Source organism: Kaistella sp., assembly GCF_049588135.1.
Taxonomy (GTDB): domain Bacteria; phylum Bacteroidota; class Bacteroidia; order Flavobacteriales; family Weeksellaceae; genus Kaistella.
Genome location: NZ_JBAVFG010000113.1, coordinates 1 through 44,491, shown reverse-complemented (window position 1 = coordinate 44,491; position 44,491 = coordinate 1). Strand labels below are relative to the sequence as shown.

The window sequence follows — 44,491 nt, the reverse complement described above, 5'->3', positions numbered from 1 at the left end:
ACCACCAAGAGTTTGGAAGTAATCGACTTGCGGAAAAATAAAGAAATGAAAGATATTGTTTTCCGCGGAAAATATTATTCTTTTAGTTTTCCTACTGATGATTTAAGTGAAGATATTAAAAATTGGTTTGAAAAAAACAATAGAAAAAGAAATAAAGCTACCAATGATATTGTTTTACTCATCGAGGATTTAGCGATTTCTAATGACATTCGAAACAAAGAAATTTATTGTGTTTTGAACATGAAATTCAGTACTTTTCTAAGGAAAGATGGCGGTTTATATTTCTTAAAAAGATATGATAATGTAATAGGATTAAACACGAAAGAAGTTCCAGGTATTCCAAATACTTTTGTGGAAAACACCCAAAAGGTTCTGCAAAAACTAATGTTCGATTCTTATAGAGCAACGCCATTCGAAACAAAAATTCCAGCTGCTGATTTGTATAAATACGACGAAATTTTAAAAACAAATTATTCTGCTTTTTCTAATAATGAATTAAAAGATGGTATATATCTGGATTATCAAAGTTTTTTTAGTCAAGCACCCATTGAAAATTACCAGATTATCAAAAATAATGGAGAAGTAATAAAAGCCGTAAATACAGCAGATGATAAAATTCCAGCAAGGAAAATTTATGGTTATGTGGAAAACGGAAAAGCATTTAAAAATACGCAAGCTGGATTTTTAGAATTGCAAAAAAATGAGAAAGGTTTTTTTGTAATGGCAAATAAATATATCTTATTTCCTGAAGAAATTAATGTCTCTTCTGCTTATTTTCTGTTTGGTGCAGTGGGCGGAATCGCATCAGGAATCGAATTATATGCAAAATACAATAAGGCATTAAAAGCTGATAGAGATCCTATTTATATCGATTTCTTAAATGGAGAATACAGCTTTGTAAAATAAAATTTGACATTCAACAAAAATTGATTGAGTTCAATTCACTTTCATTATCTTTGCAAACTATCTTTATTTTAATGAAAAACATACGAAATTTCTGCATTATTGCACATATCGACCACGGAAAATCTACTTTGGCAGATCGCCTTTTAGAATATACCAATACCGTCACCCAAAGAGAATTACAATCTCAGACTTTAGATGATATGGATTTGGAGAAAGAACGCGGAATTACTATAAAATCCCACGCCATCCAAATGGATTATGAATTGAATGGTGAAAAATACGTGCTGAACCTTATCGATACCCCAGGACACGTGGATTTCTCTTACGAAGTTTCCCGTTCTATCGCTGCTTGTGAAGGTGCGCTTCTTATTGTAGACGCTGCACAAAGCATTCAGGCTCAAACGATAAGCAATTTATATTTGGCTTTAGAAAATGATTTAACCATTATTCCAATTTTAAATAAAATCGATTTACCTTCTGCAAATCCAGAAGAAGTTACCGATGAAATTATGAATTTAATCGGTTGCGAATATGAAGACGTTTTGCGCGTTTCTGGGAAAACTGGTGAAGGCGTTCACGAATTGCTAGAACATATCGTGAACCGAATTCCGGCACCGGTTGGTGATGAAAACGGACCACTTCAAGCATTGGTTTTCGACTCGGTTTACAACCCATTTCGAGGAATTGAAGCCTATTTTAAAGTCGTTAACGGAAGCATTAAAAAAGGGCAACGCATTAAATTCATGGCGACCAACAAAATGTATCAAGCCGATGAAGTGGGAACTTTAAAATTAAAACAAACCCCAAAAACCGAAATTAAAACCGGTGATGTTGGTTATATTATTTCCGGAATTAAAGATGCCCGCGAAGTAAAAGTAGGCGATACGATTACCTCTTTTGAAAATGGTGCGCCACACGCAATCGAAGGTTTCGAAGAAGTAAAACCAATGGTTTTCGCAGGGATTTATCCTATCGAAGCCGAAGATTTTGAAGAGCTGAGATTCTCTTTAGAAAAACTCCGTTTGAATGATGCTTCCTTGGTTTTCGAGCCAGAAAGTTCTGCAGCACTTGGTTTCGGTTTCCGTTGCGGATTCCTCGGAATGTTGCACATGGAAATCGTTCAGGAAAGACTCGACCGAGAATTCAATATGGACGTGATTACCACGGTTCCCAACGTTTCGTACCACGGTTATACCAAGAAAGATCCCGATACGATGATCTTGATCAACAACCCATCTGAAATGACCGATCCTATGACAATGGATCGCGTGGAAGAACCTTTCATCAAAGCTTCTATTATTACAAAATCCGATTTCGTTGGAGCGGTGATGACTTTATGTATCGAGAAAAGAGGCGAAATTGTGAACCAAAGTTATTTAACCTCTGATCGGGTAGAACTCGTTTTCAATATGCCTTTGGCAGAAGTAGTTTTCGATTTTTACGACCGTTTGAAATCTATTTCCAAAGGTTACGCTTCCTTCGATTATCACCCAATCGGTTTCCGTGCTTCCAAATTGGTGAAGATGGATATTCTGATTAATGGTGATATGGTAGATGCACTTTCTTCGTTAATCCACGACAGCAACGCCTATTATATCGGAAAAAGAATGTGCGAAAAATTGCGTGAACTGATCCCGAGACAACAATTTGACATTGCCGTTCAGGCAGCTTTGGGAGCGAAAGTGATCGCAAGAGAAACCATTAAAGCTTTAAGAAAAGACGTTACCGCAAAATGTTATGGTGGCGATATTTCCCGTAAACGTAAACTTCTTGAAAAGCAAAAAGAAGGGAAAAAGAAAATGAAACAAATTGGTAGAGTAGAGGTTCCGCAATCGGCATTTATGGCGGTGTTGAAGTTGAATGATTAAGGAAAGAGCCAAGTAAAAAGGTAAAAATAAAAAGTAAAATCCGCAGAAATTTTTTGCGGATTTTTTTATTTTGCTTCAAAAATAGTTCTCTGTTTATTGAAAAGTACAGGATTAATATTTCCTTCAAATTCTTCCGAAAAGAAATAATTTGATAAGCCTATTTTGAATTTAGTTTTTTCTTCTCCTTTAAAATAGTTAACCGAAAAAATGATAATTTCATCAGGGTTTAATACCCAATATCTTCTATCATATCGATCATCTCCACAAATAAAAGCATTGTCGTTCCAGATGAGTTGCCACTTATTTTTTTTATTGAGAACAAAAGTTCCTAAAGATTTATTTTCAGGAAGAATGATTTTTTTGCTTGAAATATTTTTAATAAAAACAGGAAATGATTTATAAGCCTTAATATTTCTTAAAGAATCAATTACAAAATGAGGAATAGTATCTTTTGATTTAACAACAATTTCTAATTTATTGCGAGCAAGTGAATCAAATTTAACTGGATGATCGGAAAATCGAATTCGATCAAAATCACCATGAAAATATTTACTTCGAATTTTATTGAAAGCAATAGAATCCTCTATGTCTTTTTCTGAAGTCAAATAAAAATTAGGCGGCGGCGGTGGTGGAAACAAAGATTCATAATATTTAATAGAAATAGAGTCTTTTGATTTGCCCACATAAATTAGTGAAGAGCCATATTCGTTAACACCTTCATTAAACTCCTGAAATTTCATGTCAATTTTATCATTGTTTATTAAAACAATATCATCCGCAAAAGTTTTCTTTTTGCAACCAATTAGAATAATCGAGATTACTAACAGTTTTAGATAATTCATGTTTTTTAAACCATAATTATTATCACTGAATAGAATTATCGATAATACATTTCCAAGAAATTAAAAAATTCAGTCATTCTGAAAACGTTATTAATAATCAAATAAAAGAATAAGATAGAAACGGTAAAAAATAGAAAAGAGAGTGTTTTCGGTGAGTCTTTATAACCATAAAACAACCAACCAAGCAGCAGCGGAACAACAAATATAAAATGACCGCCGTAAATATAAGAAGTGTGCAATCCGAATTTTAAAACGCAGTGAATCATAATATCCACCAAAAATGAAATCATCAATATCTGAACAAATTTATTTTTAAAGTTCTTGACAAACCCCCATAATACAAGGATTAAAACCGCTGCTACAAATACATACGAAACCCAAGACGAATAAACATCCATGAAGAGTGCTTTGTACTGAAACCCTTTTTGATTGTGATAATCCCGAAGAGCGAAACTACTAAAAAGCATATTTCCACCAAAAAACCAAGATGCAATCATGTCCCAAATCGGAGTAACTTTCGGAGTGGAAAATTTTTCATATTGCGCACCGGATTTATTTAAAAAGTTTAAAAATTTGAAATCTAAACGGTACAAGAACAATAAGACAAATACGGAAATGGAGATTAAAACCCGTAGAACTAGATTTCCAAATTTTCGCCAGTTTCGGAAAATATTTTTTTCAAAAAGAACTGGGATGTACACTTTAACAATATTCGTAATCGTTAATCCACCGATAGAAACTGCTGCCAAAGCCAATGCTGTTGCCGGAATTTTCTCTTCCTTTCTTAATTTTAAAGCGACATAATAATTAAATAAAGCCAAGAAAAATAAAGTGTAAGTATAAGTTTCTGGCGTGAAAGAAAGTAGAATTGGTGTCGTAAAAAAGGCGAAGAAAAAGAGAATTAGTAAAGAAATCTTTTTAGGTAAAGTAATGATATTCTTTAAATATTTATAAATCTGAATTAAACTTAAACTCACCACAAAATTGCTGCACCAAGCCAAAACCAGTCGAAAAGTTTCATCTTTTTTACCATCGGAAAATAGGAAAGCAAACTCCCGAATCCAGTTGAAGAAATAGTTTGCCAAAGGATGTCTTTCAAAGCCACCGCCCGTCATTACAATCGCTCGATTATCAAAACTAAAATAAGCATCCCAAGGAATTCGATCATCAAAAATAATTCGATAATTCAACGCAATTGCAGTTCCTAAAATACCGTAAACAATTAGGAATAGTAGAAATAAAAGCAATTCGAATTTTGTTTCCGGGAAAACAGTTTTCAGAAAATCGGTCAATTTTTGTTTCAAATTCAAGGTCATAAATTTTGACAAAAGTAATAAATTTTAAGAACTACAGGAAAGGGTAGAGCAACCGGTTTGTCCATCATATTCGGGAGGCCTTTTTACAGAAAATTCGGGATAGATTTCTTCATAAGGGTTTTCTAAAGCGATTAAAAGTTTGTTCAGTAAATCTTTTTTTCCTTCGTTCAATTCATTGATGCATTCGAAAAGGAGATAATTTCTCAGAATGAATTTAGGATTCGTTTCTTTCATTAGATTTAAAGAATCTGTTTTTGAGATCCTATTTTTTGCTAATCGATTTTGATAAAGACCAAGAAATTTTTTCAACTTTTCAAATTGCTCTTCGGTTGTTCTTGAGTAAAAAACTTCATTAAAATGAATTTTGAAATCAACATTTTCTGAGTAAGTTTCTAACTGTTTGAAGAATAAAGTATAATCGATTTCTAAGTCCTGCATTAATTGTTGGGCTTTCGTAAAGAGTTCGTCATCACCTTGCTGAACTTGATCAAACCCAAATTTTCGCGCCATCATCTCATCGTGGTTAACCCAGAAATTGGTATTGAAGTCATTCAAAGTTTTTTCTAATTTTTTTTCATCTTTAATTAAAGAAAATAAAGCATTTGCTAATTGCCAGAGATTCCATTGTGCGATCTTTGCCTGATTTCCAAAAGCGTATCTGCGGCCGGGCAAATCGGTCGTATTTGGGGTGAAATTCAGATCATATTCATCTAAGAAAGAAAATGGACCGTAATCAATTGTTAAGCCCAAAATCGACATGTTATCGGTATTCATCACGCCGTGAACAAATCCCACGCGGAACCATTCTACAATCATCTCTGCAGTTTTTTCTGAAACTGTTTTGAAGAATTCAACATATTTCTCTGGACTTGTACAATCGATTTCGGGAAAATAATTTTCAATCGCAAAGTCCGTAAGTTGTTGTAAAGTTTGAGTTTCACCTTGCGCAGAAAGCAATTCAAAATGCCCAAATCGTAAAAAACTCGGAGCAGTTCTGGTGATGACTGCCCCTTTTTCATAGGCGGCATTTCCGTCGTAAAGCATATCCCGAACAACTTGTTCACCGCTAAAAGAAAGTGATAAAGCACGTGTTGTCGGAATTCTCAAATGATACATCGCTTCACTCATCAGATATTCCCGAATGGAAGATCGAAGAACCGCTCGCCCATCAGCATGTCTAGAATATGGAGTTGCCCCTGCACCTTTCCATTGGATTTCGGATTTTTCACCTTCAGCATTTTTTATTTCTCCAGCAAAAATCGCTCGTCCATCACCGAGTTGCCCTGCCCAATTTCCGAACTGATGTCCCGCATACGCAGTTGCATAAGTTTTCGTCTCGGTCGGAAGTGACCTTGCGTTGAGAAAATCTTTGTCTTCTTGATTTTCAATTTTTCCCAAACCAATTTCGTCGGACAGTTTTTCATTAAATATAATCAGTTCAGGATTTTCGAAATGAGCAATTTCTACCGTTGAAAATACCGCTTTTGGTGTTTGTCTTTGCATCGGGTTTCCAGAAAGGTCACCAGGAAAAAGTGCTAAATATTGTTGGGTTATTTGATCTAAATTCATGATTCAAAGTTCGTTAAAAAAAACATCCTTCCAAAAGATTGAAAGGATGTTTTCGATTTATTATATAGATTGATGTTATTTGTTAAAATCGATATTGTCGCCGCTGTTGATATTTTCGTTGATATTATCTTCTTTTTTGGCAGGCGGTTTTTTGGTTGTGTTGGTTGGTTCTACAACGGTCGGATTTTTTATTTCGTCCATGGTTTGTAACCCGCCATCATCTCCATATCCGCCAATTCCTTGGAGGTCGCCACAGTTTCCGGTCCAGTTAGATGGTTTTACAAATTTATCTTCTGGAGAAACCCCAAGTTCTTTATCTGCCCAAACTTTTTTCATATAAATCGCCCAAATCGGTAGCGCCATTTTCGCACCTTGTCCTTCACCCGTTCCTCGGAAATGTGTTGCTCGGTCTTCCCACCCGACCCAGACACCAGTCGCAAGATTAGGGGTTATCCCCATAAACCAACCATCGGAATTATTCTGTGTAGTTCCAGTTTTGGCTGCGATTTCTATGCTTTTTGAAATGCCTCTTCGTCCCAATTCCCCAGAAGCTGTTCCGAATGCGGCAACACCTTTCATCAGATCGATCATGGTGTAGGCATACAATTCGTTCATCACTTCTTTGGTCACGGGTTTTATTTCCTGAATTACTCTTCCGTTTGCATCTTCAATCCGCCAGATCATTTCTGGTTTAATGTAATTTCCGTAATTAGCAAAAGTGGAATATGCACCCAGCATTTCGTAAATTGTAATATCAGACGAGCCTAAAGCAACAGGATAATTATTGGGGATTTCTTCGGTTACTCCTAGATCTCGGGCTAATTGAATAACGCTTTTTACACCAGTCATTTCTATTAGACGAACGGCAACAGGGTTTCTCGAATGTGCAAGTGCATCACGCAAGGTTAAGTTTCCAGGTGAGCCTGCGACAGTCCAGTTTCCTTTAGTATAAGTTGCATTAGAAACTGTAGAACAAGGAGTCATTCCTAATTTCATAATTGCCGTTGCATATACGAAAGGCTTAAAGGTTGAGCCTACTTGTCTTTTTCCTTGTTTGATATGATCGTACTGAAAATGCTGCCAATTAATTCCACCTACCCAAGCTTTAATTTCGCCAGTTCCTGGAACCATTGACATGAGTCCGGCTTGTGCAATTTGTTTGTGATAACGGATAGAATCCCAGGGAGACATTTCTACTTCTTCCTCACCTTTCCAGGTAAATCTGGAAGTTTTAATTGGTTTTTTGAAATCAAGCATGATTGAATCTTCGGGCACCCCTGCATTTTTTAATTGCTTGTATCTTCCTGTTCTCTTCATTGCACTAAGCATGATGGAGTTGATCTGAGCATCATTAATTAAATAAAAAGGTCTTTGTTTTCTCCCTCTTTGTTCAGCGTCAAATCTACTTTGAAGATCGGTTAAATGCTCTTTAATTGCTTCTTCAGCATAGGTTTGCATTTTGGAGTCCAAGGTGGTATAAATTTTCAAACCATCTTTAAATAAATTTAAAGTTTTGCCAGTTTGTTTTTCGTAATCTTTTATATAACCCTCAATTTCTTTTCTCAAATAATATTTATAATAAGCTGAGTAACCTTCATCAATAGATTTAACGGGATGGAAATCTACAACAATAGGAGTAGCGACCGCTTTTTCATACGTTGCTTGATCGAGATAACCTGTTTTCAACATTTGATCCAATACCACATCTCGTCTGCGTTTTGCTCTTTCCGGATTTCGCATCGGATTATTGGCTACTGGTGCTTCTAGCATTGCTACAAACATTGCCGCTTCCGGTAAAGTTAGTTGACTTGCTTTTTTATTAAAATAAATTCGCGACGCCATTTCGATACCATTGGCATTATTTACAAAATCAAATTTGTTGAAATAAAGAGTAATGATTTCTTCTTTCGTATAGCGTTTTTCTAAACTTACAGCAACAACCCACTCTTTTAATTTTTGAAAAGATCTTTGCAAGCTGTTTTGGGATGCAGTTCCTGTAAATAATAGTTTTGCCAACTGCTGAGTTATGGTAGAACCGCCACCTCTTTTCCCACCAAAGGCTACCGCACGCGCCACTGAATGCAAATCAATTCCAGAATGCTCCTTGAATCGCTCATCTTCTTTTGCTTGTAGCGCATAAATTAAATAGGGTGGTAACTCCTTGTAGGTAATAGGTTGTGTTTTTTCTTTTTCGAATTTACCCAGCATTTTTCCATCCGAAGAATAAATTTCAGAAGCCACATAAATATCTGGATTTTCGAGTTCTTTCACATCAGGCATGTCACCAAGAAAACCTTGTGACACCGCAAAAAATAATCCTGCGATTCCTACAATGAGAAGAATTAAAGCAATCCAAACAAATTTCACCCATTTTTTCCAGCCAGTATTCTTAGCCTTTTTTGGAGGGAGCGGAAATTTTTGCTGTGGTTTACTTCCTTTGTTTTGTGTGTTTTCCATAAATAATTTTACGGTTGTGTCGTTTCTATTTTTATGCCAATATCTTCAATTCCCGGAAGATTATTATTTCTCATCGCTTGAATAATTCCGATAGAATAATCACCATTAGCCGGAAATTTATAATTTAATTTATACTGAAAAAGAATTTCTTTGGTGTCGCCGAAACCTTTTCCAAGCCATGTACCGTTGGGTTCTGCCAAAATATAATTGAGCGTATCTGTACTTTTCTTTTTCGTTTGCCCATCAAGTAAATTGACAATCAACCTGATATTACTATAAGGATAATCATTGTTATTTCTTACAACAAATATAATATTTTTTGGATTTTGAGCATCCGTTATTTTAAAGTCAAATTTTTGTTCGGCTTTTGCTCCCCATTTTCCGTTGAGATTGTTGATGAACACTTGTTCTGAATCTTTGCGGCAACTGGCAAGAAAAAACAAAACGAAAAAAGCACCCATTATCTTATGCATTGTCATCGCGTTTTGGTTGAGGTTTCTTTTTAAAGTTTTTTGGCTTTTGCTGAGGGGGTTTCGCATTCGGTTGTGCAGATTTGTCAAGTGGTTTGTCACTTGGCTTTTCAGAAATTCTCTTTCTTCTATCGCCTTGATTTGCTACAGGTTTGTTCTCTGGTTTTTGCTGGTTGTTCGGTTTTCTTTTATTTTGATTTTTGCCTGTATTTTTATTTCTTCTTTCGAAGCGATCCATATTATTTTCCTGAATAAGATCTACTGATTTTACCGGGACATCAAGAACTTTTACATCTTCTAAAGGTTGTGCTTTTTCACCTTTTTTATTTTTGGCAATCATTTTTTTGACATCCTGAACATCTAAGTCGTACCATGCCATAGAATGATCTGCATAGGCAAACCACATTCTCTTTTTGAAAACATCAATTTTAATACAGAAAGCCTTTCCTTTCTCAGTGTCAATCGTTGTTGATGAAGGAGGGAAATCGCTTAATGCGTCTAAATAGCTGTCGAGCTCATAGTTAAGACAACATTTTAGTTTTCCACATTGTCCAGCCAATTTCTGAGGATTGATGCTCAGTTGTTGGTAGCGTGCGGCATTGGTATTTACGGATCGGAAATCGGTTAACCAAGTAGAACAACACAATTCTCTTCCGCAAGAGCCGATGCCTCCAACTTTTGCAGCTTCTTGTCGGAAACCGATTTGTTTCATGTCGATTTTTGCTCTGAACAATGAAGCGAATTCTTTGATTAACTGCCGGAAATCCACTCGGGTTTCTGCCGTATAAAAGAACGTAACTTTCGTGCCGTCACCCTGGTATTCCACATCGGTGATTTTCATTTCAAGATTGAGTGCATAAGCAATCTTTCTGGCCTGAATTTTTACGCTTTCTTCTTTTCCTCTGGCATCCTGCCAAACTTCAATGTCTTTTTGGTTGGCTAATCGGTAAATTTTCAGAGGGTTTTCTTCAGAGATATTTTTCTTTTTCATCTGAATTTTCACCAATTCTCCTGTAAGGCTTACTACACCTATATCATGACCCGGACTAGATTCTACTGTGATGACGCTTCCCATATGAAGCGGTAATTTATTGACGTTTTTATAAAAAAATTTGCGATCGTTCTTGAATCTTACTTCCACAAAATCTGTTTGAGATTGAGATGGATTGTTAATATTCGAGAGCCAATCGAAAACACTTAATTTATAGCTATTCCCGCAAGTATCTACACTTCCACAGCCATTCGCAGATTTTGTTCCGCATGAATGGGACGAATCGCCGGATGTTTTACATCCACAACTCATATTTATATTTTTGTTATCTGTTGCAAATTTACTATAATATTTTTGTATATTTCAATGAGAGTGAATTTAACAGTGTTGATTTTTTAATTACACATAAATAAGGCAGTATTTTATGAATTATTTAACCTTTATTAAAATACCATGCAGATAATATAATTTAAAAATAAAATTTCATTTCGGTTTTATTGATTTCATTTAAATTAAACAGAAACTATCCTTTTTAATAAATTAATTTAATAAATACTATTAATAAAGACTTTACACCTCTAACAGACCACGATAAAAATTAAACATTAGGCATAAAATAGCTTTTGTTTAAAATAAATTAAGAATAATTAACATTTGTATAAAAATTAATTTTATATTTGGAACATTAATAATGATCTTATGAAAAAAATAGTTTTAACAACAGCATTGTTGGCTGGGGTTCTTGCTCACGCCGGAGGCTTTAGAGTTTCTTTACAAGGTGTAAAGCAGTTGGCAATGGCTCACACAAGTGCACATGCTGAAGATGCGAGTGTGACTTTCTTCAATCCGGCTGGGATGTCTTTTATTCCAAATAGATTAAGTATCGCTGCGGGTGGATTTGGAATCAACTCAGAGGTGGAATATCAAAATCTTTCAACTTTGGAATCTTACAAGACAGATAATCCTTTGGGAACGCCAATTTATGCGGCAGTTGCCTATAAGATTGTAGATAATGTTTCGGTAGGTTTCAGTTTCAGTACGCCATTCGGAAGTACAATCGACTGGGGGAAAGATTGGGCAGGTAGTGAAATGGTACAGAAAATTGAATTAAAAGCATTCTATTTCCAACCAATGGTTTCTTTTAAATTAGCACCGTGGGCTTCCGTAGGAGGTAGTTTTATTTATGCTAAAGGATCTGTAGATTGGGATAAGTCGGTTAAGCAACTAGATGGAAGTTTGAATATTAAAGATGATAAAGCGTCAGGAACCGGATTTGGTGTAGGTTTTTATTTAAAACCCACCGATAAGTTAGATGTGAGTATTGCGTACCGATCGCCTGTTGATATGAAAGCAGATGAAGGGGTTGCTACTTTTAACGTTTCTTCAAGCTTATTTCCAACGATTGGTTTAGATGCAAACGGTAAAGATAAATTTAAAGCTGTTTTACCTTTGGTCAGTGAATATACGGTTGGAGTTACTTACAATATTACACCGAAGTGGTTGGTATCAGGAGACTTTAATTATGCAGGCTGGAGCCAGTATAATAAGTTAACCCTCCATTTTGAAAACGCACAGGTGGGTCCGCCTAGTGATCCTACCGTTTTGGTTTCTCCTAAAGACTTCCACAATACACAAACATGGAGAATTGGAACGCAGTATATGATTACCGATAAGTTTGCGGGAAGATTAGGGTATTATCATGATGAATCACCTTATACTGATGAACATTTTATTCCTGATACTCCGTCTTTCAATGCAAATGTAGTTACTGGAGGTATTGGTTACAAATGGAACAGTTTCGGGATTGATTTATCAGGAGCTTATAACTTCCAGATGCCAAGAGACGTGAAAAACGCTTACTATAATTTCTACGGACAAGCTAAAGCTAAAGCATATTACTTTGGTTTAGGTTTATCATATAACGCATTTTAAGAATAAATAGATTATGAAAAAAATACTAATTTCAACGATTGCTGTTGCGGCACTTTTGTCCATGGCAGGTTGTAACACAGACTTTGATACTGATGTAAGCAGTATTCAAGTAAGTAATGGAGAGGCAAATTTCACGAAATATGTTTCATTGGGGAACTCCTTAACTTCAGGTTTCAGAGACAACGCTTTGTATATTGATGGGCAAAACGAATCTTACCCAAGTATCATTGCACAACAAATGCAACTTGCAGGCGGTGGAGCTTTTGTACAGCCAATGATGGCAGATAATAATGGAGGTTTACTCTTGGGTAGCAATGTGATACAAGCTACAAAATTGTATATCAAATCATTTACAAATGGTGCTCCTGATATTTTGAATGTAAATGCAACTCCAACTACAAATGTTGCCACAAAAATTACAGGTTCACTTAATAATTTGGGAGTTCCAGGTGCGAAATCGTTTCACCTTATTGCTCCTGGATATGGTAATATTGCAGGAGTAGCTACAGGGCAAGCAAATCCATATTATGTGAGATTCTCTTCTAGCGCAACTTCAAGAGTGTTGGATGATGCTATTGCTCAAAAACCAACTTTTTATTCGCTATGGATTGGTAATAACGACGTGCTAAGTTATGCTACAAGTGGTGGAATGGGTACCGATCAAAAGGGAAATGTAGACCCGACAACTTATGGTGCTAATGATATCTCGGATCCTGCCGTTGTTGCAGGCTCAATTCAAACTATTTTAGAAACGCTTAAAGTTTCTGGAGCGACCAAAGGGGTAATTGCAAACATTCCTTATGTTACTTCGATTCCTTATTTCACTACAGTTCCTTATAATCCGCTAACACCAGCTGCTTTAGGTGCAAATCTTAGTGCATTAAATACCAGTTTATATGGACCGTTGAAACAAGCATTAACTGCTTTCGGCGAAGGAAACAGAATTAATTTACTTTCTGCTACCGCTGCAAACCCAGTTTTAATAAAAGATGTGTCTTTAACTAATTTGTCAGCACAACTTACCGCTGCATTAACCCCATCATTAGGACTAGCGACTGCAACAGCTTTTGGGCAAATTTATGGTCAAGCAAGACAAAGTACCGCAGGTGATTATATTTTGTTGACTTCGAAATCAGTAATTGGTTCTACTGTACCAGGAGCACCTTCAACAATCAATGTTTATGGTATCTCATATCCTTTAGAAAATCAACATGTTTTAACAGTCGCAGAAGCAGCAAATGTAAAAAATGCTGTTGATGCATATAATGCTTCTATAAAATCACTCGCAGCAAGCTATGGATTGGCTTTCGTAGATGCGAATGCGAAAATGGTTGAATTGAACAGCGTATCAGGAATTCAGTTTGATGGCGTGAAATATACTGCAAAATTTGTTACAGGTGGAACTTTCTCTCTTGATGGCGTTCACCTTACCGGAAGGGGATATGCAATTGTTGCCAATGAATTTTTGAGAGTAATTAACCAAAAGTATAAATCAACATTACCAATGGTTAATATCAATAATTATCAAGGAGTAACTTTCCCATAATTGTTATTAATAAAAATCATTAAACTTAAAACCACTTGAATTCTTCGAGTGGTTTTATTTTTTTTAAATTTGCACATCTAAAAAAAAGTAAAAATGGCTGATCAGGCAAGTTATTTATTCTCTACCAGAACAAGTAAGGTTTTGGCGGAAAAAATTGCTCAATTTTATGGGCAAGAAATGGGGAAAATTAATTTCCAGGAATTTAGTGATGGGGAATTTGAGCCCGTATTGGATGAATCTGTTCGTGGTGGACGGGTTTTTTTAATTGGATCTACTTTCCCACCAGCAGATAATCTTCTTGAGTTATTGCTCATGATTGATGCTTCAAAAAGAGCTTCTGCAAAAAGTATTACCGTAGTTTTACCTTACTATGGTTTGGCAAGACAGGATCGTAAAGACCAGCCAAGAGCACCAATCGGAGCAAAGTTAGTGGCAAATCTTCTCACCGCAGCAGGAGCAACGAGAATCATGACAATGGATTTGCATGCAGATCAAATTCAGGGATTTTTTGAAATTCCAGTAGATCATTTATATGCTTCTACTATTTTTATTGATTACATTAAGCAGCTTGATTTAGAGGATCTTACCATTGCTTCACCGGATATGGGTGGAGCGAAAAGAGCGAAGAATTATGCAAGTCACCTCGGTGCCGAAGTTGTAATCGCTTATAAAGAAAGGAAAAAAGCGAATGTTGTCGAAGAAATGTTTTTAATTGGTCATGTAGAAGGAAGAAACGTAGTTCTTATTGATGATATGATCGATACTGCAGGAACCCTTTGTAAAGCTGCAGAAATCTTAATGGCTAATGGAGCAAAAAGTGTTCGGGCGATAGCAACACACGGCGTTCTTTCGGGAAAAGCGTATGAAAATATCGAGAATTCCAAACTATCAGAAGTTATTGTTACCGATACCATTCCTATTAAAACAGAATTATCATCAAAGATTAAAGTTTTATCTTGTGCTGAACTCTTTGCAGATGTGATGAAAATGGTTCATCAGCACAAATCAATTAGCGATAAATTTATTATTTAAAAAAATAATGATATCTTTGCAACCTTAAAATTTATATAATATATTATAATGAAATCAATTACAATTCAAGGTACAAAAAGAGAAAGCGTAGGCAAGAAGTCTACTAAAGCCTTACGTGATGCTGAATTAGTTCCTTGTGTTGTTTACGGAGGTGCCGAAACTTTAAATTTTTCTGCAGAAGAAAAATCTTTCAAAGGTTTGGTTTATACTCCTGAAGCACACACGGTATCTATTGAGGTTGACGGAAAAACCATTCCTGCCGTACTTCAGGACATCCAATTCCACCCATTAACAGACAAAATCTTGCATGCTGATTTCTATCAGTTGTCAGACGATAAGCCTGTAGTGATGGAAGTTCCAGTAAGACTTATAGGACGTTCAAAAGGGGTTGTTGCCGGTGGTGCAATGAGACAATCTTTCAGAAAACTGAAAGTGAAAGCAATCCCAGGAAACTTGCCAGACGAAATCGTAGTAGATGTTACCCCATTGAAAATTGGTAACAAACTTTATGTTGGTGATATCAAAGTAGAAGGATTCTCTTTCATGCATCCAGCAAATGCAGTAGTAGTAGCTGTTAAGATGTCTAGAACTGCAGCAAAAGGTGGTGCGGCAATTGACGACGAAGATGAAGAAGAAACTGCAGAAGCAGAAGCTCCAGCAGCAGAGGAAACAAGTGCAGAATAAATCTACACGCAATGATATAAAAGTCCCGTTCAGCAATGAGCGGGACTTTTTTTATAAAATCACAGTACCTGCGCTCTTTGTTTCTCTTTCTCGATATATTTTCAATGTTGTCAGTTTTTTTAATTATTTTTACGGACAAATACGATTATGGTGTTCAAAAATTTTCTAAGCCTGGTTTCTTTGTTAGTCTTCTCTTTTTCTTTCGCTCAACAAAATCAAGAGTTTAAAGAGGTGAAAAGTTTTTTTGATTATCAGCGTTTTATGTTAAACAAGGAATTCAAAAATAAATTTGATAATCAAGCAAATGATGCTGATAAAATTGCAGTTAAAGCAGATTTTCAGCAATTTATGATGAAGCTAGACAGTATTCAGAATATTGCTTTGGTGAATGCTTTAGTAAAAATAAAAATCAGAGAAGATTTAAGCCAGTTTCAAATCAAGAATCAGCAGCCACTTTTAATAGAAAAAGCACAAAAATCCAATCTGACTGAAGATGCCAGATATCCAGGTGGATTCGAATTAATGAGAAAGCAAATCCTCGATTTATTTTATTCAGATGCTATTTTGAAAGGTGAAAAAACCATAAAGACTGAATTGCTATTTGTGGTTGAAAAAGATGGTTCAATAAGTTCAGTTACTGCAGAAGGGGATAATTTTATCTTTAATAAACAAGCTGAAATTGCGCTTTATCTTTTACCAGAAAAATTTTCTCCAGCTTTCATTAAAGGAACAGCAGCCCGATATAGGTTTCGATTGCCCTTATCAATGAATTTCGAGTAAAAAAATAAATTTAGTGGAACATCGATTTTGTATGCATTTTAATTTTAAATTTAATAAAAAATATATGAGAAAACTATTACTTATTGCATTGTTGGGAAGCATTAGCCTTAATGCTCAAGAAACCGAAACACCCAATAGGCAAAATGACATTATGCTGAGCCCGATTGAACTGATTGCCGCACCACTACTAAATGTTTCTTATGAAAGATTGCTCAGCAAAAATTCTGGAGTTGGGATTAATGGAATGTTCTATCTGGGAAATACTAACGAAAATGAGAATAGTGGTTTTTCGCAAATTTCACCTTATTACAGAATGTATTTTGGTAAAAACTATGCTTCTGGATTTTTTGTAGAGGGTTTTGTTCCAATAACGATGACCAAGGACTCTTATTATCAACCTTATTATGGACCAGGCTATAGTTATTCTACTCTTAATGAAGACAAAAACACCACGATAGGAGTTGGTGTAGGATTTGGTGGAAAATGGGTTGCTAGAAATAATATTATTTTTGAAGCAAGTATGGGAGTTGCAAGGAGATTTGGAATGGATAAAAAATATGACTCCCCAATCGCCGGAAAAGGAATGTTGGGAATTGGTTATCGTTTCTAAACACTGAAATAAATTAGAATAGGGCTTAGTTTTGCACTGAGCCTTTTCTGTTTGATAAATCTCCGAAATTGCATCGATTAGTCTTTAATTAAATAGTACCCAATTATGTTTACCGACGAATATTACATGAAAATGGCGCTCCAAGAAGCGCAACTGGCATTAGAAAAGGAAGAAGTACCAATCGGTTGCGTCATCGTTTCAAATGAAAGAATTCTAGCCAAATCGCATAATTTGACCGAGACTTTAAATGATGTTACGGCTCATGCAGAAATGCAGGCAATTACCTCGGCGGCAAATTATCTTGGCGGAAAATATTTACAAAACTGTACAATGTATGTTACTATGGAGCCTTGTGTAATGTGTGCTGGAGCTTTAAGTTGGTCTCAGATTTCAAAAGTTGTGATTGGTGCAAGAGATGAACAACGTGGTTTTATCAACAAGCATTTACAGTTGCATCCGAAAACGGAAATCGTTACGGGAGTAATGGAACATGAATGTTCGGTGATTGTGAAGGAGTTTTTTAAATCGAAAAGATAGCGAATTTTCCTTCGGAAGTGAATTGCTTTGAGTGAATTTCCGTTGGTTCACCATTCACGATCACCCCAAATCTTTCCCCAAATAATACAATCCTTTCAAAGTATGCAGCCGATCGGCAATCTGAATTTTCTCTGTTAAAGGTTTATAAACGTGAGAGACTCCACCAGTTGCAATCACGAAACACTCGTCTTTAACTTCGTCATTAATACGGTCTACAAATCCTTCGACCATTCCTAAATAGCCATAAACCATTCCACTTTGCATACAAGAAACGGTGTCTAAACCCAAAACAGATTTCGGTTTTACCAATTCAATTTCGGGTAATTGTGCGGTGTCGTGAATTAATGAATTCAGAGCGGTAATAATTCCTGGGGCGATAATTACTCCAAGGGTTTCTCCGCTTTCATTAATACAACTCGCCGTTAAAGCTGTTCCGAAATCGAAAATAATTTTCTTTTTATCTGCTGGATAAAGATGGTGTGCGGCAACCAGATTGGCGTAAATATCCGTTCCCATTTGTTTCGATTTTGGCTGAACATCGGAAGCGGTTGTTCGGTCAACAACGATTGGTTTTTTACCGTGAATTTTCTGAATCGCTCTGGTAACATCGTGAGTTAACTGAGGAACCACAGAACCGATAATCACTTTGTCGATTTGGCGAGCATCGATGTTATGAGTTTGATACATCATCATAAACTGCATTTGCAATTCGTCGCTCGTTCTGTAAGGTTTCGTATTTAGAATCCAGGAAATATGGCAGTTATCGCCATCGAACAAGCCGAAGCGAATATTGGTATTTCCGATATTGATGATGATAGAATTCATAAAATAATTAATTTTCTCTAATCCTTGAACTTGGTTCTTCCGACAGTCCTGAAAGCTTTCGGGACTATCGGGATTATTTTTTACTTGGTTCTTCTTTCGTTACTTCCACAAAATTATCTTCCAGATTCACATCTGCTAATCTTTGCGAGAAATCAATTCCCAAAGCAGAAATTTGTGATTTATTATAAGGAATTGTGAAGGTGTAATCCTTCTGGGTCCAAGGCCAATAAGCTTCAGTTTTGAAATCACCGTAAATATCTTTGGTTTTCCAGGTATGAGTCATATTTAAAGGAATCTGGAAATTAACCACCTTTTTATCGGTTGTTAAAATAGAGAAGTCAATAGGCATGGGAATAGTTCCTCTGTTTTCTAAAGTAATGGTCGTAGAATATTCGTTGTATTTCACTTCTTTAATTCCGTAATCAATGGTTTTGGTGGTGTTGATCCAGTAATTCAGAAACCACTTTAAATCCATTCCCGAAACTTTCTGTGCGATATGCATAAAGTCTCTGTCGGTTGGGTGTTTCATGTTCCACTCATTATAAAACTCTTTCATCACCAAAGCTAAATTTTGCTCTCCCATGATATAACCAAGCTGAACAAGAAAAAGTTCTCCTTTTACGTAAGTTGCGAAGGAGTATGCATTTCCATTATCATGATGATCCCCTAACCAAACGGCAGGTTCTTCAATTCCTTTTTTTACAAAACTTCTGTAGCGGTCTAGAGTTCCCGTAAATGGATTTGCCTGCGGTGTTTTTGGCGGGAATAATTGATACATGATGGAATCATCGTAATAGCTGGTAAATCCTTCATCCATCCAAGGACGAACACTTTCATTGTACGCCATTATTTGTTGGTTCCAAGAATGCCCACCTTCGTGAACCATTAATCCAACCAGACCTTGTAAGCTTGTAGCTTCACCCAAAATCATGGTACACATTCCGTATTCCATTCCGCCATCGCCACCTTGGATAAAGGAATATGATGGGTAAACGTACCTTCCATAAGTTGCATTCATGATTTGGAAAAATTTCGTCACATAAGGTTTTGCTTCAGACCAATATTTAGTTTTCTCTGATTTTTGATAAACGAAATAAACTTTCGGCCCATCTAAAATCACGAATGAATCTACCGTATAATCACGATCTGCAGCCCAAGCGAAATCTAATAAATTTTTGGCAGTCCATTTCCAGGTTGCTTTGTTGTTTTTATCAGCCTTGATAATGGCTTTTGAATCATAACCTTTTACATCTAATTGGTTTTCTAAAGTTCCTCCAGCGCCAATCACATAATCTTTATCGATTTTAATGTTGACTTCAAAATCAGAAAACGGAGCGTGAAATTCTCTTCCGATATAATCAAAAGTTGCCCAGCCGTCATAATCGTATTCTGCAATTTTCGGATACCACTGGGTAATCGTCATATCGATTCCTTCTCGGTTATTTCTTCCTGCACGGCGAATTTGCATCGGGATTACTGCATCCCATTCCATCGTAAAGGTGGTTGAAGAATTGGGTTTGATAGGTGAGTTTAGATAGACTTTCATAATGGTTTCTTGAATCTCAAATTTCAAGTCCTTTCCATTTTGCTTAATCCAGTGAATATTTTGTGCGCCTTCTTCCTCTTTCGGAATGGAAGCCAATCGAGAAATCCCGTTGGTTTGTAAACGAGAATCGCCATTTTTTCCTTGACCTGCAATTCTTTGATCCATCATCGAACCTGCTTTAAAGGCGTTCCAGTATAAGTGAAAATAAACCACATTTAATTCATCAGGTGAATTGTTGGTATAGGTTAAAGTTTGATTTCCGTTGTAAGTGAAGTTTTTCGCATCCACATCAATATCCATTTTGTATTTGGCATATTGCTGATAGTAAGCATTTTTTTGCGCAGATAGTAATCCGAAAAATAAAGTAAGAATAATGAAAAATCCTTTGTTCATGATGTTTTTTATTTTTAAAAACCGAAAGATAAGAATTTTTAAAAAGAAACTTTTAAATCAATTGATAAACCGTGGTTTTTTTATCTCAGATAGTATCATTTGATCGTATCAAAATGTTCTTTAATAAAAAAACCCTTTCAATACTTAAAAATTGAAAGGGTGAATTGTAAACAAAATTTATAGTTAATCGAGAAAATTTTGTGAATTAAAAATTTTCGGAAAATTCTACATTAAACATCATCCTAAAATTTGAGACTGCTAGGAAGCGGAAATTTTTATTTCCTTGCTTTTTCAATAAATTCTTTCTTCGTCATTTTGGTGTCGTCTTTAGGCTCATTGATAATTGCTGTAATTCTCAATGCCTTAAGGACATCGACCACCATTTTCATTTTATCTTTACTTAATTTGTTTTTAATTTCAATTGTTGCCATTCTATTTTCGTTTATACTTTCAAAGTTAATGAAATACGATTTAGGAACATGAAATCCAAACTGTGAACGATTCTATTTTTTGCTATTTCCGCTTCCCAAAATTTTCTCTAAAATTCTTAAAGTAATCAAATAAGTTGGCTTCACTCCAGTTAATCCTAATCCGCCGGAAGAAAGCGTAGAGCCTGTTTCCAAAGGGTTATCAGAAGCATAATAAGCGTACATTACAAATAAATCTTCCGAAATATGATGACGAATTTTCGATGCCACCTGAATTGCTTTTTGGTAATGCGCGCCTTCCATTTCCAAGCCGATTGCTTTCCAGGAAGTATCCATGAAATATCTCAAAATATCTTTATTCTGAAGCGAAGTTCCCAAAACGGTAACCATTCCGCCTTCGAAAGCTTTTAGTTCATCATCTTTAAAATCTTCTAATTTCAAAGCATTTTCGAATGGATAATTATCTGCGGTTCCTTCAAATACATGAGAAGTAGGAATCATAATGTCTCCTTTCTCGCCTTGTAAAATTCCGGCTTTACCCATAACTGAAATAGATTTCACCTTCATCGTGTAGATTTCGCCGTTATAGTCATAAGGGCGCAGAAGTTCGTCCATTACTTCGTATGCTTGTTCACCAAATGCATAATCGAAAACCATAATCACATCGTCTCCCGAATATTTCAGATCTGCGAAAGGGGTGTTTTTCAGATCTATTTTTGATAAATCGATAATCTGAACATCGATATTGCTTCCGCTTTGGTCATGAATATAAATCAAACCTGCTTCTTGGGAATGTGCGAGTACTTTTTCTTGCAAGGCTTTCTTGTTAGAAATTTCTTCGTACATTTTGTAATCTACATTTTTGGTCGCTTTTTTTCCGATAGAATCATTTGCAAAAAGCATATTCTTCACGGAATGCATATTGGCTGAAATAATATGCAGGGGTCTCATTTGTAAATTATTTTCTGCTAAAACCTGCTTTACTTTATTCGCCCATTTTTCGCCAAAGAAATGGTGACCAACTCTTTCTCTAAGAATGGCCGAGAAATGAACTTCTCTTTCTCTGATTTGTTTATAATCGTTAAAGCTTTCGTTTCCTAAATGATAGATGATTTTGAAAAGACGATCTGGGTTTTTATCATCACCAAAGTTATTATAAGCATTTAAAGTTTCATCGAAAGTTCTTCCTAGTAATGAAGAAAGATGAATTAAAGCAACTTCTTTTTCTTTTCTGCTCAATTTCTCATTGCCTATTGCAACTTGTTCGATAATTTTCCAGGCTCTGCTTGGTTTATCGCTTCGTTCAGAAAGAAAGGCGAGTTTGCGAATTTTGTCTGCTTCAATATAAAGGAAAGTGAGGTGAGTGAGGATGTCATAGATTTCAGAACGACCCAAAAGAACTTCGATATTCATTTGGTGTTCGTCGATACGATAACAGTTTCTTCTTCTTTTCTTCGGAACAATAACTTCGAAGCTTCCTTTGTCAAAACCTTCGTCAGAAGTAAGGTGAATGAACGAGCATTCCTCAATTCCTTCTGGAAGTCTATCTAAAACATAAAGGAGTCCGTCTAGTTCTATTTTGTTAGGAACACCCATCGTTCCATAGATTTCTGGGTTGATTGTCATAAGTAATGACCGAAGGCTTTCTCCGGAAATCCCGGCAGGTTTGAAAAAACCGCGATAGAATAAGTGACGCATAGAAACATAAAGTCTTTCGATTGCTTCAGTGGTTTCTCTTGCTCTTGAATTTACCATAGTGTAAAATTTCATACAAATATAAGGAATTTACTTCTAATTTATTGGTTGGCTAGTAGATTCTGTTAATTATTAATAATTTGTTAATGATGAGATGCAATCAGTTCCTTGGGTTTTTTCTGTCGGAAACTGAATATTCTGAATACATATCAATCTTTATTCTGTTTAATGTTTTATTTGATGGTATAATATTAATTTTAGTTAAAGAGAATTTACTTGATTAAAAATGTTTATTTTCAGATGACCCTATAAATTTAGAGGTAAACTGATTTTGTTTTCATATTTTTTGTATTTTTACCCCATAAAAAACAACCCAAATGTCAAATTTAAGATTTAAAGCGCTAGAGTTGCTTTCTCAGAAAGATTATAGAAAAGACAATGCAGTGGAAGTTCCTGCAAAATTATCTTCACTTTTTTGTGAAAACGTTTTCTCAGAGGAAACCATGAGAGAGTATTTGACGAAAGAGGCTTTTACCTCCATTCAGAATGCAATTAAAAGCGGAGTGAAAATTCAGCGAGATGTTGCGGATCAAATTGCAATAGCCATGAAAGATTGGTCTTTAAGCAAAGGAGTTACTCATTATACGCATTGGTTTCAGCCACTCACGGGATCTACTGCAGAAAAACATGATTCGTTTTTCACTCCTTTCGAAAGCGATCGTGCTATTGAAAGGTTTGCTGGTGGAATGTTGATTCAGCAGGAACCGGATGCTTCTTCATTTCCGAACGGAGGTATTAGAAACACTTTTGAAGCTCGTGGTTATACGGCTTGGGATCCTACTTCTCCTGCGTTTATTATGGGAACTACTTTATGTATTCCTTCAATTTTTATATCTTATACTGGGGAGACTTTAGATTACAAAGCACCTTTGCTTAGGGCGTTGCATGCGGTAGATGAAGCTGCAACAGATATTTGTCGCTCTTATTTTGACAAAAATGTAACCAAAGTAATTCCGACTTTAGGTTGGGAGCAAGAATATTTTTTAGTAGATTCTGCGTTGTATCAATCAAGACCAGATTTAGTAATTACTGGGAAAACACTTTTGGGACATTCTCCGGCAAAAGGTCAACAGTTAGATGACCATTACTTTGGGTCGATTCCGACACGAGTAATGAATTTCATGAAAGAATTAGAAATCAAAGCGATTCAATTAGGAATTCCGGTAACGACTCGCCATAACGAAGTCGCTCCGAATCAGTTTGAATTAGCTCCGATGTTTGAAGAGGTCAATGTTGCGGTTGACCACAATTCATTATTAATGGATTTAATGGCGAGAGTTGCGCACAAACACCATTTTCATATTTTATTCCACGAAAAACCATTTGCTGGAGTGAACGGAAGTGGAAAACATAATAACTGGAGTTTGGCAACAGATACTGGTGAGAATCTTTTAAGTCCAGGAAAGAATCCTAAAAAGAATTTGCAATTTTTAACCTTCTTCGTGAACACGCTAAAAGCGGTGCATGATTATGCAGATTTATTAAGAGTGAGTATTGCTTCAGCGGGTAACGATCATCGATTGGGTGCAAATGAAGCGCCACCTGCGATTATCTCTGCTTTTATCGGTTCGCAGTTATTTGGTGTTTTGGAGGAACTTGAAAAAGTAAAAGATGGAAAACTCTCTCCAGAAGAAAAGACAGATCTTAAATTAAATGTAGTTGGTAAAATTCCAAATATTTTATTAGACAATACCGATAGAAACAGAACTTCCCCATTTGCGTTTACAGGAAATAAATTTGAGATCAGAGCAGTTGGCTCCTCTGCGAATTGTGCAGAAGTAATGACGGTGATGAATGCCATCGCAGCCAAACAGTTTAAAACCTTCAAAATAGAAGTTGATGCTTTGGTAGAAGAAGGTTTGAAAAAAGATGAAGCAATTTTTAATGTATTAAGAGAATATATTAAAGCTGCTAAGAATATTATGTTTGAAGGGGATGGTTATTCAGAAGAGTGGGCGGCTGAAGCTGCAGAAAGAGGATTGAACAATTTAAAAACAACTCCACAAGCTTTGAGTAGAGAGTTAGATCCTAAATTTATTGAATTGTTCGAAGAGCTTGGCATTTACACCCACCGTGAAATGGAGGCAAGAAACGAAATTAAATTAGAAAAATATTCTACAGTAATTGCTATTGAAGCAAGAGTGATTGCTGATATTGCCAGAAACCATATTATTCCTTGTGCTCTTAAATATCAGAACCGTCTCATTGAAAACGTGAGAGGCTTAAAAGAAATCTTCGGTGATGCTGAATATCAAACGTTAGCTAAAGAGCAAATGAGTTTAATTAGGGATATTTCAGGGCATGTAAGCGTTATTAAAATTGAAGTAGAGAATCTTCTTACCGCTATTGATAATGCAAAATCAAAAAATAATTCTCGCGAAATGGCAGAGTCTTTTTGTGAAGAAGTGATTCCATTTTTTGCTAAAATTAGGAACTCCTCTGATGAACTTGAAATGATGGTTGATGACGAGTTATGGCCTTTAACCAAATACAGAGAACTTTTGTTTACAAAATAAAATTAGATTAATATCAACTGTAAAGCCCTATTATTAGGGCTTTTTCTTGTTTAAGAAATTGCTTTTTCCTTTTATAGAAAAACACAATAAAGTCAATAGACTAAACGCATAAATGTTAATGAATCATAATATAAATAAAATCGCAACCCCTTAAATAAAGGGATTGCGACGAATATTCTTTTAACATTAGTAAAAATAATGTTAAAATGTGTTAAAGAGGCTGTCCAAATAGGGTGTTTTCACCCTCGGTTTTGCTCGAATACCTACTTTTGTAATGCTTTAAAAAACAAATAATAAGTTTTAACACAGGTAATCAAATATATATGAAGAAAAGGATTTTGTTTTATTGTGCTGCTGTGTTCACTACATTATCAATGCAGTCTTGTGTAACCAATTATGTAGTTTCAACACCAGCGACTTACGCTAATGAATACAAATCGAATGCCAAATTAGCGTCGATAGACAATAAGAAACTTACAGTAGCAAAAGAACAATTATTAGGCAGTTTCAAGGATGAACAATTGGCAGCAGCCAAAAGTTTAGAAATGATTGTTAAGAATGAAGAAATCGCAAAAGCAGTTCGTTTCTCACAAAAAATAGATAATATTCTAGCTGAGGCAGAAACCTATTTAGGAACTCCTTATAGATATGGTGGAATGACCAGAAAAGGCATCGACTGTTCAGCGTTCGTTTTATCAGTTTTCGGTGCAACAGCAGGAATGAGCTTGCCTAGAGTAGCAGCTTCCCAAGCACAGGAAGGAGAAAAAGTAGAAAAAGATAACCTTCAAAAAGGCGATTTAGTATTTTTTTCACATGGCAAAGGTAGAATCTCACATGTAGGAATTGTGGAAAATGTAACAGAAGATGGAGAAGTAAAATTCATTCACGCCGCAACTTCCAAAGGAGTAATGATTTCTTCTCTTGATGATTCCTATTGGGGACCTAAATTCAGATTTGCTAAAAGAGTATTATCACAAGATGGTTTCAATAGTAACATCGCAAATAATTAAAAATAGATAATTGATATCTTAAGAAAAACCACCTGCTTAGGTGGTTTTTTGTGTTTAAAACTAGGCGTTATATTCAAGAGCAACTAAGAGCGGATCAGTTTCTTATTAAATCCTGACCTGCTGTCAACTGTATCCACTCATCGCAGTCGCGAATTCGCGGGATGCCGTTTCCATCGGGGCTAGAATGACAGCCTTTTTATCTTGAATTTCTGTTAAGGAGGTTGTTTTATAGGGTATGAACAAAACAAAGAATTGTTCCCAAGAACTTTCACGATGGAAAACTCCTTGTCTCTAATAAAGATTTGATGGTACTCGTTTCTTATTAAAAAAGCTTAATGTACAGAAACCGAAAATAGTATTCGCGAATTGAAAGATGGATAAAATTTACTAATGTCTAATGTTTGTTTAAACCAAACTATTACGATCGGTATAATTCAGTTTAAAGAAGATAAAGGTCATCATTGAAAATGCGAGCAATGAACTCCCACCATAACTAAAGAACGGGAGAGGGATTCCTACCGTCGGGAAAAGACCCATTACCATTCCTAAATTAATCGAAAAGTGCATCAGCAATATTGAAGCAAAACAATATCCAAAGACTCTGTTAAAAGTTGATTTTTGTTTTTCTGATAAATAATAAATCCGTCCAATAAAAATAGAATAAATGATGACGAGCATTGTGCTTCCAAAAAAGCCCCATTCTTCACCAACGGTACAAAAAATATAATCTGTACTTTGCTCCGGAACGAATTTTCCCTGAGTTACCGAACCTTCTCGATAACCTTTGCCAAAAAAACCGCCAGAACCTATTGCTGTTTTTGAATAGAGTAGGTTATAGCCAGAAGTATCTCGGAAGGCTCTTTCGCCTTTGTATAAAACTTCTATTCTTTCTCTTTGGTGTTTGGGAAGTTTCTCTAAAATTGTGGGAGCGCCATAAGCTAATCCGCAAAGAATCCCGACGCCACCAATTATCGCTGCTACAGACACAACATTCCAATGAATTTTTTGGGAGTTTAGAAACAGAGCAATTGCCGCTATTACAACAATCGCAGCCACAATATAAATTGGATCAATTGCGAGTGCAACTAGAAAAACGCTGGCGAAAATTAATCCAACACCGAAAACCCATCCTGACATTCCTTCCCGAAATAAGGCGATAAAAAATGCTATGAAAACAAGTAGCGAACCAACATCTGGAATTGCTAACACAATTACACCAGGAACTCCGATAATCGCTAATGAAGTCCAGAGTGATTTTTTATATTTTAAATTAAAATCGGGACCAGAGACATAATTCGCCAGCATTAAAGCAGTTCCGATTTTGGCGAATTCTACTGGCTGTAAACTGACAGCTCCGAATTTATACCAGTTTTTTTGTCCAAGAATTTCTTTACCGAACGGGAACAAGCCAAGGAGTAAAAGTACACTGCCAATATAAATAATCCCCGAAGTATTTTCAAAGAATTTAGCCCTCATCATAAAGATAATGAGACCAACGAAAATAGAAACGCCAAACCAAACTGCTTGTCTCGTTCCACTAGATGGTTCCACGCTATAGATATTTGCAACAGCAAAAGCACACAGCACGAAATAGAGAGAAAGTCCTAATTTGTCAATACCTTGTGTCCACTTCATCTTTTTGCGCTATTTTTTAATTTATTTAAAATAGAATCTTTCTTATAAAGAAGTTGCTTTTTCTGTTCATCATCTTTTGTGGTTCGCAAACGATTTTCAATACTTTTAAGATTTACGGAGTCTTTATTGGGTTCTTTATAAAGTCCCTTTCTTTTAAGCTCTACATCCCACTGCCTTTTATACTCAGGCATAAAACTCGCATTAACTAATTTTTGATACAGATGTTCCCGTTTCAAATCTCCTGTCAAATATTTTTCTGCAATAACTGCTGCCGCAGGTCCTGCCCAAGTTGCTCCAAAACCAGCATGTTCCATAACAGCTGCAATTACAATTTTCGGATGATCTGCTGGTGCCGCTAAAACAAAGATTGAATTGTCTTTTCCTTGCGGAACCTGTGCTGTTCCTGTTTTCGCCAACATGGTAAAATCATTGGATTTTAAACTTCTTGCCGTTCCGTTTAGAACTACAGCTTCCATTCCTTTAATAATAGGGTCGAAATATTTCGGATCCACCAAGGTTTTATGTTTTACTTTAAATCTTGGATCTGGATTAGGTTTCCCATCAATTGATTTTACAATATGGGGTGTGAAATACCAACCTCGATTAACGATTGCTGCTACAGCATTAGCCATTTGTAAAGGAGTTAACAAAACATCACCCTGCCCCATTCCATTAAAAATAGAACCGTTCATGGTATAAGCAGAAGACCAGTCTTTTTTGCCGCCACTTCTTTTTTCATAAAACTCACCGGTCGGAATTCTTCCTTTAGATCCTACTGCTAAATCATTATTGAGAAATTCGCCAACCCCGAAACTGCTCATGATTTTTTTCCACTCATTCACTCCACGTGTTGGATCGCCAGGATATTTATTCATAATGGCAATAAAAGCGTAAGAAAAATAACAGTTACTTGACACTTGGATGGCTGGGATTAATGGATCTGCCCCACCGTGCCCTTTTACACGTAAGCCTCGATAGTTAAATCCACCGCCACAAGGGAAAACAGTATTTTCATCCATCACTCCCATTTGCATCGCAGCAGCAGCAGTAAGTAATTTAAAAGTAGAGCCTGGCGGATAAGCTGCCTGAAGAGATCGGTCAAAAGTAGGGCGATTGTTATAAACCGTATCTATTTGTAGGCGATAGAGGTTTCTTGTTTTTTCGGGACCTGAAAAAAGATTTGGATCAATATCTGGACCGGTTGCTAGTGCCAAAATTTCTCCATTAGTTGGGTCAATCGCTACAATCGCACCTTGTTTGTTGACGAGCATTTCTTCTGCCATGCGCTGTAGATCATAATCAATCGTCAGCTTGATGTCTTTACCTGTAACGACTTCTTTGTCTAACGCTCCATTTTTATAAGAACCAATATTCCGTAAGCGAATATCTTTTTGAATATACTGAACACCCTTTACGCCACGAAGTTCATTTTCGTAAGATTTTTCAATTCCTGTTTTCCCAATGAAATCTCCTGGAAGATAATAAACAGAGTCTTTTTTTAATTCCCTTTCATTAACTTCATTTGTATAGCCTAGAAGATTTCCGGAAGTTGAAACTTCATATTGTCGTTGAGGTCGAGAGACAATACTGAATGCGGGATATTTAAAAATGATTTCTTGTATTCTGGCAATATCTTCCCGACTTAGATTTTTCATAAAAGTCATGGGAGTTAATTTTGAATAGTATTTTTCCTTTTTAATGGAATTAATGTTTTTAATGAAATCAGCTTTACTAATTCTAACCAAATTACAAAAATCGATGGTGTCGAAGTCTGGCTTTAATAATGCTGCAGTAAAAGATATTTCATAAGAAGGCTGATTTCCCACCATTATTTTTCCGTTTCGGTCAAATATTACCCCGCGTTGTGGAATAATATATTCGGTTTTAATGGACGTATTGGCAGCATTCAGTGCATATCGGTCTGTAAACAATTGCAAATAAGCAAGCCTTGCTATAAAGATTATTGCAATGATGGATAAGAGAACGGAGATTTTTAAAAATTGTGGTTTCAGACTTTTTGTTTGATTTTAAATGCTAAAGCATAAATAATGATAAAGATAAATGAAATTGCACTCGTTGCCAAAACATTTAAGAAGATATCGAAAAATCTACTGAATTTAAAGATTTCAATATATTGAACAAGTGTCTGATGAATAAAAATACTCGTAAAGATAAACAGGAAAAACTGCGACCATTGCAAAGACTGAAAAGAGAAAAAATCCGTAGAAGTATCGGTAGAAGTTCTGAAAATTAGGGTTCTGAAATAGGCAATAATCACGGTGGCAAAAGCATTAATCCCCCAAGTGTACAAAAAGGCATCAATCCCTAATCCCAAAATAAAACTCAATAGCAGGAACTGGTATTTATTTCGAAAGAATGGATAAAACATAACGAATACCGGATATATTACCGGCGTATATTTTCCAAAAAGGGTGATACGATTAAGCACAAAAATTTGCAATGCGATGAGCAAAACAATAATCAGGATATCTGTAAAAAGTGTTCTACTTATCATTTTTCTCTTTTTATAGTCGCTTGCAAAGTATCTTCAATTTTACGGACTTCTGCTTTTTTCAGATTTTTCACCACATATATTTTACTGAGGTTTCCCATCTTTTCACTCAGTTCTACCGAGATATCCCAGAAGCCTGTTTTATTATCTACTTCATAACCGGCAATTTTTCCGATCATAATACCTTGTGGGAAAATAGCAGATTTGCCGTCGGTTACGATGGTGTCCCCAACTTGAAGCGGAACATATTTCGGTACATCAGAAAGATGCATAATTCGGGAGTCATCGCCTCGCCAGGTTAATGTTCCGAAATAACCGGATTTTTTGAGCGACGCATTAATTTTAATTTTATTTTGACTTAAAATTGATTGTACCAACGAATAAGAGTCAGTTGTATTGATGACGATTCCTGCAATTCCCTGAGGGGCCATAACGCCCATTTTAGGCATAACACCATCTCTCTTTCCACGGTTAATGGTAAAGTAATTATCTTTTCTATTGATGCTGTTAAATACGATTTCACCATCAACAAAAGTATAGATTTGTCCACCTCCAATAGTGTCGTGCACTTTACGAAATTCAGGATTCGTTGCATGTCCTTTGCCATAGAGCTGTTTCATCAAACTTTTATTTTGGGCGACCAGTTGATCATTGGTTTGTTTCAATTTTAGGTAAGAAGCACCTTCATCGATATAACCAGAAACCCAAGAATTAAAGGCAGCAGATTGTCCCGCAATCCACGACTGTTGCATCGAGTTTCTACTGAAAATCAATACAATAGCTATGAGTTGCAGAAATATAAAGAAAACGAATAAGCCGTTTTTCGAAAATAATCTCAGCAAAAACCCCATCTGTTTAGTTTCGTAAAAAAGTGATTACCTATTTAATTAAGAAGTTGAATTTATCCATGTTTTTCAAAGCAATCCCTGTTCCTCGAACAACCGCTCTTAATGGATCTTCTGCTACGAAAACAGGAAGTCCAGTTTTCTTGTGAAGTCTGTCTGCAAGACCTCTTAACAAAGCTCCTCCTCCTGCAAGGTAAATTCCTGTTTTGTAGATATCAGCAGCCAATTCTGGTGGAGTTAATGAAAGTGTTTCCATTACTGCATCTTCAATTCTAACAATTGATTTATCCAAAGCGCGAGCGATTTCTTTATAGTTCACCATAATTTCTTTTGGTTTACCAGTAATTAAATCACGTCCTTGAACTGGAATATCTTCAATGTCAACATCAAGATCTTCCACAGCAGAACCTACTTCGATTTTTATTCTTTCAGCAGTTCTTTCACCAATATATAAATTGTGATGCGTTCTTAAATAGTAAGCGATATCATTGGTAAATACATCTCCAGCAATTTTCACAGATTTGTCGCAAACGATTCCTCCAAGAGCAACCACAGCGATTTCAGTTGTACCACCGCCTATGTCAATGATCATATTTCCCTCTGGTTTTTGCACATCGATTCCTACACCGATTGCTGCTGCCATTGGTTCATAAATCAAACGAACTTCTTTTGCATTTACTTTCTGTGCAGAGTCTCTTACCGCACGTTTTTCAACTTCGGTAATGCCAGACGGAATACAAATAACAATCTTTAAAGTCGGTTGAAAAAGCTTCCCTTTAATACCGGGAATTTGCTTAATGAACTCTTTTATCATGTGTTCAGACGCGTGAAAATCAGCGATTACGCCATCTTTCAAAGGTCTGATTGTTTTTATATCTTCATGCGTTTTCCCCTGCATGTGTTTTGCCTTCTCTCCAACTGCAATTGGTTTTCCTGTCGAACGCTCGATTGCTACAATCGATGGTTGATCTACTACAATTTTATTATTGTGTATAATTAACGTGTTCGCAGTTCCTAAATCAATCGCAATATCTTGCGTGAACATATCAAATAACCCCATTTTTATGCTAAATTTTTATAGTGGACAAAGATATAAATTTAGAACCGTTCTAAAAATTAGATTGATCCTAATTTTGGTTAAATTTTTATTAAAATTTCCTTATTATTCTTTGATAACCTTTTAATTACCAAAATATTTCATTTCTAAAAGAAAATGAATGGTTTTTCTGACTGAAGGTGATAATCTTCATATTTGATACCCTTCATCAATTCAATTTAAAACCTTAAATTTGCGATTGCTCTATGATTAAGGAAAATAACATTCATCAAACCGCTAATTTCGCCGTTCTAAGCGTCAGTTTTGAGAAAGCTGATGCAGAAATACGGGGCAAATTTGCGTTTTTCGATGACAATGTAAAACATTTCGTCAACGAAATTCATAATATGAATTTGGGTGATGCATTCGTGGTTTCTACTTGTAACCGAACCGAAATTTATACCACCACCCAAAATTATCTTTTAATTGCCGAATTATACTGCAAAACAGTTGGAGTAAGCATCACCGATTTCATGAAGTATGTTAATATTCTAAAACGGGAAGAAGCACTTAACCATCTTTTTCGAGTTGCTGCCGGTTTAGAAAGTCAGATTATTGGTGATTTTGAAATCATAGGACAAATCAAAAATGCCTACCACCGTTTTAAAAAAGAAAAGAAAAATTCGAATCCTTTTTTAGAAAGATCCATCAATTCTGCCATTCAAATTTCGAAAAGAATTAAAAACGAAACAGGGATTTCTAACGGAGCTGCTTCGGTTTCTTATGCTGCGGTTCATTACATCTTGAAAAATCAAATCCAAATTTCTGATAAAAACATTCTGCTTCTTGGGGTTGGAGAAATCGGACAAAATACCGTTGAGAATTTGGTAAAACATGTGTATAAACCCAATGTAAAAATAGCAAACAGAACTGCAGAAAAGGCAGAAAAGATTGCAGAAAAATATAAAATCCCTCATATCGAATTCGACCAATTAACAAATGAGTTGAATAAAACAGATATTTTGATTGTCGCAACTGGAGCCCAGCATCCGATTATTAATAAATCGCATTTTCCGAATGGGAAAGAAACTTTAATCATCGATCTTTCTATTCCAAATAATGTGGAGAAAAATGTTACGGAGAACGAAAATGTAAGTTTAGTGGATATCGATCAGCTGTCTGTTCATATCAATGAGACGATGGTGCAGCGTCAAAAAGAAATCCCAAAAGCCGAGGAGATTATTAAAGAAATGACCAAAGATTTTCTGGAATGGGAAAAGAAAAGAAAATTGGCTCCCAATATTCATCATTTCAAAGCGATGTTAAAAAATATGGAGCGCAATGAAATGCATAAAATTCATAAGAAGCATAACTATGTAGAAGTGGATGACATGCAACTTTCTGATAAAATGATTCAGAAAATTACCAATCGTTTCGCAAAATATATCATCGATAATCCTTGGAAAGCAGAAGAAATTAGTAAATTAATGCACGAGATTTTAGTAGAACAACCAAATAAAGAGTTCCATGAGAAGCATTAAAATAGGTACAAGAAACTCGCCGCTCGCATTGTGGCAGGCAAGAGAAGTTGCAAGAAATTTGCAAAATAACAATTACAAAACCGATATCACTCCGATTGTTTCAACTGGAGATAAGAATCTTACCGAACCGCTTTATGCAATGGGGATTACCGGAGTTTTTACAAAGGATTTAGATATTGCTTTATTGAATAATGAAGTGGATATTGCCGTTCATTCTTTGAAAGACATCCCAACTCAGCTCCCTGAAAACATTGAGATTATTGCTGTTTTAAAACGCGATTTCCCGCAAGATGTTTTAGTAAGAAAATCGACTTCTAAGAATAAAGAATTGCATGAACTTAAAATTGCGACCAGCAGTTTAAGACGTCGTGCGTTTTGGGCAAAGCATTTTCCTGAAACCGAGTTTTGTGATATTCGCGGAAACGTGCAAACTCGCCTTCAGAAATTAGAAGAACAGGATTTTGATGCTACGTTATTCTCTTTGGCAGCCATTGAGAGAATGGGATTATCTGTTGATTATGAATTTCTTCCAATGATGATTTCTGCGCCCGCACAAGGAGTTGTTGCAGTTTGTGCAAGAGCCGATGACCATGAAATCAAAGAGCTTTTCAAAGAAGTTAACGATCGAAAAACCCATATATGTATCGATATTGAAAGAAATTTTTTGCAAACTTTAGAAGGAGGTTGTACTGCACCAATTGGCGCTTTTGCAGAAATTAATGACGAAAATGAAGTTCGATTTATCGGCAGACTATGTTCTTTGGATGGTAAAAGATGCATGGAAATCGACGAGATTTTTACCTGGAATGATCACGATAATTTCGGTGAGAAATTGGCTCATAAAATTTTAAAAGACGGCGGAAGAGAATTGATGCAAGAAATTAAGCTGCACCTTCAGTAGTATTCGCCACACTATTATATAATAGAAATTATTGATAATTTATTTTTAATGAATATTCTGTTTACAAAAATACTTGATGAGAAAGAAGTTTCTGATGTCCTCGGAAGCGGATTTTCAAGTCATTTTTTAGAGGTTATTAAAATCAATCTTCTTGATATTTCGCCGTTTCATTTGGGAAATAATTCATTAATTTTTACAAGTGTAAATGGGGTAGAGTCATTTTTTAGAAATGGTTTTAAACCTCATGAAAATTTCGCTGCAAGAAATTATAATAAAATTTATTGCGTCGGAAAAAAAACCAAATTACAATTAAGAAAATATGGTTTCGGTGTTTTTAAAATGAAAAAAAACGCAAAAGAACTTTCAGATTTTCTTATTGAAAATTGCTCAAAAGAAAAATTTATTCATTTTTGCGGAAATTTAGCGTTAGACATTCTTCAGGAAAAATTACCGTTGCAAAATATCGATTATAAAAAAGTAGTGGTGTATGAAACAAAATTACTATATCCTAAAATGGAGGGAAATCACGATGCTATTGCGTTTTTCTCACCAAGTGGAGTCCGCAGTTTTATTAAAAATAACAATTTAGACTTTAAGCAAATTTACGCAATTGGCGAAACCACTGCTACAGAAGTTAAAAAATATACCTCTCAAAAAATATTTATAGGCAAAGATAACGACCTAAGTGCTTTGCTAAAATTGATTAAAAAAGAAGGAGCACAAATCAACTCCCAATAAGAAACTTAGGTTTCTGATTTTATTTAAAGATTATGATTAAAAACGATTTATATTTAAAGGCATTAAGAGGCGAAACAGTAGAACGTCCGCCGGTTTGGATGATGAGACAAGCGGGCAGGTTTCTTCCCGAGTTTCGTGCGATGCGTGATGAATATGATTTCTTCACCAGATGCCGTACGCCAGAATTGGCTTCGGAAATTACCATGATGCCGATCCGCAGATTTCCTTTGGATGCTGCGATTTTATTCTCAGATATTTTGGTTGTTCCTCAAGCAATGGGAATGGATTTCGAGATGAGAGACGGAGTTGGTCCTTGGTTAGAAAAACCGATTCGGACTTTAGAAGATGTTCAAAATATTGAAGTTCCTAATGTTGATGATGCTTTAGGATATGTTTTTGATGCAATTGAATTAACTTTATTAAAACTCGATAATGACATTCCTTTGATTGGTTTTGCCGGTTCACCATGGACAATCCTTTGTTATTGTATCGAAGGAAAAGGTTCTAAAGCTTGGGATGTTGCAAAAAGTTTCTGTTTTAGAAATCCAGAAGCTGCTCATTTATTATTGCAAAAAATTACAGATACTACGATTGCTTATCTGAAAAGAAAAGTAGAGAAAGGAGTTTCGGCTGTTCAGGTATTTGATTCCTGGGGAGGTTGTTTGTCGCCGGAAGATTACCAGATTTTCTCTTGGCCATATATCAACCAAATCGTAGAAGCACTAAGCCCATTAACTCACGTTGTAGTTTTTGGTAAAGGATGTTGGTTCGCTTTGGAAGAAATGACTTTATCTAAAGTTTCAGCTTTGGGCGTTGACTGGACAATTACACCAGAATTGGCGAGAACACTTACCAATCACACGATGACTTTACAAGGAAATTTTGATCCTAACAGATTGAACTCTTCACCGGAAACCATCAAAAAAATGGTGACAGAAATGATTAACCGTTTCGGGAAAGACCGTTATATCGCAAATCTTGGACATGGGATTTTACCAAATATTCCACTAGAAAATGCTGAAACTTTTATCCGCACTGTTGTAGATTGGAAGCCAAACTAAATTTTTAGTTTTAAAATAAAAAAAGAACGTTTCATTGGGAACGTTCTTTTTTTTGTAAATTATTTTGCCATTTCATAATACAACAATTCCTCGTCATCATTGGGGATCTGAACAGTTTTCAAATATTTTAAACCTAACTTTTGAATTAACTTTCGTGATGCGATATTTTCTTTAGAAGTAATTGCACTTATTTTTTGTAACCCCCATTCATTAAATCCAACTTTTATCAATTCAGAAGCGGCTTCGAAACCATAACCTTTCCCTTGAAATTCTTCCAAAAAAGAAAAACCAATATCCTGAACATCCAAACCTTCACGTTCAAAAATGCCGACGCCGCCAATTTTCGTACCATCAGACTGTAATGTGATAAGAAAATTACCATATCCTAATCTTTCGAATTGAGGCAAGAATTTACTGGTAATATAATTTTCAGCATCTTTAATTGATTTAATATTTCGGTCGCCAATAAATTCAATAAATTTCGGGGAATTGTATAATTCAAAAATAAATTCTGAATCATCAGTTTTCATGGGACTTAGCAGCAATCTTTCGGTTTCCAAATTTTTAGTTTCCATTATATTCCTTTTTTTCCGGCAAGAATCATTTCTATCATTTTCACTTTTCTGTTTTCGCGGGTTTCGGGTTTTTTGGCTTCCATAATCCAGCGAATATATTCTTTTCTGTGCGTATAACTCATCGCATCAAATAATTCTTTTGCCTTTAAATTTTCATTAAAAACAATTTCAACATCGTTGGGTATTTCTACAATTCGCTCTTCTTTGTCTTCCCAAAGTTTTACAGAAACCTCGTCGCCAAAAGACTTTCCCAGTTTTTTTCTTATTTCCTGAGTCAAGCCAAGCAGGTGGAAATCGGCATTCATTTTTGCCAAACTTCCACGATATTCTATTTTATCATCAAATATTGCTTTTATTTTTACTTGTCCTTTTTTACCAAAATATTCTTCAGTAGAAAAAGGGAATTCTACATACGCCGCATTAATAGTGCCGTTCTGTGAAATAATTGCTTTGAAAGAAATGAAATTGTTGGTCATTTTCTAAAAATTAGATTCAAATTTAAAAAAAAATGATGGCATAGATATGGAATAGAAACAAGAAATTTTTAAATATGAAAAAAATAGTATCAGGTTTCGTAGCCATTTTTGCACTCTTATTATTGGCAAATTGTACCATCCAAACCAAAGCTTCTCAAAATGTAAAGAAAGATTGGATGTTGGTAGAATTTCAAAACTTCAACAAAGAGGTAATGATGAGCAACAAAGCGCATCTTAATCTTGCCAATGAAAAAGAACCGGGAAAGTTTTCTGCAAACATGGGCTGTAACAATATGTTTGGTACAGCAACTTTTAATGCAAATGGAACCGTGAAATTTTCTGCTATTGGAAGCACCATGATGTTTTGTGATAAAGTAATGGATTTAGAATCTGCTTTTTCAAAAGAACTTCCGACCATGACCAATTATAAAGTTGATGGACATTACCTTACTTTGAGCAATGCCAAAGGAGAGAAAATGAAGTTTGTCGCTGCAGATTGGGATTAAGGTTTAATAAATATTATTAGAAATCTCAGGTAATTTTATCTGAGATTTTTTAATGGTGAAAAGCAAAGTATTATCTTTGTACAAATGCCGAAAGGAAATTTATGTTAGACAAAAAAGAACATTTATACGAAAAAGCCGTTTTAGTAGGCTTAATTACGCAAAATCAAAGTGAAGAAAAGCTCATCGAATATATGGATGAACTCGAGTTTTTGGCGTTGACTGCAGGAGCAACCATTGACAAAAGATTCACTCAGAAATTGACGCAACAGGATCCCAAAACATTTATTGGAAGTGGGAAAGCTCAGGAAATAAAAGAGTATGTAAAAGAAAACGGAATCGGAACCGTAATTTTCGATGACGAACTTTCTCCTTCTCAACTGAAGAATCTTGGAAAAGAAATGGAGGATGTTAAAATCTTGGATAGAACGAATCTAATTCTCGATATTTTTGCTCAAAGAGCCCAAACTTCTTACGCAAGAACTCAGGTGGAATTGGCTCAGTATCAATATTTACTCCCAAGATTAAGCAAAATGTGGACTCACCTTGATAAGCAAAAAGGTGGAATCGGAATGCGTGGTCCTGGTGAAACTGAAATTGAAACCGATAGAAGGATTATTCGTGATAGAATAACATTATTAAAGGAGAAACTGAAAACCATCGATAAACAGATGGCGACCCAACGACAAAACCGTGGTAAAATGGTTCGTGTGGCGTTGGTTGGTTACACCAATGTTGGAAAATCTACGTTGATGAATGCTATTTCTAAGTCTGATGTTTTTGCTGAAAATAAACTATTTGCGACTTTAGACACGACCGTGAGAAAAGTGGTTATTGGGAATTTACCTTTCTTATTAACCGATACCGTTGGATTTATCAGGAAATTGCCAACGCAATTGGTGGAAAGTTTTAAATCGACTTTGGATGAAGTTCGGGAAGCAGATTTGTTGATTCACGTGGTGGATATTTCCCACGAAAGTTTTGAAGATCACATTAATTCTGTGAACCAAACTTTAATGGAAATTAATGCCCATCAAAAACCGATGATCATGGTTTTCAATAAAATTGATGCATTTGCTTACGAGAAAAAAGAAGAAGACGATTTAACGCCGGAAACAAGAAAAAATATTTCTCTTGATGAATGGATGAAAACCTGGATGTCGAAATCACAATATCCGACCGTATTTATTTCGGCTTTACTTAAAGAGAATTTCCCGGAAATGAAGAAACTGATTTATGATGAGGTTTTGAAAATTCATACTGCAAGGTTTCCTTATAATGATTTCTTGTTTGAATATCACGATGAAGAAGAGGGTGAGGAAGGTGATTTGCAGTAAACTTTGATGTATGAATTATTGTAATAAAACTCAATTATTTGTCACCTTTTTAGTCATTCCAACTGAACCTAATTCCCGCTTTTCCACATGAAAATAAACTATCAACAAATTATAAGAAATGTCTATAGCGATATTTTACAGAAGGAAAACAAAGGTAAAGTTCCGGATTACATTCCAGAAATTGCTTGTATTGACGAAAGTAAATTTGGCGTAAATTTTACAGATTTAGATCTAAATACTTTTGGATGTGGAGATTTTGAGGAGAAATTTTCAATACAAAGTATTTCCAAAGTTTTTGCATTGTCTTTTGTGTATGAGAAATTGGGTGAAAAACTTTGGGAAAGAGTAGATGTAGAGCCATCGGGAAATGCATTTAATTCTTTGATCCAGTTAGAAGCCGATCATGGGATTCCGCGAAACCCTTTTATCAATGCGGGTGCATTGGTAATTTGTGATATATTATTGGAAATTTCCGAAAACCCAAAAGAAGAATTGCTTCATTTCATCCGTGATCTTTCAGAAGATCATCAAATTTTCTTTAATGAAAAAGTAGCGTCAAGTGAAATGGAAAATAGTTTCAGAAATGCAGCTATGTGTAATTTTATGAAATCTTTTGGAAATATCAAAAATCAACCAGATGCGGTCATTGAACTTTATTGCCATCTTTGCTCGATTGAAATGACCTGTAAGCAGCTGAGTAATAGTTTTTTATATTTAGCAAATGGAGGTAAAAAACCTTCTAGTAATAAACAGTTTCTATCTTATAGTAAAGCCAAAAGAATCAATGCAATTTTGCTCACATGCGGATTTTATGATGAATCGGGAGAATTTTCTTTTCTGGTAGGTTTGCCTGGCAAAAGTGGAGTTGGAGGTGGGATTGTAGCAATTTTACCACAGAAATATTGCATCGCCGTTTGGAGTCCGAGGCTGAATGAGAAAGGAAACTCTTATCGCGGCATGAAATTCCTAGAAGAATTTACAACCCAAACCGGTGAAAGTATTTTTTAAAAAATGATTAACGATATTAAATCCGCCCTCCAAGATCTTTCACTCCCCGAGAAAGCCGCATTTTTCCCAAGGTTTTTCAAAGCCGGAAAAGGAGAATATGCGGAAGGTGACCAGTTTATTGGAGTTACCGTTCCCGATCAAAGAAAGGTTGCCAAAGAATATTGGAACAGAATTTCATTAAACGAATTAGAAAGCTTGCTGTCTTCGGAAATTCACGAAGACCGATTTTGTGCATTGTTGATGCTGGTTTTCAAATTTGAAAAATCAAAAGACCCGAAAGAAAAAGAAGAAATCGTTCAATTTTATTTGAAAAATAAAAAGTATATCAACAATTGGGATTTGGTAGATACTTCTTGTTATAAAATTTTAGGACGCTATTGTTTTGAAAATCAAAATGATTCAATTCTGCTGGATTTATCTGAAGAAGAAAATCTTTGGAGTAAAAGAATCGCAGTTGTTTCAACAATGTTTCACGTGAAAAAAAACTCTTTTGATTTGCTTAAGAAATTAGCAATCAGAAATTTAAATCACGAACACGACTTAATGCACAAAGCAAATGGTTGGCTTCTACGAGAAATGGGCAAAAAAAATGAACAGGAACTTTTGGATTTCTTGTACGAAAACTATCAGCAAATGCCTCGAACTTCATTGCGATATTCCATTGAAAAATTAGATGAAGAGTTGCGACAAGATTTCTTAAAAGGACGAATTTAACGGGAGACGTTTTTTACATCAGGGAAATTATTCATTACTTTTTGCATTTTATTTTTCCTGTTTTTATTGCGAAAATATTTTTTTAAAAATAATTGGCGAAAAGCCTATTTTATTATGCTTGCAACCATGTTGGTCGATTTGGATTGCGTTTTTGCTAATCGATTTTTCGATCCGAATAGAAATAGTATTGGTTATCACTATTTGCATTCTTATCCGATGGTTGGGTTGTATTTTTTTGGAGCTTTTTTTTGAAAGGAAATTATAAAATTATAGCAATAGGTTTGCTTTTTCACATGTTTACCGATTTTCAGGATTATTGGTGGTGGAAAACAATGTTACAATTAAGTTAAATTTTGTTTCAAAATTTCATTTATAAATTATTTTTTTTAACTTATCACAAATCGAAATATGAAAATAAAAAACCTTATTCACTGGACGGTAATTGTCCCAATTATAGCTGCAGCTTTCTATCTTTTTGGCTTTCTAAATAATACTCTTTTTACCAATATTATTGGTGCAATACTTTTGTTTTCAAGTGTTATGGCTGCAGTGCATCATGCCGAAGTGGTGGCGCATAAAGTTGGCGAGCCTTACGGAACGGTGATTCTTGCGATTTGTATTACAATCTTAGAGGTAGGTTTAATTATCTCTTTCATGCTTTCCGGTGGCGAAGGGGCACTCACTTACGCCCGAGATACGGTTTTTGCAGCGGTAATGATTATCCTTAACGGGATTCTCGGAATTTGTATTTGGGTCGGGAGCCGAAAATATAAAGAACAGTTTTTTATCGCTAATTCGGCAACAACTTATTTGGTGAGCTTGGTGGCTATTTTGGTTCTAACACTCATTCTTCCCAATTATACTTCTACAGAACACGGCCCTTTTTATAGCGAAGCGCAACTGGTTTTTGTGGCGCTCGCATGTCTTACAATTTATGGTACTTTCTTGATGTTCCAAAACGTTCGACACCGAAATTATTTTGTTACCGAAGATCATGATCAAACTGCTCATGAAGCGGATCCGCCTTCAATTCTTAAAACTTTAGTAAGTTTATTTTTATTAATTATTTGTTTGGCAGTGGTAATTTTTATGGCAAAAGGACTTTCGCCAGTAATCGAAGAATTTGTTGAAAGCATCGGCGCACCGCACGAATTGGTCGGAGTAATTATTGCATTTGTAGTATTGCTTCCTGAAGGTTTAGCTGCAATCCGCGCAGCGCGAAACAATCAAATTCAGTCTTCTATTAATTTGGGTTTAGGTTCGGCATTGGCGAGTGTTGGATTAACGATTCCTGCTATTTCGGTGGTGTGTCTTATTTACGATATTCCTTTTGTTTTAGGACTCGACATGAAATCCATTATCTTACTTGCCTTATCAGTATTCATTGTAATGATGTCGCTTAGTCGTGGGAAAACCAATCATTTATACGGAACGGTACTTTTAGTGAATTTGGCGGCATATATTTTTACGGTGATTGTACCGTAATTAGTTAAGTTTTCTTGCAACCTCCATTTTATGAGCCATTAAATTGGCGATGTTTTTTGCTTTGTAAATCGCTAATTCCGCCATTTCGCCTGTGAAGTTTTCTTCTACGGTTTCGATCCATAACTTGATCCAATGCTCGAAATGAAATTTTTCCATTGGGACTTCAGCATTAATGGGAAAATGTATCGCCATAGGATTTCCTTTGTAAGAAATTTGCCCAAATAGTAGCGTTTCCCAAAACGAATACATTTTCGGCAAGTGGTGAGACCAATCGACTTTTGCCACGTCATTAAAAAAGAATCCAATCGTTTCATCTTTCTGAACTTTATCGTAAAATCGATTCACCAAATCTTCAATATCTTTTCTTGTTTCCAAATTTTTCATAGTCCAAAATTAGTGAAAATTTTCAGTGAACTCTAATGATTACAATTACTGTTTTTGATTTGGGCGGACAATTCGTGCTATCCGCTCATACTCCTCAGTCGGTGACTCCACTTCGTTCTGTCACCTCCTTGTGGGGTAACCGCTACTATCACGGCCGCAGATTTTGTCTCAAATAAACCTCAGTTCCCCAATTTTCAACTAATTTTGCAGGATGGCAACTCTAAAAGATCGACTTTCCAAATTACAGTCCCGTGATGACAGTGGCTTCAGTTCCAGTGCCAGTGGTAGGTTTGTAAATAAAAACGGAACACCGAATGTCAAACGAGCGGGTTTGTCAAATCCATTAGAAAAATACAGTTGGTATCATACCTTATTGAATTTACCTTCCGGGAAATTTATTTTTTTTTTAGTTTTCGGATATATTTTGGCGAATATATTTTTCGCATTGGTTTATTATAGTATTGGCATCGAGCATCTTACTGGAATTGATGAAAGTACACGGCTCAATGAATTTACCGATGTTTTCTTTTTCAGTGCCCAAACCTTTACCACCGTAGGATATGGCAGAATTGCACCCCTTGGATTTTTAGCAAGCATGGTGGCTACTTTCGAAGCTTTTTTAGGATTACTGGGTTTTGCAATTGCCACAGGTTTGTTCTACGGAAGATTTTCGCGACCTCGGGCATTTTTGAAATTCAGCAAAATAGCTTTAATAGTTCCTTACCACGAGAGCACTGCTTTAATGTTCAGATTGGCACCCTTTAAAAATAATGTTTTAACCGATGCTCAAGTTGTGCTCACTTGTGCTATGGAGGTGATGGATGATAAGAAAGAATTAATGAGTAAATTTTTTACTTTAAAAACGCAACTCAGTCAAATCGATACCCTTTCCCTTAACTGGACTATCGTTCATAAGATTGATGAACATTCTCCTTTTTTTGAGTTGACAAAAGAAAACTTTGAAACAATGGATGTCGAAATATTTGCGCACATTCGGGCATTCGATGAAGTGTTTTCTAATACCGTGGTGCAGCGGACTTCTTACGCATCTCAGGAAAAAGAAATTGTTTTTGCTCAAAAATTTAATATGATGTATAAACCATCAAAGAACAAAAAAACAACCATCTTGAATCTAGATTTAATCGATTCTTATACTCCTTATTCTCCCTATTCCATTTAGTAAATTATGAATTTAGAATTCTATAAAACTCAGGCTCTTCAAAAACAAAAAGAGCATAAAAAATTTCTGGATGGGCTGAAGAAAAAACCACCCAAAAATCTCGATTATATCGTACAGGAAACTCATGATGAGGTTTTCGAAAAAATAGATTGCCTGCAATGTGCCAACTGTTGCAAAACCACGGGTCCACTTTTTACGGAAAAAGATATCGAAAGAATTGCCAAACATTTAAAAATGAAAATTGCCGATTTCGAAAGTCAATTTTTGCGGATTGACGAGGATCAGGATAAAGTTTTGCAAAATCTTCCTTGTTGGTTTCTAAATGATGATAATGCCTGTTCTATCTATGAAGTTCGCCCGAAAGCTTGCCGCGAATTCCCACATACAGACCGGAAGAAAATCTATCAGATTAATAATTTAACCATTCAGAATACCGTGATATGTCCAGCCGCTTTTGAATTTGTAGAGCGGATTCAAAAGAGTCTAAACAAGAAATGATTAACGGTAATAAATTTCAAATTATAAGATGTTGATATGGATAATTAAT

41 protein-coding genes are annotated in these 44,491 nt (G+C 35.5%); 23 read left to right on the top strand and 18 right to left on the bottom strand.

All coding sequences use genetic code 11. From position 1 onward, the window contains the following. On the top strand, positions 1-906 hold a 906-nt coding region (locus WBY99_RS06575), incomplete at its 5' end, for a hypothetical protein (protein WP_423975533.1). A gap of 71 nt (positions 907-977) precedes the next feature. After that, a complete protein-coding gene (gene lepA / locus WBY99_RS06570; RefSeq protein ID WP_423975532.1) occupies positions 978-2,774 on the top strand; it encodes a translation elongation factor 4 in 1,797 nt (598 codons plus the stop codon). Between the two features lie 65 nt (positions 2,775-2,839). Here the strand turns inward: lepA and WBY99_RS06565 are convergent, their stop codons facing one another. From WBY99_RS06565 to WBY99_RS06540, 6 genes are all read right to left on the bottom strand, one after another. Continuing rightward, complete coding sequence (locus WBY99_RS06565) at positions 2,840-3,379, bottom strand: hypothetical protein (protein WP_423975531.1); 540 nt, start codon at positions 3,377-3,379, stop codon at positions 2,840-2,842. Between the two features lie 272 nt (positions 3,380-3,651). Next, positions 3,652-4,944, bottom strand: coding sequence for a DUF6080 domain-containing protein (locus tag WBY99_RS06560; RefSeq protein ID WP_423975530.1), 1,293 nt, complete (start codon positions 4,942-4,944; stop codon positions 3,652-3,654). A gap of 12 nt (positions 4,945-4,956) precedes the next feature. Continuing rightward, a complete protein-coding gene (locus WBY99_RS06555; RefSeq protein ID WP_423975529.1) occupies positions 4,957-6,501 on the bottom strand; it encodes a protein adenylyltransferase SelO in 1,545 nt (514 codons plus the stop codon). Positions 6,502-6,576: 75 nt separating this feature from the next. Continuing rightward, on the bottom strand, positions 6,577-8,958 hold the full coding sequence (locus WBY99_RS06550) for a penicillin-binding protein 1A (protein ID WP_423975528.1): 2,382 nt from the start codon (positions 8,956-8,958) through the stop codon (positions 6,577-6,579). 8 nt (positions 8,959-8,966) lie between these two features. Next, a complete protein-coding gene (locus WBY99_RS06545) occupies positions 8,967-9,437 on the bottom strand; it encodes a gliding motility lipoprotein GldH (RefSeq protein ID WP_423975527.1) in 471 nt (156 codons plus the stop codon). Then, positions 9,424-10,731 (bottom strand): PSP1 domain-containing protein, encoded by a 1,308-nt coding sequence (locus WBY99_RS06540; RefSeq protein ID WP_423975526.1) that lies wholly within the window; start codon positions 10,729-10,731, stop codon positions 9,424-9,426. Before WBY99_RS06540 ends, WBY99_RS06545 begins: the two co-directional genes overlap by 14 nt. Before the next feature lie 387 nt (positions 10,732-11,118). On the opposite strand from WBY99_RS06540, the gene WBY99_RS06535 reads away from it, so the two are divergent. The 7 genes from WBY99_RS06535 to WBY99_RS06505 all read left to right on the top strand — a co-directional run bounded on the left by WBY99_RS06535 (position 11,119) and on the right by WBY99_RS06505 (position 17,540). Then, positions 11,119-12,351, top strand: a complete 1,233-nt coding sequence (locus WBY99_RS06535; RefSeq protein WP_423975525.1) for an OmpP1/FadL family transporter — start codon at positions 11,119-11,121, stop codon at positions 12,349-12,351. Positions 12,352-12,364: 13 nt separating this feature from the next. Continuing rightward, positions 12,365-13,897 carry a G-D-S-L family lipolytic protein gene (locus WBY99_RS06530; protein WP_423975524.1) on the top strand — a complete coding sequence of 511 codons (1,533 nt, stop codon included), beginning with the start codon at positions 12,365-12,367 and terminating at the stop codon, positions 13,895-13,897. 93 nt (positions 13,898-13,990) lie between these two features. Further along, positions 13,991-14,929, top strand: a complete 939-nt coding sequence (locus WBY99_RS06525) for a ribose-phosphate pyrophosphokinase (protein WP_423975523.1) — start codon at positions 13,991-13,993, stop codon at positions 14,927-14,929. 48 nt (positions 14,930-14,977) lie between these two features. Further along, a complete protein-coding gene (locus WBY99_RS06520) occupies positions 14,978-15,613 on the top strand; it encodes a 50S ribosomal protein L25/general stress protein Ctc (protein WP_423975522.1) in 636 nt (211 codons plus the stop codon). A gap of 261 nt (positions 15,614-15,874) precedes the next feature. After that, positions 15,875-16,393, top strand: a complete 519-nt coding sequence (locus WBY99_RS06515; protein ID WP_423975521.1) for a hypothetical protein — start codon at positions 15,875-15,877, stop codon at positions 16,391-16,393. A 64-nt stretch (positions 16,394-16,457) separates the two neighbouring features. After that, entirely contained in the window at positions 16,458-17,003 is a 546-nt protein-coding gene (locus tag WBY99_RS06510; RefSeq protein WP_423975520.1) for a DUF3575 domain-containing protein, read from the top strand. Between the two features lie 105 nt (positions 17,004-17,108). Then, positions 17,109-17,540, top strand: a complete 432-nt coding sequence (locus WBY99_RS06505) for a nucleoside deaminase (protein WP_423975519.1) — start codon at positions 17,109-17,111, stop codon at positions 17,538-17,540. A gap of 60 nt (positions 17,541-17,600) precedes the next feature. Here WBY99_RS06505 and WBY99_RS06500 read toward each other — a convergent pair whose 3' ends face one another. The 4 genes from WBY99_RS06500 to WBY99_RS06485 all read right to left on the bottom strand — a co-directional run bounded on the left by WBY99_RS06500 (position 17,601) and on the right by WBY99_RS06485 (position 22,487). After that, positions 17,601-18,365 carry a type III pantothenate kinase gene (locus WBY99_RS06500; RefSeq protein ID WP_423975518.1) on the bottom strand — a complete coding sequence of 255 codons (765 nt, stop codon included), beginning with the start codon at positions 18,363-18,365 and terminating at the stop codon, positions 17,601-17,603. Between the two features lie 73 nt (positions 18,366-18,438). Beyond that, positions 18,439-20,304 (bottom strand): M1 family metallopeptidase, encoded by a 1,866-nt coding sequence (locus tag WBY99_RS06495; RefSeq protein WP_423975517.1) that lies wholly within the window; start codon positions 20,302-20,304, stop codon positions 18,439-18,441. Positions 20,305-20,579: 275 nt separating this feature from the next. Next, a complete protein-coding gene (locus WBY99_RS06490; RefSeq protein ID WP_423975516.1) occupies positions 20,580-20,735 on the bottom strand; it encodes a hypothetical protein in 156 nt (51 codons plus the stop codon). A 72-nt stretch (positions 20,736-20,807) separates the two neighbouring features. Next, positions 20,808-22,487: a DUF6909 family protein gene (locus tag WBY99_RS06485; RefSeq protein WP_423975515.1), complete on the bottom strand. Its 1,680-nt coding sequence runs from the start codon at positions 22,485-22,487 to the stop codon at positions 20,808-20,810. A 317-nt stretch (positions 22,488-22,804) separates the two neighbouring features. Here WBY99_RS06485 and WBY99_RS06480 point away from each other — a divergent pair, with 317 nt between their 5' ends. Further along, positions 22,805-25,003 carry a glutamine synthetase III gene (locus tag WBY99_RS06480; protein ID WP_423975514.1) on the top strand — a complete coding sequence of 733 codons (2,199 nt, stop codon included), beginning with the start codon at positions 22,805-22,807 and terminating at the stop codon, positions 25,001-25,003. A 323-nt stretch (positions 25,004-25,326) separates the two neighbouring features. Further along, complete coding sequence (locus WBY99_RS06475; RefSeq protein WP_423975513.1) at positions 25,327-26,013, top strand: C40 family peptidase; 687 nt, start codon at positions 25,327-25,329, stop codon at positions 26,011-26,013. 405 nt (positions 26,014-26,418) lie between these two features. On the opposite strand, the gene rodA is transcribed toward WBY99_RS06475, so the two are convergent. Genes rodA through WBY99_RS06450 form a run of 5 tightly spaced genes read right to left on the bottom strand, consistent with a single transcriptional unit; the run spans position 26,419 to position 32,065 of the window. Beyond that, positions 26,419-27,648 carry a rod shape-determining protein RodA gene (gene rodA / locus WBY99_RS06470; RefSeq protein WP_423975512.1) on the bottom strand — a complete coding sequence of 410 codons (1,230 nt, stop codon included), beginning with the start codon at positions 27,646-27,648 and terminating at the stop codon, positions 26,419-26,421. Then, positions 27,645-29,660, bottom strand: a complete 2,016-nt coding sequence (locus WBY99_RS06465; protein WP_423975535.1) for a penicillin-binding transpeptidase domain-containing protein — start codon at positions 29,658-29,660, stop codon at positions 27,645-27,647. The genes rodA and WBY99_RS06465 overlap by 4 nt, the downstream gene beginning before the upstream one ends. Further along, positions 29,657-30,163, bottom strand: a complete 507-nt coding sequence (locus WBY99_RS06460; RefSeq protein ID WP_423975511.1) for a rod shape-determining protein MreD — start codon at positions 30,161-30,163, stop codon at positions 29,657-29,659. Before WBY99_RS06460 ends, WBY99_RS06465 begins: the two co-directional genes overlap by 4 nt. Next, the gene (gene mreC / locus WBY99_RS06455; protein ID WP_423975510.1) at positions 30,160-31,011 is read right to left on the bottom strand and encodes a rod shape-determining protein MreC; all 852 of its coding nucleotides are present in this window, start codon (positions 31,009-31,011) and stop codon (positions 30,160-30,162) included. Before mreC ends, WBY99_RS06460 begins: the two co-directional genes overlap by 4 nt. Positions 31,012-31,039: 28 nt before the next feature. Further along, positions 31,040-32,065 (bottom strand): rod shape-determining protein, encoded by a 1,026-nt coding sequence (locus WBY99_RS06450; RefSeq protein ID WP_133439166.1) that lies wholly within the window; start codon positions 32,063-32,065, stop codon positions 31,040-31,042. 242 nt (positions 32,066-32,307) lie between these two features. Here WBY99_RS06450 and hemA point away from each other — a divergent pair, with 242 nt between their 5' ends. The 4 genes from hemA to hemE are packed head-to-tail and all read left to right on the top strand — an operon-like array spanning position 32,308 to position 36,282. Continuing rightward, positions 32,308-33,582, top strand: coding sequence for a glutamyl-tRNA reductase (hemA, locus tag WBY99_RS06445; protein WP_423975509.1), 1,275 nt, complete (start codon positions 32,308-32,310; stop codon positions 33,580-33,582). After that, positions 33,569-34,483 carry a hydroxymethylbilane synthase gene (gene hemC, locus WBY99_RS06440; RefSeq protein WP_423975508.1) on the top strand — a complete coding sequence of 305 codons (915 nt, stop codon included), beginning with the start codon at positions 33,569-33,571 and terminating at the stop codon, positions 34,481-34,483. The genes hemA and hemC overlap by 14 nt, the downstream gene beginning before the upstream one ends. A gap of 48 nt (positions 34,484-34,531) precedes the next feature. Continuing rightward, positions 34,532-35,221, top strand: a complete 690-nt coding sequence (locus WBY99_RS06435) for a uroporphyrinogen-III synthase (protein WP_423975507.1) — start codon at positions 34,532-34,534, stop codon at positions 35,219-35,221. Positions 35,222-35,253: 32 nt separating this feature from the next. Continuing rightward, positions 35,254-36,282, top strand: coding sequence for a uroporphyrinogen decarboxylase (hemE, locus tag WBY99_RS06430; RefSeq protein WP_423975506.1), 1,029 nt, complete (start codon positions 35,254-35,256; stop codon positions 36,280-36,282). Between the two features lie 59 nt (positions 36,283-36,341). Here hemE and WBY99_RS06425 read toward each other — a convergent pair whose 3' ends face one another. Further along, entirely contained in the window at positions 36,342-36,857 is a 516-nt protein-coding gene (locus WBY99_RS06425) for a GNAT family N-acetyltransferase (protein WP_423975505.1), read from the bottom strand. Further along, a complete protein-coding gene (locus WBY99_RS06420; protein ID WP_423975504.1) occupies positions 36,857-37,333 on the bottom strand; it encodes a YdeI/OmpD-associated family protein in 477 nt (158 codons plus the stop codon). Before WBY99_RS06420 ends, WBY99_RS06425 begins: the two co-directional genes overlap by 1 nt. 74 nt (positions 37,334-37,407) lie before the next feature. Between WBY99_RS06420 and WBY99_RS06415 the strand changes: the two genes are divergently transcribed. The 6 genes from WBY99_RS06415 to WBY99_RS06390 all read left to right on the top strand — a co-directional run bounded on the left by WBY99_RS06415 (position 37,408) and on the right by WBY99_RS06390 (position 42,380). Then, positions 37,408-37,839, top strand: coding sequence for an META domain-containing protein (locus WBY99_RS06415; RefSeq protein ID WP_423975503.1), 432 nt, complete (start codon positions 37,408-37,410; stop codon positions 37,837-37,839). A gap of 101 nt (positions 37,840-37,940) precedes the next feature. Then, on the top strand, positions 37,941-39,173 hold the full coding sequence (gene hflX / locus WBY99_RS06410; RefSeq protein ID WP_423975502.1) for a GTPase HflX: 1,233 nt from the start codon (positions 37,941-37,943) through the stop codon (positions 39,171-39,173). Positions 39,174-39,266: 93 nt separating this feature from the next. Beyond that, positions 39,267-40,181: a glutaminase gene (locus WBY99_RS06405; protein WP_423975534.1), complete on the top strand. Its 915-nt coding sequence runs from the start codon at positions 39,267-39,269 to the stop codon at positions 40,179-40,181. A 3-nt stretch (positions 40,182-40,184) separates the two neighbouring features. Further along, positions 40,185-40,895 carry a DNA alkylation repair protein gene (locus WBY99_RS06400; RefSeq protein WP_423975501.1) on the top strand — a complete coding sequence of 237 codons (711 nt, stop codon included), beginning with the start codon at positions 40,185-40,187 and terminating at the stop codon, positions 40,893-40,895. 66 nt (positions 40,896-40,961) lie between these two features. Further along, positions 40,962-41,147 carry a DUF6122 family protein gene (locus tag WBY99_RS06395; RefSeq protein ID WP_423975500.1) on the top strand — a complete coding sequence of 62 codons (186 nt, stop codon included), beginning with the start codon at positions 40,962-40,964 and terminating at the stop codon, positions 41,145-41,147. 156 nt (positions 41,148-41,303) lie between these two features. Further along, the gene (locus WBY99_RS06390) at positions 41,304-42,380 is read left to right on the top strand and encodes a calcium:proton antiporter (RefSeq protein WP_423975499.1); all 1,077 of its coding nucleotides are present in this window, start codon (positions 41,304-41,306) and stop codon (positions 42,378-42,380) included. On the opposite strand, the gene WBY99_RS06385 is transcribed toward WBY99_RS06390, so the two are convergent. Then, positions 42,381-42,764, bottom strand: coding sequence for a group III truncated hemoglobin (locus tag WBY99_RS06385; protein WP_423975498.1), 384 nt, complete (start codon positions 42,762-42,764; stop codon positions 42,381-42,383). A gap of 211 nt (positions 42,765-42,975) precedes the next feature. Here WBY99_RS06385 and WBY99_RS06380 point away from each other — a divergent pair, with 211 nt between their 5' ends. Then, positions 42,976-43,944, top strand: a complete 969-nt coding sequence (locus WBY99_RS06380; RefSeq protein ID WP_423975497.1) for an ion channel — start codon at positions 42,976-42,978, stop codon at positions 43,942-43,944. 6 nt (positions 43,945-43,950) lie between these two features. Beyond that, positions 43,951-44,442 (top strand): YkgJ family cysteine cluster protein, encoded by a 492-nt coding sequence (locus WBY99_RS06375; protein WP_423975496.1) that lies wholly within the window; start codon positions 43,951-43,953, stop codon positions 44,440-44,442. The last annotated feature ends 49 nt before the right edge of the window (positions 44,443-44,491 follow it).

Excerpts from the sequence above, each read along its gene's own strand:
- WBY99_RS06530 (WP_423975524.1), top strand. The coding sequence starts at position 12,365 with ATGAAAAAAATACTAATTTCAACGATTGCTGTTGCGGCACTTTTGTCC.
- WBY99_RS06525 (WP_423975523.1), top strand. The coding sequence starts at position 13,991 with ATGGCTGATCAGGCAAGTTATTTATTCTCTACCAGAACAAGTAAGGTT.
- WBY99_RS06505 (WP_423975519.1), top strand. The coding sequence starts at position 17,109 with ATGTTTACCGACGAATATTACATGAAAATGGCGCTCCAAGAAGCGCAA.
- hflX (WP_423975502.1), top strand. The coding sequence starts at position 37,941 with ATGTTAGACAAAAAAGAACATTTATACGAAAAAGCCGTTTTAGTAGGC.
- WBY99_RS06490 (WP_423975516.1), bottom strand. The coding sequence starts at position 20,735 with ATGGCAACAATTGAAATTAAAAACAAATTAAGTAAAGATAAAATGAAA.
- WBY99_RS06450 (WP_133439166.1), bottom strand. The coding sequence starts at position 32,065 with ATGGGGTTATTTGATATGTTCACGCAAGATATTGCGATTGATTTAGGA.
- mreC (WP_423975510.1), bottom strand. The coding sequence starts at position 31,011 with ATGGGGTTTTTGCTGAGATTATTTTCGAAAAACGGCTTATTCGTTTTC.
- WBY99_RS06515 (WP_423975521.1), top strand. The coding sequence starts at position 15,875 with ATGTTAAACAAGGAATTCAAAAATAAATTTGATAATCAAGCAAATGAT.
- WBY99_RS06550 (WP_423975528.1), bottom strand. The coding sequence starts at position 8,958 with ATGGAAAACACACAAAACAAAGGAAGTAAACCACAGCAAAAATTTCCG.
- WBY99_RS06475 (WP_423975513.1), top strand. The coding sequence starts at position 25,327 with ATGAAGAAAAGGATTTTGTTTTATTGTGCTGCTGTGTTCACTACATTA.
- hemA (WP_423975509.1), top strand. The coding sequence starts at position 32,308 with ATGATTAAGGAAAATAACATTCATCAAACCGCTAATTTCGCCGTTCTA.
- WBY99_RS06420 (WP_423975504.1), bottom strand. The coding sequence starts at position 37,333 with ATGACCAACAATTTCATTTCTTTCAAAGCAATTATTTCACAGAACGGC.
- WBY99_RS06380 (WP_423975497.1), top strand. The coding sequence starts at position 42,976 with ATGGCAACTCTAAAAGATCGACTTTCCAAATTACAGTCCCGTGATGAC.
- rodA (WP_423975512.1), bottom strand. The coding sequence starts at position 27,648 with ATGAAGTGGACACAAGGTATTGACAAATTAGGACTTTCTCTCTATTTC.
- hemE (WP_423975506.1), top strand. The coding sequence starts at position 35,254 with ATGATTAAAAACGATTTATATTTAAAGGCATTAAGAGGCGAAACAGTA.
- WBY99_RS06480 (WP_423975514.1), top strand. The coding sequence starts at position 22,805 with ATGTCAAATTTAAGATTTAAAGCGCTAGAGTTGCTTTCTCAGAAAGAT.
- WBY99_RS06460 (WP_423975511.1), bottom strand. The coding sequence starts at position 30,163 with ATGATAAGTAGAACACTTTTTACAGATATCCTGATTATTGTTTTGCTC.
- WBY99_RS06545 (WP_423975527.1), bottom strand. The coding sequence starts at position 9,437 with ATGACAATGCATAAGATAATGGGTGCTTTTTTCGTTTTGTTTTTTCTT.
- WBY99_RS06495 (WP_423975517.1), bottom strand. The coding sequence starts at position 20,304 with ATGAACAAAGGATTTTTCATTATTCTTACTTTATTTTTCGGATTACTA.
- WBY99_RS06510 (WP_423975520.1), top strand. The coding sequence starts at position 16,458 with ATGAGAAAACTATTACTTATTGCATTGTTGGGAAGCATTAGCCTTAAT.
- WBY99_RS06385 (WP_423975498.1), bottom strand. The coding sequence starts at position 42,764 with ATGAAAAATTTGGAAACAAGAAAAGATATTGAAGATTTGGTGAATCGA.
- WBY99_RS06400 (WP_423975501.1), top strand. The coding sequence starts at position 40,185 with ATGATTAACGATATTAAATCCGCCCTCCAAGATCTTTCACTCCCCGAG.
- WBY99_RS06535 (WP_423975525.1), top strand. The coding sequence starts at position 11,119 with ATGAAAAAAATAGTTTTAACAACAGCATTGTTGGCTGGGGTTCTTGCT.
- WBY99_RS06435 (WP_423975507.1), top strand. The coding sequence starts at position 34,532 with ATGAATATTCTGTTTACAAAAATACTTGATGAGAAAGAAGTTTCTGAT.
- WBY99_RS06500 (WP_423975518.1), bottom strand. The coding sequence starts at position 18,365 with ATGAATTCTATCATCATCAATATCGGAAATACCAATATTCGCTTCGGC.
- WBY99_RS06415 (WP_423975503.1), top strand. The coding sequence starts at position 37,408 with ATGAAAAAAATAGTATCAGGTTTCGTAGCCATTTTTGCACTCTTATTA.
- lepA (WP_423975532.1), top strand. The coding sequence starts at position 978 with ATGAAAAACATACGAAATTTCTGCATTATTGCACATATCGACCACGGA.
- WBY99_RS06485 (WP_423975515.1), bottom strand. The coding sequence starts at position 22,487 with ATGGTAAATTCAAGAGCAAGAGAAACCACTGAAGCAATCGAAAGACTT.
- WBY99_RS06375 (WP_423975496.1), top strand. The coding sequence starts at position 43,951 with ATGAATTTAGAATTCTATAAAACTCAGGCTCTTCAAAAACAAAAAGAG.
- WBY99_RS06555 (WP_423975529.1), bottom strand. The coding sequence starts at position 6,501 with ATGAATTTAGATCAAATAACCCAACAATATTTAGCACTTTTTCCTGGT.
- WBY99_RS06540 (WP_423975526.1), bottom strand. The coding sequence starts at position 10,731 with ATGAGTTGTGGATGTAAAACATCCGGCGATTCGTCCCATTCATGCGGA.
- WBY99_RS06520 (WP_423975522.1), top strand. The coding sequence starts at position 14,978 with ATGAAATCAATTACAATTCAAGGTACAAAAAGAGAAAGCGTAGGCAAG.
- hemC (WP_423975508.1), top strand. The coding sequence starts at position 33,569 with ATGAGAAGCATTAAAATAGGTACAAGAAACTCGCCGCTCGCATTGTGG.
- WBY99_RS06390 (WP_423975499.1), top strand. The coding sequence starts at position 41,304 with ATGAAAATAAAAAACCTTATTCACTGGACGGTAATTGTCCCAATTATA.
- WBY99_RS06425 (WP_423975505.1), bottom strand. The coding sequence starts at position 36,857 with ATGGAAACTAAAAATTTGGAAACCGAAAGATTGCTGCTAAGTCCCATG.